The sequence below is a fragment of the Pseudoalteromonas sp. MBR-15 genome (assembly GCF_053628915.1).
Genome location: NZ_JBRJHH010000005.1, coordinates 115,344 through 173,014 on the forward strand (window position 1 = coordinate 115,344; position 57,671 = coordinate 173,014).

General features: G+C 41.2%; 41 protein-coding genes (2 of these 41 cut by a window edge). 21 read left to right on the top strand and 20 right to left on the bottom strand.

From position 1 onward, the window contains the following. The 12 genes from ACSSVW_RS08710 to murJ form a co-directional block, all read right to left on the bottom strand. Positions 1–1,083, bottom strand: the 5' portion of a protein-coding gene (locus ACSSVW_RS08710) for a PilC/PilY family type IV pilus protein (protein ID WP_454179220.1). The gene continues 2,181 nt to the left of window position 1, outside the view; only the first 1,083 of its 3,264 coding nucleotides appear in the window; the start codon lies at positions 1,081–1,083; its stop codon lies off the left edge, out of view. 18 nt (positions 1,084–1,101) lie between these two features. After that, positions 1,102–1,584, bottom strand: a complete 483-nt coding sequence (locus ACSSVW_RS08715) for a pilus assembly PilX family protein (protein WP_036967062.1) — start codon at positions 1,582–1,584, stop codon at positions 1,102–1,104. Beyond that, positions 1,572–2,561, bottom strand: coding sequence for a PilW family protein (locus ACSSVW_RS08720; RefSeq protein WP_421418564.1), 990 nt, complete (start codon positions 2,559–2,561; stop codon positions 1,572–1,574). The genes ACSSVW_RS08715 and ACSSVW_RS08720 overlap by 13 nt, the downstream gene beginning before the upstream one ends. A 1-nt stretch (position 2,562) precedes the next feature. Then, positions 2,563–3,117 carry a type IV pilus modification protein PilV gene (pilV, locus tag ACSSVW_RS08725; RefSeq protein WP_075593731.1) on the bottom strand — a complete coding sequence of 185 codons (555 nt, stop codon included), beginning with the start codon at positions 3,115–3,117 and terminating at the stop codon, positions 2,563–2,565. Positions 3,118–3,275: 158 nt separating this feature from the next. Further along, positions 3,276–3,986: a LytR/AlgR family response regulator transcription factor gene (locus ACSSVW_RS08730; RefSeq protein WP_305954740.1), complete on the bottom strand. Its 711-nt coding sequence runs from the start codon at positions 3,984–3,986 to the stop codon at positions 3,276–3,278. After that, the gene (locus tag ACSSVW_RS08735) at positions 3,983–5,011 is read right to left on the bottom strand and encodes a sensor histidine kinase (protein WP_454179154.1); all 1,029 of its coding nucleotides are present in this window, start codon (positions 5,009–5,011) and stop codon (positions 3,983–3,985) included. The genes ACSSVW_RS08730 and ACSSVW_RS08735 overlap by 4 nt, the downstream gene beginning before the upstream one ends. A 38-nt stretch (positions 5,012–5,049) precedes the next feature. Then, complete coding sequence (gene ispH / locus ACSSVW_RS08740) at positions 5,050–5,979, bottom strand: 4-hydroxy-3-methylbut-2-enyl diphosphate reductase (RefSeq protein WP_036967044.1); 930 nt, start codon at positions 5,977–5,979, stop codon at positions 5,050–5,052. Beyond that, positions 5,979–6,419, bottom strand: coding sequence for an FKBP-type peptidyl-prolyl cis-trans isomerase (fkpB, locus tag ACSSVW_RS08745; protein ID WP_036967041.1), 441 nt, complete (start codon positions 6,417–6,419; stop codon positions 5,979–5,981). The genes ispH and fkpB overlap by 1 nt, the downstream gene beginning before the upstream one ends. After that, positions 6,416–6,916: a signal peptidase II gene (lspA, locus tag ACSSVW_RS08750; RefSeq protein WP_454179155.1), complete on the bottom strand. Its 501-nt coding sequence runs from the start codon at positions 6,914–6,916 to the stop codon at positions 6,416–6,418. Before lspA ends, fkpB begins: the two co-directional genes overlap by 4 nt. Positions 6,917–6,925: 9 nt before the next feature. Further along, complete coding sequence (gene ileS / locus ACSSVW_RS08755) at positions 6,926–9,751, bottom strand: isoleucine--tRNA ligase (protein WP_036967036.1); 2,826 nt, start codon at positions 9,749–9,751, stop codon at positions 6,926–6,928. Positions 9,752–9,776: 25 nt separating this feature from the next. Then, entirely contained in the window at positions 9,777–10,703 is a 927-nt protein-coding gene (gene ribF, locus ACSSVW_RS08760) for a bifunctional riboflavin kinase/FAD synthetase (protein WP_065978564.1), read from the bottom strand. A gap of 73 nt (positions 10,704–10,776) precedes the next feature. Continuing rightward, positions 10,777–12,315 carry a murein biosynthesis integral membrane protein MurJ gene (murJ, locus tag ACSSVW_RS08765; RefSeq protein ID WP_371915639.1) on the bottom strand — a complete coding sequence of 513 codons (1,539 nt, stop codon included), beginning with the start codon at positions 12,313–12,315 and terminating at the stop codon, positions 10,777–10,779. Positions 12,316–12,600: 285 nt separating this feature from the next. Between murJ and rpsT the strand changes: the two genes are divergently transcribed. Then, positions 12,601–12,861: a 30S ribosomal protein S20 gene (gene rpsT / locus ACSSVW_RS08770; RefSeq protein WP_036967030.1), complete on the top strand. Its 261-nt coding sequence runs from the start codon at positions 12,601–12,603 to the stop codon at positions 12,859–12,861. Between the two features lie 63 nt (positions 12,862–12,924). Here the strand turns inward: rpsT and ACSSVW_RS08775 are convergent, their stop codons facing one another. Further along, positions 12,925–13,308, bottom strand: coding sequence for a response regulator (locus ACSSVW_RS08775; protein WP_036967027.1), 384 nt, complete (start codon positions 13,306–13,308; stop codon positions 12,925–12,927). A 158-nt stretch (positions 13,309–13,466) separates the two neighbouring features. Here ACSSVW_RS08775 and ACSSVW_RS08780 point away from each other — a divergent pair, with 158 nt between their 5' ends. The 3 genes from ACSSVW_RS08780 (at position 13,467) to smrA (ending at position 14,986) form a co-directional block, all read left to right on the top strand. Next, positions 13,467–13,910, top strand: coding sequence for a hypothetical protein (locus tag ACSSVW_RS08780; RefSeq protein ID WP_421418566.1), 444 nt, complete (start codon positions 13,467–13,469; stop codon positions 13,908–13,910). 100 nt (positions 13,911–14,010) lie between these two features. Further along, on the top strand, positions 14,011–14,256 hold the full coding sequence (locus tag ACSSVW_RS08785) for a hypothetical protein (protein ID WP_036969134.1): 246 nt from the start codon (positions 14,011–14,013) through the stop codon (positions 14,254–14,256). 148 nt (positions 14,257–14,404) lie between these two features. Next, complete coding sequence (gene smrA / locus ACSSVW_RS08790; protein ID WP_036967020.1) at positions 14,405–14,986, top strand: DNA endonuclease SmrA; 582 nt, start codon at positions 14,405–14,407, stop codon at positions 14,984–14,986. Between the two features lie 59 nt (positions 14,987–15,045). Here the strand turns inward: smrA and ACSSVW_RS08795 are convergent, their stop codons facing one another. Together ACSSVW_RS08795 and ACSSVW_RS08800 are read right to left on the bottom strand one after the other, a co-directional pair. Further along, on the bottom strand, positions 15,046–15,180 hold the full coding sequence (locus tag ACSSVW_RS08795; protein ID WP_036967016.1) for a hypothetical protein: 135 nt from the start codon (positions 15,178–15,180) through the stop codon (positions 15,046–15,048). Positions 15,181–15,276: 96 nt separating this feature from the next. Then, the gene (locus ACSSVW_RS08800) at positions 15,277–16,197 is read right to left on the bottom strand and encodes a 2-hydroxyacid dehydrogenase (RefSeq protein WP_454179156.1); all 921 of its coding nucleotides are present in this window, start codon (positions 16,195–16,197) and stop codon (positions 15,277–15,279) included. Between the two features lie 115 nt (positions 16,198–16,312). Between ACSSVW_RS08800 and ACSSVW_RS08805 the strand changes: the two genes are divergently transcribed. Then, on the top strand, positions 16,313–18,028 hold the full coding sequence (locus ACSSVW_RS08805; protein ID WP_454179157.1) for a GNAT family N-acyltransferase: 1,716 nt from the start codon (positions 16,313–16,315) through the stop codon (positions 18,026–18,028). Between the two features lie 44 nt (positions 18,029–18,072). Here ACSSVW_RS08805 and dapE read toward each other — a convergent pair whose 3' ends face one another. Further along, positions 18,073–19,263, bottom strand: coding sequence for a succinyl-diaminopimelate desuccinylase (gene dapE / locus ACSSVW_RS08810; protein ID WP_454179158.1), 1,191 nt, complete (start codon positions 19,261–19,263; stop codon positions 18,073–18,075). Between the two features lie 449 nt (positions 19,264–19,712). On the opposite strand from dapE, the gene ACSSVW_RS08815 reads away from it, so the two are divergent. The 9 genes from ACSSVW_RS08815 (at position 19,713) to ACSSVW_RS08855 (ending at position 40,765) form a co-directional block, all read left to right on the top strand. Further along, entirely contained in the window at positions 19,713–20,366 is a 654-nt protein-coding gene (locus ACSSVW_RS08815; RefSeq protein WP_075593739.1) for an OmpW/AlkL family protein, read from the top strand. A gap of 347 nt (positions 20,367–20,713) precedes the next feature. Further along, the gene (locus tag ACSSVW_RS08820; protein ID WP_454179159.1) at positions 20,714–22,915 is read left to right on the top strand and encodes a CapA family protein; all 2,202 of its coding nucleotides are present in this window, start codon (positions 20,714–20,716) and stop codon (positions 22,913–22,915) included. 9 nt (positions 22,916–22,924) lie between these two features. Next, on the top strand, positions 22,925–24,847 hold the full coding sequence (locus tag ACSSVW_RS08825; protein WP_454179160.1) for a hypothetical protein: 1,923 nt from the start codon (positions 22,925–22,927) through the stop codon (positions 24,845–24,847). Beyond that, positions 24,847–27,963 (top strand): poly-gamma-glutamate biosynthesis protein PgsC/CapC, encoded by a 3,117-nt coding sequence (locus ACSSVW_RS08830; RefSeq protein WP_454179161.1) that lies wholly within the window; start codon positions 24,847–24,849, stop codon positions 27,961–27,963. Before ACSSVW_RS08825 ends, ACSSVW_RS08830 begins: the two co-directional genes overlap by 1 nt. Then, positions 27,950–30,214, top strand: a complete 2,265-nt coding sequence (locus ACSSVW_RS08835; RefSeq protein WP_454179162.1) for a hypothetical protein — start codon at positions 27,950–27,952, stop codon at positions 30,212–30,214. Before ACSSVW_RS08830 ends, ACSSVW_RS08835 begins: the two co-directional genes overlap by 14 nt. Continuing rightward, positions 30,204–30,947, top strand: a complete 744-nt coding sequence (locus tag ACSSVW_RS08840) for a hypothetical protein (RefSeq protein ID WP_454179163.1) — start codon at positions 30,204–30,206, stop codon at positions 30,945–30,947. The genes ACSSVW_RS08835 and ACSSVW_RS08840 overlap by 11 nt, the downstream gene beginning before the upstream one ends. Next, positions 30,932–35,206, top strand: coding sequence for a hypothetical protein (locus ACSSVW_RS08845; protein WP_454179164.1), 4,275 nt, complete (start codon positions 30,932–30,934; stop codon positions 35,204–35,206). Before ACSSVW_RS08840 ends, ACSSVW_RS08845 begins: the two co-directional genes overlap by 16 nt. Continuing rightward, positions 35,196–39,278, top strand: a complete 4,083-nt coding sequence (locus ACSSVW_RS08850) for a poly-gamma-glutamate synthase PgsB (RefSeq protein ID WP_454179165.1) — start codon at positions 35,196–35,198, stop codon at positions 39,276–39,278. Before ACSSVW_RS08845 ends, ACSSVW_RS08850 begins: the two co-directional genes overlap by 11 nt. Positions 39,279–39,520: 242 nt before the next feature. Next, the gene (locus ACSSVW_RS08855; RefSeq protein ID WP_454179166.1) at positions 39,521–40,765 is read left to right on the top strand and encodes a DUF642 domain-containing protein; all 1,245 of its coding nucleotides are present in this window, start codon (positions 39,521–39,523) and stop codon (positions 40,763–40,765) included. 106 nt (positions 40,766–40,871) lie between these two features. On the opposite strand, the gene ACSSVW_RS08860 is transcribed toward ACSSVW_RS08855, so the two are convergent. Beyond that, positions 40,872–41,402: a thioesterase family protein gene (locus ACSSVW_RS08860; protein ID WP_036966987.1), complete on the bottom strand. Its 531-nt coding sequence runs from the start codon at positions 41,400–41,402 to the stop codon at positions 40,872–40,874. Between the two features lie 109 nt (positions 41,403–41,511). Between ACSSVW_RS08860 and ACSSVW_RS08865 the strand changes: the two genes are divergently transcribed. Beyond that, entirely contained in the window at positions 41,512–42,000 is a 489-nt protein-coding gene (locus ACSSVW_RS08865) for a hypothetical protein (RefSeq protein WP_036966984.1), read from the top strand. Between the two features lie 14 nt (positions 42,001–42,014). On the opposite strand, the gene tyrR is transcribed toward ACSSVW_RS08865, so the two are convergent. From tyrR to bcsE, 3 genes are all read right to left on the bottom strand, one after another. Further along, a complete protein-coding gene (gene tyrR, locus ACSSVW_RS08870) occupies positions 42,015–43,571 on the bottom strand; it encodes a transcriptional regulator TyrR (protein WP_036966980.1) in 1,557 nt (518 codons plus the stop codon). A 104-nt stretch (positions 43,572–43,675) separates the two neighbouring features. Further along, positions 43,676–45,256, bottom strand: a complete 1,581-nt coding sequence (gene bcsG, locus ACSSVW_RS08875; RefSeq protein ID WP_454179167.1) for a cellulose biosynthesis protein BcsG — start codon at positions 45,254–45,256, stop codon at positions 43,676–43,678. A gap of 169 nt (positions 45,257–45,425) precedes the next feature. Beyond that, on the bottom strand, positions 45,426–47,051 hold the full coding sequence (bcsE, locus tag ACSSVW_RS08880) for a cellulose biosynthesis protein BcsE (protein WP_036966973.1): 1,626 nt from the start codon (positions 47,049–47,051) through the stop codon (positions 45,426–45,428). A 122-nt stretch (positions 47,052–47,173) separates the two neighbouring features. Here bcsE and bcsR point away from each other — a divergent pair, with 122 nt between their 5' ends. The 6 genes in view from bcsR to ACSSVW_RS08910 are tightly spaced (at most 3 nt apart) and all read left to right on the top strand, a layout consistent with a single transcriptional unit that may run on beyond the window. After that, a complete protein-coding gene (bcsR, locus tag ACSSVW_RS08885) occupies positions 47,174–47,389 on the top strand; it encodes a BcsR/BcsP family cellulose biosynthesis protein (protein ID WP_421418581.1) in 216 nt (71 codons plus the stop codon). Between the two features lie 3 nt (positions 47,390–47,392). Then, positions 47,393–48,115, top strand: a complete 723-nt coding sequence (bcsQ, locus tag ACSSVW_RS08890) for a cellulose biosynthesis protein BcsQ (RefSeq protein ID WP_074989557.1) — start codon at positions 47,393–47,395, stop codon at positions 48,113–48,115. Further along, the gene (gene bcsA, locus ACSSVW_RS08895) at positions 48,105–50,771 is read left to right on the top strand and encodes a UDP-forming cellulose synthase catalytic subunit (protein ID WP_454179168.1); all 2,667 of its coding nucleotides are present in this window, start codon (positions 48,105–48,107) and stop codon (positions 50,769–50,771) included. Before bcsQ ends, bcsA begins: the two co-directional genes overlap by 11 nt. Then, entirely contained in the window at positions 50,768–53,017 is a 2,250-nt protein-coding gene (bcsB, locus tag ACSSVW_RS08900; protein ID WP_454179169.1) for a cellulose biosynthesis cyclic di-GMP-binding regulatory protein BcsB, read from the top strand. The genes bcsA and bcsB overlap by 4 nt, the downstream gene beginning before the upstream one ends. Then, a complete protein-coding gene (gene bcsZ / locus ACSSVW_RS08905; RefSeq protein ID WP_454179170.1) occupies positions 53,017–54,132 on the top strand; it encodes a cellulose synthase complex periplasmic endoglucanase BcsZ in 1,116 nt (371 codons plus the stop codon). Before bcsB ends, bcsZ begins: the two co-directional genes overlap by 1 nt. Further along, positions 54,123–57,671, top strand: partial view of a cellulose synthase subunit BcsC-related outer membrane protein gene (locus ACSSVW_RS08910; protein WP_454179171.1) — the 5' portion only. Its footprint extends 270 nt past the window's final position; 3,549 of the gene's 3,819 nt are visible here — the first part of the coding sequence; it begins with the start codon at positions 54,123–54,125; the stop codon falls past the right edge of the window. The genes bcsZ and ACSSVW_RS08910 overlap by 10 nt, the downstream gene beginning before the upstream one ends.

Below are 57,671 nucleotides of genomic sequence, written 5' to 3' on the forward strand. Positions count from 1 at the left end.
ACTACGTGTTTGGTCTACATTATTACTGGCAATAGACGGTGATGTGAAAGTATCATTCACTTTTCTTATAGCCGAAACTGCCTGATTCAACGCCTTTACCAACTCTTCAGGTGTGCCTGCAACTAAATGTTTGCCGCCACCGTAGGTTTCTGAGGCTGCTTTCAATAAATTTTGGCCCTCAGCACTCATACCAGAGCCAAAACCAATGGTGTAAAGACGCCCTGTTTCATGAATATCAGGTGTGGCAGGATATAAATCTACTTTTATATCTTTTGTACCATGTATCACCTTGGCTAATTGGTGAAGATAATTATTGTAAATATAATCATTACTCCCCAAAGCTGTACCAAACAATGCGTTGTGTTGATTACTAATATCTGTATCACTGTCATTGTCATTATCTGTAGAGGGGTCTCCATCAGTCATGTAAATGATATTAACGGAGTTATCACATCGTTTGGCTTCTGCGACGCTATCAGCAAAGGGAGAGATATATGAATAAGTAAAATTATCTATCCAGACATCTTTACAACGATATCCTGACCAAGTCCATCTACACTCCTGCTTTTTTATCGGATTATTTATTGCTGATTCAATGCTAGTGTCTCTACCATTTACATTTTGTGCGTATAACAAGTCTTTGCCTGTTATATATAAGTAAGCTTCCCAGAGTGTTTCAGCCAGTGGCGTGCCTCCGTTGGCAGGTAAGTTCGAAATAGAATTCTTAATTTCAGATGCAGGGCTACCAATCCCTTTTAATACATAACCACCACTTACTTCTCTGTAACGCATTAACCCAAAGTCAATATCCGGATTTGTATCAATTAATTGATTCATCGCATTTTTTGCTGCAGCCAAACGGCTATCACTACAGACAATCCAGCCATTACTATCTTGCCCACAATCATCACCTGTTGTAGAGGAAAATGCCATACTTCCAGAGGTGTCAAAAATAAGTAAAACACGCGGTTTTTCATTTTTGCTAACATTGTAGTTAACGTATAGCTCAATGTCTTCAGCATACACTGCAGTAACCATACAGGTTACAAAACCAGTCAGTATACTGCGCACTAACGTTTTCATTTTCATCATGAGTCTCCGTTAACGGCCTGAATTACGGCCTACCATCTCTTGAGCAACACCCGTTGTGATTGTGAGTGTGTGATTACTTTTAGAGCCATAGGTAATTGATGTATCTATTTGCAACATGTTGCATGACACACCCGCTGTAAAATTAAACTTGCGTGGACAAGGAATATCACTCGGGCCGTTATTTAAATTAACCATCGAACTTGATGCATCGCCAATATTCCCCAAATCATGAACTCCGCCAGGTATTGCTGATGCTCTTTTAAAAAAGGCACTATTTGCCCCTGCAGCAGCTTGGTTGGCTATTACGCGCTGTACCGTGCCAATTAACTCATTTTCTGCAGCTTCACGTTCTTGTGCTGCATTGGTGATTTTAATGTCAATACTACTGCTACTCATGAGAGTAACTGCAATGCCTGTAACCGCGACAACCATAATAAGAGCAACAATTAACACAACGCCTTGTTGTCTTTTTGCTAACGTTATATACGCCATAAATTAGCTCCCACATTATTTAAGCGAATAGTTGTGGTAAACAATGCTCGACGGTAATTATCAGTAAAGGTTAGCTCTCTACTACTTTCATCTTCACCCAAGGTATACGTTTGATTTTGAATATTTAAATCACCATCTGGGGTAAGCGCTCTGACTAATAGGAAAACTTGCACAGTTAAGATGCCATGACGGTTTTCCCAATCAGTATTCGTCATTTGGTTAATGCTTTTATACGTATCAACGCGGCTATTATTGGTTGTATCGAGACCGAATACAAAGTGCATGTCCTCAACCCCTTCCATTATCGTTTCTGCAACCATGCCTGAACCTGGTTTTAAACGTCTGCGCATTAAAACGGGCACAGTGACAGATTGGTTATTTATTGTGTAATTTTGCTCAGAAATGTAATAAACGTGATGACGATAACGCCACACAGTCGCGTTAACATTAAGTGAGGCAGCATCAATTGGCCCTTGTACAAACTGAGCTTTTTCTTGTTCGGCAACAAAGTAATAACTGCCAGCACCTGTATCAACGGGTTGAATTTGTAAACCTTCAAGAAACTTTAACTGCAGAACATCTGTATTTTTTTTAGCGTTTTTTATGCAGCCTAATGCATCACCAGTCGCAGTTAAAACTGCATACACAGAGCGAAAGTTACTCGTTGCTGTTTTAACCGGGAAACTGCCATTGTTAAGCCCTTCAGAACAGTCGGGAGCAGGATTAGCGGTTGACTCTGTATTTGCTGGCGAAAACGAGTCTTCATAAAACGTTCCCCAAAAGCCTATTTGCTCAATATCACGTTGCATAATATTAATCGCTAATCGGCCTGTTTCTTGTAACTCACCAATTGTCATGGTGTCACGCGTGGTCACTTTCATACTAATATAGGTGAACATAACGCCACCTAAAACAAGTCCGCCTATAAATAGCGCAACCATCATTTCAACTAACGTAAATCCTGCATGCTTTCTCATATCAAGACCTTAAGTAAATATAGCTTTCAAGCACAATTAAACGACGCTTATCATTGGCTGCACCGCATTCAATTGCCGACGTACCTGCATTTGCTTTAATTGCTTGTCGACCTTGCCAACTGATCACCACGTTAATATTAAATTCACTTGCATTACCCGCTGCGACAGGCGTGCTCTTAATACACACCGTTGCATCATCTAAAGCCCCGGTATTTTCACGCGCTTGAATAGCCCGCACCCATTGCTGTTTATCAAGGGCTGCAAGTTGCTGAGCATTACACGCTGCGTTGTAGCATTGTAAATTGGTATTTAACGCAGTGTCACTTGTGAAAGTGCCATTATAGAGGGCTGTAAATCCTGTGGAATCGTTTGCTCGCATTCGTTGAATAATATCGTTTCCTAACGCCACCGCTGCAGCACGCTGCATTGAATCAAAACTAGCTTGCTTAGCTTTTGCCTGCAGCGCTACAGCGCCTAACAACCCAAAGCTTAAAATCACAAAAGCAATAAGTACTTCAACTAAGGTAAAGCCTTGAACATGTGAATGCCGTGTCATATTAAAATCAGCTCATAGATTTCCATACAATAAGCATAAAAGGACAATAATAAATAGCAATGAGGGTTTAGATGAACGGTCAAATTAATTGATAAGCGGTCCGAACATACCGACTAAAACAGCGTCGAAAATTGGCACCGTAAAACTGTGTGATAAAACTATTCACCCATCGCTTGTTTTACGGTTTTAAGTGCTCGGCGGCTAATGGTGAGAGGTTCATCATAATGTCGCATTATTAAATGATGACCACTCGACACAGAGCAATGAAGGCTCTGTATATGCAGCTTATTAACCAAGGTATTACGATGAATACGCAATAATTGTTGTGAGTACGTACTTTCAAGCTGTTTCAAGCTATGCTCGATAATAGCTTCACCGCCAACAAAAATTAGTCGCGTATATTTTTGCTCTGCAACACAGCACAGCACATCGTCGATATTGACTCGGCGCATAGCCCCCGCTAACTGATAGGTGATATGTGAATGAACAGGCCTATTGACTTGTGTACGATTTAGTTTGCTAAGTTGAAGTAAGGTTTTTGTAAGTGCTTGCTCGGTCACAGGTTTTACTAAATAGCCATCTACCGCTAACTCAAATGCTTCTAGAGCATGTTCAGAATGGGCAGTTAAAAACACCACAGCCGGAGGTATAGCAAGCAACTTTAATGCCTTTGCGACCTCTAAGCCACTTAATTTTGGCATATTAATATCTAATAACACGATATCCGGTTGCAACTCTTTACACAGCGTTACCGCCTGCTCACCATTGTCTGCATCGCCAACAACATGGTAGTTAGGATGCATGGTTAATAAACGCCTAACACGTGCCCGAGCCAGCGGTTCATCGTCAACAATCAAAACATTGATCATGTAATTTCCTGCCTTGGAATAACGAGTTTAGCTCTAAACTCACTATCGCGATGTGTGGTGGTTAGCTTGGCGCGATAGTGATAAAAAAGCGCCAACCTTTGGCGAATGTTTTCAAGTGCCATGCCATTACCAGCGCGGCGCTGCTCTGCATTTTCAACCACAGGATTAATAATAATAAACGTATAGCTTTTATCGGTTATATGCATCTCTATGGTAATTTTTGTGCTCTCAGAAGCCGGTTCAAGGCCATAATACACCGCGTTCTCAATAATAGGCTGTATCGTTAGGCACGGAATTTCAACGTCTGGGACGCACGCTGGCATCTGCCAATTAACCGTTAATCGCTCGCCATAACGCCAACGCTCAAGTGCAATATATTGCTCACATAATATCAGCTCGTCTTGCAAAGAAATCGCTTTACCGCTTTTCATTGCAGCTTGGGACAACGCAGCTAAAGCCAAAATAGCTTGCTCGGCGGCTTCGGCATCATAATGCGTTAGCTCGGCAGCTGTGTTCAAGCTATTGAATAAAAAGTGTGGACGAATACGTGCTTGTAACGCATCTAACTCAGCATGCGCTAATGCTTTGGTTTGTAGCTCTTTTTGGTTTTGTATAACAACAAATTGACTAAATAATGCCGCCACTAAAAAGATTATGAGTACATTACTCGCGATAAAATAGCCCGCTGATTCAATATAATAACTATCTGCAAAGAGAGATAATACAGCCACACTGTAAAAACACGTTGATAGCAATAATGAAATAGTCAGGATAAGTAGTTGGAAATTATTAGAATAGCGTGCCAAGTATTTTCTAAAAATATACAGTGCGGCAACACTTGTCAGAAAGATTAAGTGCAAAAAGAAACTGAAAATGGCAAGACGAAGCCATACATCGCCTTCGGTTGCAGGGGCAAACGCTAGTAAAATAGCAATAACTTGACTTACCACGAGTGTAGCAAGCACACCTCGGGATTGAAAAAGAGCCGCAATCAACAAGCCGTTTTGATTTGGCTGTGTGCTCATGGGCTCTCCTAGTATCTGTTGTTAACTACTCGTTTAGATTAGCGTAGCTCAACAGGAACAGCAAATACTATATTCTCTTCTTCGCCAGGGTTTTCAACAACTTGGTTTCCACCCAATTCTTTTAGACGAGTAATTACTTGCTGCACTAACACTTCTGGTGCAGATGCGCCCGCAGTAACCCCTACGGCATTGACGTTGTTAAACCAATCAGCTTCAACGTTACTTGCATCATCAATTAAATACGCTTTAGTGCCCATTTTATCTGCAAGTTCACGTAAACGATTTGAGTTTGAGCTATTTTTAGCTCCCACAACCAGTAACACATCAACTTTATCTGCTAAGTCACGCACCGCATCTTGACGGTTTTGTGTCGCATAACATATATCATCTTTACGCGGACCATCAATTGCAGGAAACTTTGTACGTAAAGCATCAATAACATCGGCAGTGTCATCAACCGACAAGGTTGTTTGACTGCAATAAAATAAATTGTCAGGATTTTTAACCGTCAGATTTGCAACATCTTCCGGTGTTTCTACTAAGTAGATCCCCCCTGCTTCGTTATTATATTGCCCCATGGTGCCTTCTACTTCAGGGTGACCATGATGACCTATTAAAATGCACTCGATGCCTTTACGGCTCGCGCGCGTTACTTCCATATGTACTTTGGTAACTAGCGGACAGGTTGCATCGAAAACTTTTAATTCACGACGCTTAGCCTCACTGCGTACCGCTTGAGATACACCGTGAGCACTAAAAATAACAATGCTGTCATCAGGAACTTGATCAAGTTCTTCAACGAATACAGCACCGCGGTTTTTAAGACCGTCTACTACATAGCGGTTATGCACCACTTCGTGTCGCACATAAATAGGCTTTTCAAAGATATCTAGTGCTCGCTCAACGATACTGATTGCGCGGTCAACACCTGCACAAAAACCACGTGGGTTAGCTAATAAAATATCCATTACCCTGTTACCTCTAAAATATCGACTTCAAAGGTTAAACGCTGGCCAGCAAGTGGATGATTGAAATCAATCGTTACAGACTCACCTTGTACCTCACGGACAAGTCCTGGTAATTCAGTGCCATCAGGTTGAGTGAAGGCAATAATGTTCCCCACCTCAGCTGGAGTGTCAGCGCCAAACTTACTGCGGTCTACATAGTAAATATTATCTGGGTTTGGTTGCCCAAAGGCATCTTCAGGTTCAAGTTCAAATGACTTACTCTCGCCTGCGGCTAGGCCTAACAAACACTTTTCAAAGTTGGCGGTTAGACTACCATCGCCCATTCTTAATTTTGCCGGCTTATTGTGCACCTTCGTCGAATCAGCTGCTGAGCCATCTTCTAATTTAATTGAGAAATGAAAGATCACTTCAGACTTTTCACCAATTACTGCTTGGCTCATGCTTTTTGCTCCTTAGGACTTTCGCCTGTAAAGGCATCGTATAAAAGTAATGCTGCACCGATACAAATTGCACTGTCGGCAATATTGAATGCTGGGAAGTGCCAATTTTCATAATACACATGCAAAAAGTCTATTACATAACCATAGACAATACGATCGTATAAATTACCAATCGCACCCGCAAGTACAAGTGCATACGCAGAGCACAACACCTTATTACTGGCAGGTAAACGTTTTAACCACCATGTTAAAAGCACACTAATAACCAGAGCAATTAAGCTTAAAAACCAGCGTTGCCAACCACCAGCATCACTTAAAAAGCTGAAGGCAGCACCATAGTTATGCACATAGGTAAAATTAAAGAATGGCAAAATTTCAATAGATTCTTTGTAGGTCATGGTATTTACAACAAGTGTTTTTGTCGCATGGTCTACTACTAAAAGTAGTAGACTCAGCCATAACCATACTAAGCCACTTTTTCCGGCTAGTTTGCTCACAAACAACTCCTATGCGAACTGACGTTGTTCACCGTCGCCATCAACATTACTAACACAACGGCCACAGATTTCAGGATGAGCAGGCTCAGCACCTACATCATCACAGTAATGCCAACAACGTTCACATTTTTCTGCCGTTGTTGCTGTAACGTTGATGAACAAGCCATCAATTTCAGTTGCTTGGCTACCTTGTGGTTGTTCAGTAACCGTTTCAACAGTGACACCAGAAGTTAATAATACAAAGCGTAATTCATCACCTAATGCGGCAAGTTTTGAACTTAACGCTTCAGTTGCATAAATACTGACATTTGCTTGTAAAGTCGCACCAATGATGTCTTCTTTACGCGCCGCTTCTAATACGCGGTTCACTTCATCACGTACATTCAGAATTGTGAGCCAATCATCGTTACTGAACTTACCTTGCGTAGAGGCTTTAAGCCCATCGTACCACACTGATGTGAATACAAATTTATCACGTTCGCCCGGTAATGCTTCCCAAATCTCTTGTGCAGTGAAGCTTAAGATTGGTGCCATCCAACGCGTCATTGCTTCTGCAATGTGATAAAGCGCTGTTTGACATGAGCGGCGTGCATGGCTATCGCTTTTCGCTGTGTATTGACGGTCTTTGATTACATCTAAGTAGAATGAACCAAGCTCACCCGTACAGAAATTCATTAATTTTTGCGTTACAAGTAACATTTGGTACTTGTCGTAAGCAGCTAAAATTTCATCTTGTAACTCGGCAGCACGACCAACAATCCAGCGGTCTAGTTCAACCATATCGTCGATAGCAACGTGATCTGTTTTTGGATCAAAACCATTTAAGTTAGCAAGTAAGTAACGGCTCGTGTTACGGATACGACGGTAACGATCTGCCGAGCGCTTGAAGATTTCATCCGAAACCGTCATCTCTGCAGTAAAGTCTGTTGATGCAACCCATAGGCGTAAAATATCAGCACCTAGTTTGTTCATCACATTTTGTGGTGAAATAACGTTACCCAGTGACTTAGACATCTTACGGCCGTTTTCATCAACGGTGAAGCCGTGCGTTAACACTTGCTTGTAAGGTGCATGGCCATTAATTGCAACCGATGTCATCATTGACGACATAAACCAACCACGATGTTGGTCAGACCCTTCAAGGTAAAGATCTGCTGGGCCCGTCAAGTCTTCACGCGCATCAACAACACACGCGTGAGTCACACCTGAATCAAACCAAACATCTAAAGTATCTTGCACTTTCATGTACTGATCAGCGTCATCACCAAGTAATGTTGCAGGGTCTAAATCGTACCACGCTTGAATACCTGATTTTTCAACTAGCTTAGCCGCTTCTTCGATTAATGCTTGCGTATTCGGGTGTAACGCCCCTGTGTCTTTATCAACGAACAATGCAATAGGTACACCCCATGTACGCTGACGTGAAATACACCAATCAGGTCGGCCTTCAACCATGTTCGCAATGCGGCTTTCACCCCACTCAGGTAACCACTCTGTCTTTTTGATTTCATTCAATGAATCTTGACGAAGGTTCGCTTGATCCATGCTTACAAACCATTGTGGTGTCGCACGGAAGATGATTGGCGTTTTATGACGCCAGCAATGTGGGTAACTATGATTGAGTGCATGATGATGCAACAGCGCGTTATTTTCTGTTAATACATCAATAACACTCGCGTTGGCTTTAAATACATGTTGACCTGCAAACAGTGGCGTATCAGGTAAATAAACACCATTTGCACCCACCGGGTTTGCTACTTCTAAACCATATGCAAGACCAGCCGCGAAATCTTCTTGACCATGACCAGGTGCAGTGTGAACAACCCCCGTACCCGAATCTGTCGTTACGTGATCAGCAACAATCACAGGCACTGTAAAGTCATAAAAAGGGTGAGCAACGTGTAAGTTTTCTAAGGCAGCACCTTTAACATAACCCAGTACATGGTAATGATTGAAACCGTAACGATCCATCGCATCTTTAACGAGTTCAGAGCCTAAGATCAAACGCTGTTGCGCGCCCTCGTCATCAACTTGAACTAATGCATACTCAAGCTTTTCATGAACAGCCACTGCGCGGTTGGCAGGAAGTGTCCACGGTGTAGTTGTCCAGATAACAGTGCTTACAGCGCCTGTACCTTGATGACCATCGGCAAGTTCAAATGCGTTAATAACGGCATCTTGATCTGCAAACTCAAAGCGTACGTCGATAGCAGGTGATTGTTTGTCTTGGTACTCAACTTCTGCTTCAGCAAGCGCTGAACCACAATCTGTACACCAATGAACCGGTTTAGCACCTTTGTGTAAATGACCATTTTTAATAATACGGCCTAATACACGGATTGCATTCGCTTCAAAGTCAAAGTTCATGGTCAGGTAAGGCTTGTCCCAATCACCAAATACCCCTAAGCGTTTAAAGTCTGTTTTTTGACCTTCAACTTGCTTTTTAGCATATTCGCGACATTTTTCACGAAACTCAGCCGCTGACACTTTAACGCCAGGCTTGCCAACTTTCTTTTCAACCATTAATTCAATAGGTAGACCATGGCAGTCCCAACCAGGCACATAAGGCGCATCAAAGTCAGACAAGGTTTTTGACTTAACAATAATGTCTTTAAGAATTTTGTTTACAGAGTGGCCTAAATGGATGTCACCGTTTGCATACGGAGGGCCGTCATGCAAAATGAAGGTTTTTTTACCTTTTTTAGCGCTGCGAATTTGACCATATAGATCGTCTTCATACCATGTTTTAAGCATAGTTGGTTCACGTTGTGCCAAATTGCCGCGCATTGGAAACGCTGTTTCCGGTAAATTCAAAGTATGTTTGTAGTCGCTCATTAATCCTACTTTCCGTATCGGCTACCTAATTTAAACCAAAACACTGCTTAGCGGCGGTTACATCATCTGCAATCTGCGCCGTCAGTTGTGTTAATGTCTCGAATTTTTTCTCATCGCGAAGCTTTTTTACAAGCTCCACATGCATAAATTGTCCGTAAATGTCCTGCGCAAAGTTAAAAAGGTGAACTTCTAATAATGCGCGTGTCCCGTTAAATGTGGGTTTGTTGCCAATATTTGCAACCCCAAACAGCTGTTCATTGCCAACGGTCGCTTTCACCGCAAATACGCCATTTACTGGGCATACTTGACGTTTCAAGGCAATATTTGCCGTTCTAAAACCAAGCTCACGGCCTTTTGCCCAACCGTGAATAACACGTCCAGAAATCGCATACCCATGACCCAGCATCGTTTTAGCCTCTTCTAATTGCCCTGCTGCTAGCGCATGGCGGATTAGTGTGCTACTTACTCTGTCATTAAGACGACGAAAGCTGGCCGTACTTTTAACATCTATATTCAGCGCTGCACCCATATTTTTTAGCAACGCAAAGTCACCACTGCGACGTTTTCCAAAACAAAAATCATCACCGACAGTGAGCGCTTTCACGCCGAGCTTATCAACCAAGACTTCGTTAACAAACTGCTCTGCTTCCATGTTAGCAAACTGCTGATTAAAACTAATACAAATTACGCGTTCAACACCCAGCTCTGCTAACAATCGAAGCTTATCACGCAAACGTGTCAATCGAGCGGGTGCGTTATCTTTAGCAAAAAACTCTTGTGGCTGAGGCTCAAATAACATAACAGTGCTGGGTAACTGATGTTTTTGCGCATCAAGTAGCAAGCCTTTAATCACTTCAGCATGGCCTAAATGCACACCATCAAAGTTCCCAATCGTTAACACGCAACCATAGTGTTGTGCGCGAATATTATGAATACCTCTAATTAACTCCATGCCACCTATTTGCCTTTGTCAGCACGCCCAAAACATGTTCATCGGGCTTGAAGCGCCGATTATAATCTTTTTTTTAGTTGGATTCAGTAGTTGCAACACTTTTTATCGTATTTAGTCGTATTCCTAAAATAAAGAGCACAACAAAGTATACCAATACAGCCAGCACAAGCAGCCCTGCCAACAACATAACTTGTTCACTAAAGTGCCAGCTTCGCCATGCAAAGTGCTGACCTGCATACCATACCGCAGTCGCCATCAAAATACTCGAAAACAAACACTTAAATGTAAAACCGACGCTCATTGAAGAAAACTGATAAACCCCTTCTTTGCGTAACTGCCGATAAAGTAAAAACGCGTTACAGCTGGCCGACATAGACGTGGCTAAAGCTAACCCTAAATAACCAATAAAAGGCGCTAACATGATGTTAAACACCATGTTTAGAACCAAAGTTTTTATGCCTATTTTCACGGGGGTTTTAGTGTCTTGTCGCGAGTAAAAACCAGGCGCTAACACCTTGATTAACATAAAACTGACTAACCCTACCGAGTACGCCATCACGCCATAACTAACCGCTTGAACGTGATCAATTTCACCGTCTTGAAACGCACCATGGTCAAAAAGCACCGTGATGATCAACGGGCTTATCACCATTAAACCAAACATGGCTGGTAAACCTAAGAAAATAACAAATCGCACTCCCCAATCAAGCGTATGCTGAAAATCAAGTGTGCTTTTCGTACTATGTAATTTAGACAGTGCCGGTAAAATCACTGTTGCAATACCAATACCGAATAACCCAAGGGGGAACTCTATCAATCTGTCTGAATAGTAAAGCCAGGCAATGGAGCCTGTCATAAGCATTGAGGCAATCATGGTATCGAGCAATAAATTAATTTGACTAATCGATACACCAAACAAGGCCGGTAACATCAACTTTCGTACTTTCACGACATTTTCGTCTTGCCACCCCCACTTAGGTCGGCTCAACATGCCCGCTCGATACAAAAATGGCAGCTGAAAAATCAGTTGCACCAAGCCACCAATGAACACCCCTATTGCTAATGCATAAGCACCTACTGCAAATTTATCATGCAGAAAAATAGCACAGGCAATAATTGAAATATTCAATAATACAGGTGTAAATGCGGCCACGGCAAAGCGGTTATACACATTCATTACTGCGCCACTAAGAGCAACAAGACTCACAAAAAACAAGTACGGAAACGTGAGCTTTAATAACGCACTCGCTAATTCGAACTTAGCGGCATCCTCTCCCCCTTGCCACCAATCAATAAACCAGCCAGTACCAAATAAAGCAGCAATCACTGGCGAGGCAATCACACCAAATAAAGTGACGATCAGCAAAATTGTGCCCAAAGTGCCCGCAGCCTGCGCGACAAAGAGTCTAACCTTGTCGTCACCTTGCTGCTCTTTTATTTCAGACAATACGGGTACAAATGCCTGTGCAAATGCGCCTTCGGCAAATAGACGTCGTAAAAAGTTAGGGATTCTATTAGCAAATAAAAACACATCAGCTGCCGCACTTGCACCCAGCAAGTTAGCAACAACCGCATCGCGAACTAACCCTAAAATACGCGAAATCATCGTCATCGCACTGACAATCATCCCGGAACGAAATAATCCTTTTGCCACCTTAAACCTATTATCAAAAAACCTTTAAGATGGGCGATTATGCCTAAAATATCTCTAAAGCACTAGGCTCGGACACGACGCTTTGTTACAATGGCGATATTAACTGCTAAAGCGGCAAATTGATGTTCGTTATAAGGAGCAGTTTTTCTTGAGCTGTCAAAAATTCATTGACATTCATGATAAAAACAGGCATATTCCACGGCCTTTAAATTAAGCTTATTTTAAGATTGTTAGGAGCAAACCTTGGCTAACATCAAGTCTGCAAAAAAACGCGCTATCACGAGCGAAAAAAATCGTCAACATAACGCAAGCCGTCGTTCAATGATGCGCACTTACTTCAAAAAAGTAGTTGCTGCAATTGAAGCGGGCGACAAAGAAGCTGCACAAGCAGCATTTGCTGTTGCAACACCTATCCTAGACCGTTACGCAACTAAAGGTCTAATCCACAAAAACAAAGCAGCTCGTCATAAGAGCCGTTTAGCAGCTAAAATCAAAGCGCTATAATTTGTTTTTGAAAGATATAAAAAAACCGGCTTTTGCCGGTTTTTTTTTGCCTGAAATTTGACGTTACACAATTTCCAGCTCTGGGTAGAACTTTTTCAACATTGCCGCAATTTTCTTCGGTGTAAATGGCTTAACAACAAACCCTTTAGCGCCTTTATCAATTGCATCTTTCACATTTTCAACTGTTGAATGGGCTGACACCATCACCACATTTGCCTCTGGTGAAATGTCGTTGATATGAGAAATAATTTCTTTACCATCGCCATCTGGCAATTCAATATCTAAAAAAATGATATTAAACTCTTTCTCTTTACATTCACTTAAACACTGCGCAGCCGTTGAAGCCTCGCGCACGTCATCAATCCCCAAGTGCATGAGCGTTTGATTTAAAAAGCTACGAACTGTTCCCACATCGTCAACGATAAGAATTGAAAGCTGCGTATCCATACTATTCCTCTTAAGCAATAAAGGTTCACACTAATTGAATGTAACTCTGTGACGCAATAAGACAATCAGTGTTATATGATCTGAATTTGACTATTATATCAAAAACTTCGTTATAATCTCATTATAGAGAGCTATGTATAAAAGGCCAGATAAGCTTTATGTCTAATAAAATAAAAAAACAATCGCTGTTAGGTAAAACACCAGCACGAAAAAAACCAACATCGACAACAAAACGACGACCTGCAAACCCGCAACGTGTCTCCCCCCAAACGGTGCAGCAGGCTGGCGCCCCCGAACCGGTTAAAAAAAGTGCAAGTCGCTGGTATGCAATTGCCGCTGTTGTATTAATTATGCTAATTACGCCCAAGCCCGTTCTCATTACCTATGAAAAACTAGGGATGGTATCTCAAAGCGTGTATTGGCCAGGTGTTTTTGGCTTCGGGGCAAACCTCTTTGACTCAACCCTTATACCCCGCGCAGACCTTAGCCGTAATGTGATTTACTTATGCCAAGATAAACGCGACCCTGCGAGTTGCCAAAAATACCGTGTAACAGAGCAAAGCGGTTTTTTTGCGGCAATGAAAAAGCTAATAATGGATTAAAAAATCTAATCTGAAAATAAAAAATTACTTGGTTGAAAGCTGTGTAAAAGATCACCATAATGGCGCTCCTTTTTCAACACAGACACTATTAGATACGACCATGCTAAACGAGCTAGATTGGCTTTTAAACTTTACGTTACTTGCACTAGGATTAGGTGCTTTTTTTATTAATCAGTTAACCTTATTGCGTTTTGCTGCTATTAGCGCGTGTAGTTTATTATTTTTATCGTTTAGTTTAGATCTGATGTCATCAAGTGTGATCTCAAATATGAGCTTAGTGTTGATCAACACATTTTATTTATTCAAGGTCTACACTTTTGGCCAATTGAATATTAATCAAGGTTAATCTTCTCCCAAGATTATTTGATAGAACACTTTAACGCTTCTATCATCCTTTACGCCCAAACATCGCTATGTTTGGGCTTTTTTTTACTTACAATATGACTGAACTGAGATACCATATATTCCGTATAAAGATATTTTAGAGGTGCCTTATGTCATTAAACGACTTCGACTTATTTCTCTCTTCTATGGAAGATGTAAAGCCTCTCAAGCACGATACTGTAAAACTCGATACCACCAAGCAAGGCCCTTCTCTGTCACAACAAGAAAAACGTAAAGCCGCTGAGTCTGATCTCGCAATCGATGAAAACTACCTTCGCAGTGAGTTTGTTGAATTACTTGATCCACACGCTGTTTTAGCGTTCAAGAAAGATGGCGTTCAAGCCCAAGTTTATAAAAATCTTCGCTTAGCGAAATATCAGCTTGATGCAACCCTAGATTTGCATGGACAGGCACTCCAACATGCCCGAAGCACCTTATTCAATTTTATTAATGATTGTCATCTGCGCAATATTCGCGTGGTGTTAATTCGCCATGGAATTGGTATTAAAAATAAATCAAAACCAGGTATCTTAAAAAGCTACACCAATAAGTGGCTACAAGAAATACCCGCTGTACTTGCGTTTCACAGTGCACTTAAGCAGCATGGCGGCAACGGTGCTACCTATGTAATGATCAAAAAGTCAGATGAGAAAAAGCACGAGAATAGAGAGCGCCATTCTAAGAGAAGTTAATAACATAATTTAGATGTAATCAGGTGCAACGCTCACTTTGCGAAGCACCTCTTAAAACGTTATGATTGACTTTGTACAATTTCTGGTACGTCAACACCTGCAGCATTGGCTTGATTAAACCATGCAGATATACCTAATACGATTACAGACACCACCACTAAGCTAAGTTTTGCCCCACCTTGATTAGATTTCATAACACCTCTTATTATTATTGTTGGTTTATTGTCCACCAACAGCATAGCAAAGTTACAGATGTTAACAAGCTGTTTAATAAAATAATTTATTAGATGTCAATAACCTTTTGTTCTATCAACCAGATTTACTAGCTTTTCCCCATTTAGCAACCTTTTTACATTACCTGCAATTTGTTCAGTTACCGTGTTTATATCCGATAAAGCAGCACAATGAGGAGTGAGTGTAATTTTATCATGAGACCAAAATGGGTGCCCTTCAGGTAAAGGCTCTTCAGCGAACACATCAAGCGTTGCGCCACGTAAGGAATTGTTATCTAAAGCCGCCAGCAAATCGGCGTCAACGATATGCTTACCACGGGCAACATTAATGAGCACCGCATGATTTTGCAGCTTACTTAATAATGCAGCATCAATAATGCCTGTAGTATGTTGATTAAGAGGCAACAAACACACCAAGTAGTCAACCTGTTTTAGCATTGTATTCAAGCCATTTTCTGTATGGTAACAAGTAACCTGTTGTTCTTGTTTTTCGCTATTTGACCATGCACTTACCGTAAAACCATTCGCCACCAAACGTTTGGCACATGCCTTCCCAAGCTCACCATAGCCTAAAATACCCACATGCTGATGTGCATAGGCTCGTTTGGGTTTCCATGCTCCTTGTGATTGTTTTAAAAAATATTCTTTCAATCTTAATTTTTGCGCTAATACATGGGTCAACACATATTCAGCCATATCGCTGGCAAGGGTCTCGTCGACAATACGTACCACAGGAACAGAGGGGGCAATCGCCGTTAAGTCAATGCTGTCTACGCCTGCACCAAACGACGACACAGCTTTTAAATTAGGGAGTTTCGCCCATAAGTCTGCAGGCGCATTCCACGCCAATACAAATTCAACGGCGCTATAATCTGTACATTCTGACCACAACTGTACTTCCACTTCGGGTAATAAAGTACGTAATCGTTCAATTAATTGACTGCAATCTCGGCCAGTGATTGCCACAAGTAAAATCATTTTGTTCTCCGCTTATCGTTAGCGCTCTTTAAAAAGTCACACAACTGCAACTTAACTGTCACAGCGAGCTTTTACCCTACTTATATCGCTAGATGCGTTTAAGATTGAGGTGTGTATGATCAGTGTTGATAAAGTAATAGAAGCAAATTTACCACAGTTAGAAAATTCACCAAAAGTAAAAGGGTTGGTAAAAAAGGGGCTAGGCTATTTATTACATGAACAAGAGTTTGTTGCCTTTGGCGATGCCTACCCTCACTTACAGGGGCTCGAGTTTGTTGAGCAAGTACTCGATGAACTTGACTTTGATACACGTTACAAACCAAAACAAATGGAACACATCCCCAGTGAGGGTCATGTTGTTATTGTTGCGAACCATCCAATTGGCTCGCTCGATGCATTAGCATTAATCAAAGTGCTATCCAGCATTAGACCCGACCTTAAAGTCGTTGCTAACCGCATGCTGATGTCAATCACGCCAATGCACTCATTGTTATTACCCGTCGACAACTTATCGGGGACAAGTAAAAAGAAAGAGCTGGCCAATATTCAACAGCATTTAAAATCAGAAGGCGCATTATTAATATTTCCGGCTGGTGAAGTGTCACGACTAAGCCCTACAGGTATCAAAGATTGTAAGTGGAACAGCGGCTTTTTACGCATGGCAAAAAAAGCCAACGCGCCGATCTTGCCAATTTATATTAAAGCCAAAAACAGCCCACTATTTTATGGCACTTCGATGATCTACAAACCATTAGCAAGCTTGTTATTGGTCAAAGAAATGTTTAAACAACGACAAAAATCGTTAGAGTTTGAAATTGGTGCATCAATACCGCCTGAGTCATATTTAATTGAGAATTTAAAAGATAAAGAAATTGCGCAATTGATCAGAAAGCAGCTTTATCGCCTGATCACTAAAAAGCCACTACCTTTAAAAACACAAACGCCAATCGCAAGCCCAGAGGCCACTAAGGATTTAAAGAAAGCCATTGAACAGTGCGAACTGCTCGGTGAAACATCAGACGGAATGAAAATTTATCTTTATCAATATAGCGGTAGCTCTCCGATTTTTCGTGAACTCGGTCGTTTACGCGAAATAGCCTTTCGTGCTGTCGGTGAAGGCAGTGGTAAGCGACGTGATATTGATAAATACGATATGGATTATCAGCACCTCGTACTGTGGGATGCAAAACAACTGGAACTAGTTGGTGCATATCGTCTTGCGTGTGCAAAAGATATTATAGAAAAACATGGCCAAAAGGGACTGTATACCGATAGCTTATTTAGTTACAGCGACGAAATGGCGCCATATTTCGAACAAGGTATTGAGCTGGGTCGCAGTTTTGTACAACCCAAATATTGGGGCAGAAAAAGCCTCGATTACTTATGGTTTGGTATTGGCGCATTTGTAAATAGGTACCCGCAATATCGCTATTTATTTGGTGCTGTTAGTGTATCAAATGCCTTACCTGAACAAGCAAAATCTTTACTCGTTCATTACTATCAGCATTATTACGGTGCGCAGCGAACATTAGCGATACCCAACAATGAATTTCGTCATACTGAACAACAGCGTGAACAATGTACTCAGTTATTTTCAGGGAATAATATTAAAGAGGATTTTGTAGAGCTGAAGCATATTCTGGCTAATATTGGCGCCCAAGTCCCCACTTTGTTTAAACAATATACCGAATTATGCGAACCCGGTGGCGTACAATTTCTCAGCTTTAGTATCGATCCTGAGTTTAATAATTGTATCGATGGTCTTGTACTGGTTGATCTTAATAAAGTAAAGGCCAGTAAAGCTAAACGCTATTTGGGCGAGTCTCGCTAAAACACACAGTGGATATCGGCCAATCGGCCGATTATCTATGCTTTTTAGGTGTTAACATTGCTAAAGATATTAACCAACAGCTCGCTGTAAATTTTTTCAATGAGTAGTAAGTCGGCCACAGGAACATGTTCATTCACCTGATGAATAGTGTGGTTTCGCACACCACATTCAATTACTTGCGTATGCTCACTCGCAAAAAAACGGCCATCTGATGTACCACCATGAGTGCTTAAGACTGGAAATGTGCCTGTTACTTGATGTATCGCCTGCTCAACCTGTTTGAGCAAACAGCCGCCTGATTTATGGGGTGTGTAATAAGACTCGCATGGGCGCTCCCACTGCACCTGTAGGTGCTGCGAAAGATCAGCCAAGGCAGCCTGAATTTCATTTTTTATATCGGTACTTTTATAGCCATGGCTGTAACGTACATTAAACGTTAATTCACACTGTGCAGGCACAAGATTATCGACCACATTGGCAATATTAATACCGGTTACTTGTAATGTCGTTTCTGAGCTTGGTTCATCTTTAAACCAGTTAATGGCGATGAGTCGCTTTACGACCTCTGCGCTAATATGTGCCGCATTCACGGTGTTCTCAGGATAAGCAACATGCCCCGCTTTCCCTTTTATAAATAAACGTGCAGAGAGCGCTCCGCGGCGACCATTTTTAATCGTATCACCAACATGCAAATGACTGGTTGGCTCACCCACGAGGCACCCATCCAGTATGACGCCTTGTTGAGCCAGTTTCTGTGCAATTAAAAGAGAACCATACTCGGCTTCGCCTTCTTCATCTGAGGTGATCAACCAATAAAAGGTTCCTCGCACATTTTTGCGTTGCTGCAGCAGCGCCTGTGTTGCACATAACATGGCAGCTACACCGCCTTTCATATCTGCGGCGCCGCGTCCATACACAGCGCCATCAACAATGTCACCCGAAAACGCATCAACTTTCCAATCCCCCTGTGCAGCAGGAACAACATCAATATGCCCTGAGAAAGCCACTACGGGTCCATCACCAAATGAGACTTTAGCGATTAGATTCGTTACTTGATTATCGCTAAACACATCACACTCAAAACCAACCGTGGTTAATTTTTTTGCTAACCAATCAATCGCTCCTGCTTGTGCGGGTGTGACAGATTTAAATCGAATTAAGGTTTGTAAAACATCAACCACCTCATCATAGGCAGATAAATGTTGCTCAACGTGTGAATTTAGTACGCATTTCATAATAACCCTAGCCACTGAGATAAGTAAGGGTATTACAGCGCGCTTTTATTACCGCAATGTGAAAGTGAAAGTAATGACTGTTCGCCATGCATTATCGTCATTTGCATTCATTAATAAGCCTGCTTTGCACAGCACGTTACTGTTGCGAAAACCATGATGAATAATGCCCCTCTCTGCCAAGGAAGGGCACAATTGCAGGCCTTTTTTAGTAATGATTAAGGTGTACTAAATACAAATAAACAACAAAAAAGAGCGACTCTAGAGATTCAAAAAACCGATAAGAGTCAATTACTTTTTTTCTGTTCTTGGTTAAAAACTTAATCTAAATCAAAAAAAAGCTTCACTTCGTTCAAACATTTTTGAAACTTTGATCTAGAACAGGTTTTAGCTGTGTCGACTCGGTAATAATAGCCTCAACTAAACAAGACAAGTAGTTCGTGGAGAACAGCATGAAAACTAAATTAAGCATTGCATTACTGACTTCATTATTAGCACTCTCTCCTGTTGCAAACGCTAACTTAAGCGTCAACGTCGGTGCGATTAATGTTAACCCTGATAACGACAGTTCAAAAATCAACGAAGCACCTACTTTAGGTTTACGTGGTGATGACAATACACAAGTGGGTATCACTATCGATTACGCATTTAATGATAATTGGGTACTTGAGTTAGTTGCAGCAACCCCATTTAGTCATGATGTTCAAGGCACGGGTGGCTTAGCAGGCAACAAGATTGCTGACATTAAACAATTACCACCGTCGTTGATCGCGCAATATCACTTTTTAGATTCAACTTACAAATTCCGTCCATTTGTGGGTGTCGGTATCAACTATACAACGTTCTTTGATGAGCAGGCTTCAGCAGCGTTAAAAGCAACGCTGGGTACGAACGATGTAGAAGTAAAATTAGATGATTCATTTGGTTTTGCAGCACAAGCTGGTTTCAACTACATGATGAATGAAAACTGGGGTCTACACGGTATGGTTGCATTAATCGATATCGATACTGATGCTACCGTGTATGCAGATGGCGCAAAAGCACTCACATCAACGGTAGAAATCGATCCAGTTGTTACTATGCTAGGTGTTAAATACAAATTCTAACTTTCATTTTGTGAAAGCCCATACGCACAAAAAGGCCGCAAAGGCCTTTTTTATTGTCTTTTTATTCCTTTCTTCACAGCGCTAGTTGTATAAAATTAAAAGTAAAAATCTGCGAAGTATTAAATTTAAACTACACTTAACACTCGGTGCACAAACAAAGTACTAAAATTACAATTTTGGGTGTAAAAGTAGATGGCATGTTGCATTTATGAGGACAATATCTGAATTTTCAGAGTCAATGTTTGGTTGTTCCAATCTGTTAACGTCGATAGAATGCGTCCGCAGTAAATATTGCCCTAAAGAAATGTAAATAAAGTAAAAACGAGGATCATTTGTTTAAAGTAGTCGTGAATTTTTTGCTTTTGTTTGTTTGTCTTGGTTTAGTGGCATGCAAAGTAAAAGATCCAAATGAGGATAAACCTCAACAACAAAAGCAAGATGTGATCGACGCACGTGAATCACTTTTAACAGGCCATGCTAGTGTTTCGCTGACTGTCGTTAATGACGACTTAACTCCCTTAAGTAACATTCCTCTGACTATTGCAGAGCAACAATATACGACTGACAATAATGGTCAGGTATTTATTGATAAGCTGGGTTACGGTAATCATGCCATTACAATTCAACAGAATGGTTACTTTACCAAAGTAGGTATTCTTGTAAATCACCCAAACTCGACAACCACACAAATCAAACTCCACGCCAAACCTGCAACGAGTAAAAGCCTGGTATTTGGGGGTGATTCAATGTTTGGACGTCGTTACTTAGACCCGAGTCTCGCAACAATGGGCACCACAATCCCCAATGTGAGTGACGCACTCATTCGTCCAGCGACAGCCGCAGCAGATAGCATCGCAATTACTAAAGATGTTGCTCCCCTGTTTAAATACGCAGATTTTGCTTCAGTCAATTTAGAGTCACCGATTACCAGTAACCCTGCTGTCGTTCATCCGACCAAAGAATTTAGCTTTTTTTCGTTACCTGATTCGTTACAAGGCTTAACAGAAATTGGGATTGATTACGTGGGACTTGGTAATAATCATATCTACGATTATTTACAAACAGGTTTAGAAGACACACTACTTGAAATATCAAACACAGGGCTGCTGTATAGTGGTGCAGGTCTTGATGAATTTGCTGCATTCAGCCCTATTACAGCACAGCTCGACACATTCAATTTAGTACTCTTTGCTGCTACATCAATTACCGGAAAAGAGCACGAATTTACTTACGTCACCGATGCAATGAAAGGCGGTGCTGCAGATTTAACAAATGCAGAATATGTGCAAGAAACGCTTGAGAAAATACACCCAAGTAATTTTGTTATTGCGCAAATGCATGGTGGCGACGAATACACCTATTCTCCTTCGCGCTTTATTGCAAGTCGCTTAGTTGATTTATCAACGCAAAATACCGACTTACTCATTGCTCACCACCCTCATGTAGCACAAGGTTTTGCGGTATATAATAATGTGCCTGCCATTTTAGGGTTAGGTAACCTCGTGTTTGATCAAGCTCGCCTCGATACCTTATTAGGGGTAACGGTGATGGTCGAACTAGACTCACAAACTCAAACCGTTCAGCGTGCATTTGCCTACCCTATCTTTATTGAAGATTACAAACCACGTTTCACAACGGGCTTTTTAAGTCACTATTTATTAAGGCGCCTAGCCGAATTTTCAGACGATAATATTACGCTTATCCCCCGCGATAATTATGCTGAGGTGTACTTTAAAAAAGCACACGCAACCAAACGCAATCACAAAGTCAGCGTTGAAGTAAATTCACAGACTCCTATCCTTGATTTACGTGAGTATGCTCCCTCTTCTGCCGCCTATCTATCGGCAATAGAAGTCACCAATGGCACTTTAAATGAGCTTACTTTTGGGCGAGATTTAATGGTCTTTGGGGACTTTGAAGATTGGGATAACGACAGCGATGCATTTGAAATTAGCCGCTGGGATCATAGCAGTAATAGCGTTTTACCCTGCACTGAAAACCCGCACAATGGCATTCAAGCTTTATGCTCAACACGCGATGAATTTGATAATACCCCCTCAATTATTCCCTTTAGACACACAATGCGTGTGATGGAGCTAACTGATGAAAATTTTCAACCAATGCTTAGCAAGCAGTTTTCTTTATTTGGTTACATTCAATCTGAAAACGGCGGCAAGATAGAAAGCTTACTCACCTATACCACAGAGGTAGATGATCTGGCTTTTTCACAAAATCAGGTCTTAATTAGTGAAGGTGGTGACAAAGCATGGCAATCCTTTAGTCACGATTTCACATTACCATCTGATGAATTTACATTAGGCCAAAAAAAACAACCACCTCGGGGTGTAAAACTACAATTTAGGCACTATGCTCCTAATAAGGGAGAGGCCATGACTCGCTTTGATGATATTGCGATGATTTCATGGCAAAAAAGCGTTGCACTGCAAAACAGTCAGTGGAACACAGATAAAATGCACGGATATGACTTTTTAAAGGTCTCTGTAAACGATACAGCAAGCTTAACACTCACTTTTACTTCACTTGATTAAGGAAGAAGCGTGGCTGTCACTCAACGATTATTGTTATTAAAGAATCACCATATTTTTTGGCTTACGCTTGGCTTGTTTGCTTTAGTGGTGATTAATAATGTTTTGAATCTTTTTCAAGCTAGTAATGCTTATTTCTATCAAAAGTTAGCATCGTTTGGTGAAACGCAGCACACCAATATCGTACTTATAACAAGTAAAAACTTGGCTAAAAACCATTCAGAACTTATTGAAAAAATAACTGAATATAACCCCAAGGCCGTTATCGTTTTATCAAACCAAAATATAACACCTTCAATTACCAACCGTGTTTATTATCCTATAACGCAAAGCGAATACTGTGTACCACGTGTTGAAATGTGGTCAAGTTACCACATGCGAATCCCAGCCAATGATAAAGAGTCTCTGTGTAATAGCATCTGGCAAACTGTTTTTGGCTATGAAGGTCAGCAACCTCGGCTAATTGATTTTAAATTAGCGGTCAGTGCTCTCCCTAAATTCAGTGCTGAGCGGGTTCTAAGCTCTGATGTTATGAGTGAACAATTAAAGAATAAAGTCATTATTGTTGGCCAAACAAGTTCTGCGTTTAATGTAAATATTCATGCTCCTAAGTTAACGGGATTGAACGATCCTCTCCTGCTTATGGCCTATGCCGCAGACAGTATCGAAAAAACAACCACGGTGAAAGAGCTTAAACCTAGTTATAGCGCCCTCATTGAACTTGCTCTGGTAATTAGCCTGCTGTTTAGCTTTCAAAAACTGGCTGTTATTTACTCATTTGTCATTGCCTTGGCAAGTTGCCTTTTCTGGGTCGTGGTCAGTTACCTTGGTATCGAGTTTGCTGCTGTTTATATCCCTGTTGGCCAATACATTATTGTTATCTTTTCGACCCTTTTTTCGGCTTTGATTGTACGAAAACTATCTGAAGATAAAGCACTAACGGGGGTTGTAAATAATATCCAACAGAAAATGATGGGCCGTTTTTTACCGCAAACCTTTATTGAGCAAGCCTCTCCATGGGATCCAATAATTCAACTAATAAGCCAGCAATTAGATCTCGAAAAATCAATTTTTTTGGCGAGAAAAGAAGATGATCATCGCATTGTTGAAATAAGAGCGATCAATTGCGAACTCGACAATATCCAAGAAATGCGCCGTGACTACAAACGATCCCCGTACAGTGACGCATTAAAAGCACTGGGTATTGTAAAGATTAGCCGACCTTTTTTTAAAAATGTGCTCAACACCGAAATAGAGTTTATGGTCCCCCTTGTTTACGCGGGTGATGTTCGGGGTTTTTGGGCTTTATCGGTTATTCCAAATGAGACTTTTGATCGACACGCCTTTGAGAAAAATGTGAACAAATTTGCAGCACAAGTCGCTGAACTGCTCTTTCATTATCATATTTATAAAACAACTCAGGCGAAGAATCAGAACTTACTCAATAGACTTGTGTCGTTCAAACTACATGAGCCAATCGATCAGCAAGTTAAACGTTCGCTCAATGACATGGAGCAAAAGTTAACAACCTTAGAGTTGGTGTTTAATCATACACGCTGCGCAACGGTTCTCTTTAACCTGTTCGGTCAAGTCGTACAAACAAATGCAGCGTTAGAACACTTTGCTAAACAACATCAGCTTACCATTTTTGAAATGACAGCCTTAGATTTGTTATGTCATAGCTGCGCCCTTGATAGCGAAGTAGCCAAAGGTAAATTGCGCTATGTCACATTAAATAAGGCGGATATTCATTTACCGGTAGTCCTTAATAATCAACATTATGTTTTAAATATAAAAGCGATTCATACCGATGGATCGCAAACCGCTTCGGGTGAACCATTTCAAGTATCGGGTATTTTATTTGAATTTCTCGATACCTTTGAGAGTGAGCCACAACTCGACGACGGTTATGATGAAACCCTGAGTGAGCAATAATGGACTTTGTCTTAGCTCTCTTTCCCGCAGGCAGTGGCCTTGGACAGTCAGTTATTACCACCGTGTGGGTGGGTACGGCCGTTGTTTGTCTATTGAACTTACGTTTTGGTTTCCCATTAACGGGGCTTGTGGTGCCAGGTTATATCGTGCCTTTGCTCATCATCAGTCCCACATCTGCCGTCGTTATCATTATTGAAGCAATCGTTGTCTATGGCTTAATGCGATTTAGCGCACATTACATAATGGAAAAATGTGGTTATGGCGAGATGTTTGGTCGTGACCGGTTTTTTGCCATTATATTGCTGAGTATTTTAGTACGTGTTTGTATGGACACGTTAGTGTGGCCTCCCGTTGCCAATCAATTAAGTCAGTGGGATATTACCCTAGACTACGCGTCACAACTGTACTCTTTGGGTCTTGTGATTATTGCTTTAACAGCGAATGTAATGTGGAATGGCGGCTTCAAATACGGTCTAAAAGTCACCTTTATTCAACTTTTGATCACCTTTGTGCTCGTTCGCTTCGTACTGATGCCGTTTACTAATTTCAGTATTGCTAATTTAGGTATTATGTACGAAGCCGTTGCGGCATCCATTATTGCCGCTCCCAAGGCCTATATTATTTTAGTGATCACGGCCTTTATTGCCTCAAGAGCAAACATAAAATACGGCTGGGAATTTAACGGAATAATGCTACCCGCCTTATTAGCACTTCAGTTAACTCAACCCAGTAAACTGTTGACCTCTTTCGCTGAAACAGCGGTCATTTTAGTGTTAGGCGGCTCGTTAATTCACTTTACTCGCCTTAAGCACGCCAATATTGAAGGCGCTCGATTACTGCTATTCTTCTTCACTATTGGCTTCGTGTATAAACTAATTCTCAACTACATTGTGGTGTGGTATTTCCCCGCTATAAAGGTCACAGATACGTTTGCATTTGGTTATATGCTTGCCACTTTACTTGCACTCAAAATTTACCAAAAAAACGCATTAGGGCTGGTGATCAGGGCAACATTTCAAACTTCAGTCGTTGGGGGGGCATTTGCTATTTTGGTTGGTTTTATTGTGATGCTTGTACCGTCAATGCTGTCAAAACACACTGAGACTTCAGACATTCAAAGTCACCACGTATTCACCCTTGACCAGCAAATCAGCCGTTACAAAAGTTATTTATATACCGCACAGTCAAACAAAGTCACCGTGAGTAGCTATAAAGCAAATCAAGCTGTCACTGATTTTAAATATGGGGTTTACCAAGTTAATCAGGCGATTAAAAATAATCAATCGATAGCCAGTCTTAACGCGCTGTTTAACCCGATAGGATTCAGACTTGAAAGTGATGAAGACTATATTTATATAATAGACACGTTTGAAGATCAGCAGCGCGGCCTTTTCGTATTAAATAAAAATCCGCAATCAACGCCTTTATTGATCACCGTACCATTTCCTATCACCGAAAGTTTAGCAAGTGATTCAGCAGGGCTTATATTTCAGCACCTCAATAGCAAAGCGCTGGTTTATGGTACCGCAAAGACACCACAACAAACGTTAGCGCAAGAGAATCAACAAAGTCCTTTCTATCAGGCATTTATTACGGCACTTAACACTGATGAAGTATTGCAGGTACGTGAGTCTAACCACTTTACTAAAGTCTCTTTAACTGATTCTCCAGCAAAATCACAGAGCCAATATTGGATTTATAATCAACTTCCTGCATCAATAAGCCAACGAGAAATTCACCAATTTATGGGGTCTGAAGAAACGTTCTTTGGTAGCGCAACAGTAAATAGTCTACCCACCTCACAATTTTCGGGCTCCTTGCTTGAGGTGTTTTTAGATAGCGACAACTACGCGAGTATATTAGCCAATGCTTATCGCGATAATAAACGCTACAGCACACTTCAGTTTAATAAATTAGAACGAGACATTAACCAAATAATTGATGATTTTTCTGTGCATATCAGTGAAAAAGGCAGTTTTAAATATCAACCGCTGTCTAAAAACCAGGTGGCCCTTTGGGAGTTCGAAATACTCAAACCACTGTATAAATTAATTGCACAGATAGGAAATGATCCTCTCAATGAGAATAACCTAAATCAGTTAAAACAAATTAATGGCACTGCTGAGTTACTTAACTACCAATTACAACAGGTCCAGACAATGAGCGGCCGCTATTTACTATTGAGCCCTCAGGACAAAAACCAAGCGTATCAGCAAGGTCAGGGCTTATATATCTTTAAGTTAAGTGAACATGAGTCTATCACTCTTAGTGTTCCCCGCCCTTTATTTGAAAGTAATACATTGGCTGTTGCCAGCGAGTTGTTCAGCCGCACCAATGCAGCTTACTTAGCAATTGCGGGGGCTCATCCGTATGCGCATCCAAAAGCGAATGTATTAGCCGTCGATAATGTAGGGTCGTTATTTAATATCGTTCATCAAAGCTACTTACGCTTTAATGAAATGACACCCAGTTTAAACATTCAGATAAGAAGCCACAGCGCGCCTTCTTGGGTGCGCCCGAATGCTATCGCATTCTCGACGACACAGATTAATGAGCTTGCCACACCACTGATGAATCAACTGAGTAATCAGTTAACGGCTTTGGGGATTAAGTATCAAGTTGTTGAAGGACAAGCAGCAACCAGAGGGCTTGAAATTGGTAGCTCTCCTCAAGCGGGCTATCAACAATTTAATGCGAATAGCGAGCTGGCAACCTTGTGGTTAGCGTCTGATTTCAAAACGCAATTTTCAGTAAGCCAAAGCAGTTTGTTACAGCGTTTACTGGCTATTTCGAACACCCCAGCACTAACAGTTATCAATCTCGCTACTTTGTCGCCGTCGAACTGGCAAGCGTTAAGCGACCTTGATAAGCAAAATATGAAGAGCATTATTGATAGCTACGCCGCGAACCAACGTCTCACGTCTTTGGCACGATTATGCAACGAAATGAATAAATGTTCACTGCACACAATTGAGTTAGAGCATGTCAATAAATATGCTTTGATGTTCAAACACAACAGCAAAATCACAGCCATATATTACCCCACTAAAAATCAGCTATTTGACCTAGATGGGTTTAATCTTATGATGAGCGGAGGCGACAGTGTATTTAATTAAACGCTTGCTTGCGCTACTGGTTATTGTCAGTGTGGTATTCACCCTACTGTTCTTTGGTCGACACTTTTTTGTTTGGCTCGATTCAGCTGAGCCTATTGGTGCCAGCACAGGCGAAGAAACACGCTCTAATGTGCAATGGTTGAGTAAGGATAAGCCACTGCGATTCAATTTTTCGAATCAGCGGACCCACTCGTTGCGCATTCTTTCTAATGCCGTATTTGATAACTCGATTTCTTTTGATCAACCGGTTAACTACGCTATTAAGTATGTTCTGTATGACCAACAAGAGCGTGTGATTTTAGACGATATTTATCATCATGCTTCTAAGCTGTACACCGACTTAGACGGCCAAAAAATTAAGCAAATTATTGAAAACAAACAATCCTTGAGTGTTGCCTCGGGACAATCTTTTTACTTACCCATAGCTCATTACCCACGTGCGACCAGCTTAGAGCTGACTATGATCCCCGAACAGGCTAATCTTCAAGGAGTGGTCGTTCGTGTGCATGCTAAAACCCCTGAACAAAGTATTGATCCTCTTAACACATGGCTTAAAAGACCATTAGATCGCCGTCAACGGGCAACAAACTATTTAACGTTAGGTGAAAATGCCTTAACCAGTAACGAAATCAGTAATGCGATGGCTTACTGGTGGCAGAAAATCGCCCCACAGGGTATTCCAGATATCGACTTTAAATCTGATATTCTCTACGAAAGCCTCCCCTATAATGTGTTGACCTATGACTTTAGTGCTGAACAACACGATTTAGGTGCTTACTTTACCGAAGAGGGTTTATGTGCCAGCGTTCGCTTAGATGAACCCGACAGCCTTATTTTCACCGTCAAAGAAGGCGCAAAACTGCCACATTTAATTTGGTATGACAAACTGCAATTCTCGGCGCCGACGCCTGTCAGCTTTGCTCCTACCGATGTTGAAAACCGCTATCAAACACAGCTCATTGCAGCTGGATTAGTGAGTATTTGTAGTGATGAAGCGATACTTACTCAATGGCAAACTCTCTCAGACACCCCAATTTTAACGAGTTATGCTGGCAGTTATTTAATAAATGAGCAAGGCAATGTCGAGTTTGATATTGACCCCAAAAGTGACTTAAAGCTAGACGTACGTGCTTTAGAAACAAGTCAGTTAGAGGTCGTTTTATTTGATCAAACACACACAGAAATCGAACGCTTCTCTTTAGCGCATAAAGGCGACGTCTCACACTACGATCGCCTTATAGACGATACAACGCAAAGGCAGCGTGTTGGTTTACTCACCTCGTATTATTTGCGCACGCCAGCTAATGCGTATCGAGTACAAATAAAGGCGAATAAAGACACTTATGTCCAGTTGCGCGCTCGTTACGCACAATTTCATTATCAGCGTGTAGTTGCTCATCAAAATATCACAACGCCGATTGATCAATTTTATGATATTGCAGCGTGGTACGAACTACGCGCGAATAATCACTTTGAATTAACACAGCAGGCACGTTTTGCCAATATTCGAACCTTTACGCCCCCTGCTGAAGTTGAGCCAATGACGACCTTTTATCAGCCAAGAGAGCTTTACACTCTACTGCCTATTTCAAATGTGGCCCTCGCACTTAGCCCTGACCGTTACTTTATACCTAAACAACCGGCACAAATTTTTAACTTTGGACTTTACACACCTAAGACCCCAGCCAGTTATTCTGATACGGGTGATAACAAACTGATTTTTAGGTTGTCTAATACCCGTGCTCAAGAACGTAATGCATCAGATGTGTCAGCGACTGAGTTAAAACAATTACAAAATAAAGCAACGGCAACCTATCAAAACTGGCATGGTGAGAGACCGTGGATTAAACAACGTCTCTATCAACTCAATAAAAATACGCCTTTGATACTCAACTTTGATGCGCAAGAACAACCAATGAGTGTGGTCTTTAAGCTGTTTCGTTCGCGCAGTGCGCAGCCTATTGAGTTTAACATTCTTGAAAAAGCTAATTACAAATCAGGATTAACCAGCGAGTACAGTATCGCTAAACAGCGTGTTCAATTACATAGCTCAGAATTACTTAACGCGTTTCTAATTCATCCAAAAAATAGCCAATTAAATAGCTACCCTAGCGTCACGCATACGGTATCAAGTGACATAAATAAACTGCACTCACTGACAATTAGCGCATCTGAGACAGTCTGGTTATCGATACTTCAGGAGTACCCGCTGGGGGAGCAAAAAGTAAGGTGGTGGAACAATGAATATTAAGTTTATCATCATTATCACGGGGTTATTGATCTCGGCATGCCAAGCTGAATCAAACATCTCTGAACTTCATACCGACTTTCAGCAGTGGCTAAAAAATAGCGAGGCCGTCCCTTCCCATTTCACGTTAAAGGATGGGGGGTTATACGCAAAGGAATCATTAGATTCTGGCGGTGAAATACATTTTAAGGAAACCGGATATGCCTGCATTGCGTATGCCCCACACCGCTTCTATGACCTGCATACTTTAGATATTGCACGCTCCCTATTTAATGACTGCCAGGTACTCCTTACCAATACCAAGCACCGCACAAGTCGCGACGCAAATGGCGTGCTGATTGACTTTGGTAAATATAAAGAAAGTGCTGCAAATGCATTTATTTTAGCCTATGCGGATACCGTTGAGTCTTTTACCATTTTCCAATTACATGGATTCGCCAAAGAAAAACGTAAAACTAATCAAGGCAGAAAAGCCGACATTATTGTCAGTCAAGGTCGTGAAAATGCATCGTTATTAACACGTAATATCACCGACTGCTTAAATGAAAAACTAAACGTTGCTGTGATGCTCTATGGCCGAGATATTTATGAGCTTGGAGGAACAAAAAATATACTCACAACCCTTGCGCCAAGCAATAGTCAATTTATCCATATTGAATTAAGCCGCGAAATTCGCGAAAAATTAATCACTGATAACCACTTATTAAAGCTGTTTAAACAATGCCTTACTTCGTAATTGCTCTCGTTAGTATAACGCTGCTGCTATGTCAGCCAGCCAAAGCCTCACAGCCAAAACACGCCGTGCTGATGCCCCCTACTTGGTTAAACACATCACCACACTTATCGCCTTTGGCGACAACGCAGCACCTAACTTTTGATGCCAAACAGCACCGTTATTTGTGGCTACCAGAAGGTCATTGGCTTGAAATAGCCCCCGCACTTTTAAATCAGTTTATTCTAAGTGCAGGTAACACGCAGTATTTACAACAACGTTTACGCGTTCACAGCGACTTACTTTGTAATACCAAACGCTGTCAGCTGCCAGCCACTGGGCATAACCGCATTATTGCCATACAAAATCATCTCGACGAGCGTGCTGAATTTACTGCCATGATAGGCCATTACCAAGGCGCAAGAGACAGCTTTAGGCGCGCCATAAAAATAGCCGCTCCTTCCATACAACTAAGCTCTGCCCAAGGAAATGAGCGGTATTATGCGCTCAAAAAAAATGAAGAAGTGAAACTGTTTTTTCCTGCTGCAAAAAAACTAACGATCTCTGTACGTCAAAATATGCAGCAGCCCGATCCTAATGGTGTGGTGTACGCATCTATTGATAACGAACTGGTTGCTAGAGTAAATACCATAAATAGCCAAGCATTTGAGTTTAGCGAATACGATGTAGGCCTCGTAAACAGTGACTACCTTGCCATTGCGGCTGGGCAGTATTTAACTCTTAAAAGTCACACCAATGCGTATATTAAAATTGAGCAAAGCCACCGCGCTATTTATGATGACCGCGCAGCCGAAAAAGAACAAGAAAAACTGTTACTCCCCTATTGGCTAACCACCGCAAATGAAGCGATTGAATCGGTTTATAACACACACTCTTTTAGTGTGTTTAGCGATGATGTGTACACACAAAACAACCCGCTTTCTATAAAACGTCATTACAACTTATTATCGATGATGACAGTGCAATCAAACCTCACTGGCAGCACTGAGCATTCATCACTACAAATGCATAGCAAAACCATTAGCGAATTAGTGGAGCAACGCCTCGTTGATGAGCGGTTTTACCCACGTATTAATCAGCAAGTGCGCGAATTAACCTACCTTGGACACCAACCCATTGAGTTCGATTTAAGCATTCAACAACGTGCAACGCCGTGGTTAACCCTTATTGCAAAAACACAACAAGACACCCAATTTCAGTTAACCGCGGGTGAGCGTAATTGGCTTATAAACCTAAAAGCGACCGAACATTATCAAACACTTATGATTTCGGTGCCTATTTCAACCTCATCGGTAACGATTAAAAGGCTAACCAACACCTCGAAGCCTATCGATTTTGCCCTGTATGCGAGAACACTCGCCTCCTTACCGAGTGACGAATTACTGTATCAGAAACAGGGAGACCTCACTGAAACAAGCCCTATTATCGCTAATTTATTGAGTCGTTATTTAAACAAACAACATGACGACTATGTGGCTTCAATCGAACCCTATACACCGGCTTTGCAAAATAACCCCGATATAGACTGGCAAGCGTCACTCACAAAAGCACAACATATTGCTACATCAGCGCCTCTAGAAGCACTGGCTTTATTGAAACCGTTGAGCACAAGCCCAGACCCTGATATTGCGATTAAAGCATGGCAGCTAAGAGTAGCCATACTGCGTGAACAACATCAGTTTCACCTTGCCAACAGTTACCTTGAAGGCTTGTATAAAAGCGCGCAGCACGCTCAGTTAAAGCACTATGCCGCACAAGCCCTTGTTCGTGCCTATCAAGCAGAACAAATCGAACATAAACTTTTTGCATTATGTGCGGGGAACGTGAGGACAATAGAGCAATGTGAAGCTCAACTTATAAACCTCGCAGTAAAACAGCAAAAGAACCGTTTAGCAGTATGGCTTGCACATCAAACCCAAGCGCAAACACAGGTTGAACACAGTTTTAGTGCGCTCAATTATCAGAGTTTAACGCAACTTGAAAAACCTGAAGAGGCACTTTATCAACGCTCTATTGGCTCGCAATACGCGTTGATTAACCCAGAAGGAAAGCAACAAAGCACCCTCGTTAATAACGATATACCTTGGGTATTTACCGCTAACCACGTAATGCATTTAAGCATAAAGGCACGGACTAAAGCCGATCAAAGTGGTGAATATCATACCGCGTGGTTAAAAGCTGATAGTCAGTATCAGCATAAGTTAATGCCCATTTTTAGTGATATAGCGGCCACATCCCAATTCGTCAGTAATCAGCAAGCAGTCTCTATTGCCGCTAATTTAGTTATTAGCTTGCAAGCCGGTGAAACGCTCACTGTGACCACCAATCAAGCTGCTTACCTTGATATAAGTGTTATTCCAAAGCAGTTATTTGCACTTTTTGATTATTATTCTGATGCCACCACTCAAGCCACCAGCGATGATATTAGCTCGCTTATTCATGCGCACGATACAACGCCAAACAAACTCCTTATCAATGGGTTGTATCTACTATCTGAAAAACGTCTTAGCAATAATCAGTACACACAACTGCTGCAACGAATCGACACACTTCCCCCCTCTGCCCATTCGGTTTTCTTACAAAATAGAATTGAACGCTTTGGTCAGTGGCAGCCCATTGAAAACATGCTCGATTACGCTGGTACACGTCTGTTTAATATGCAAGAGACTGAACAACGTAGTTTTGCCGACAGGTTTGCTCAACACACGACTCAATCCGCACCTGAGCAAGGGATTTTATTACGCCCTTTTCATACTTTATATATTGATTTAACGAAGACTGAAGGCACACAAATTCGCTTTAAATTTAACTTTTCTAGCGCAGAATTAGCGCGTGCAAATAGTGCTAATATCTCTTTTCAGTTAGCAAATCAACAAAAGGTGTGGTCTGTTTCTGAGCAGCAAAGCATTCCATTCACCTTTAATAAGCGAGAGTTAAACAACAATACAATTGCCGTACGTTGGCTCAACCCATACCTGTCGCAACAGCTTGCTATTGAAGCAGAGCAATATATTGAGGGGCAATGGAAAGCGTTGCCGCTACCAACAAATTTAGCGTTTTATACTGTATCAGCTGATACGCCACTTATTGCTAACTTACCTGCCGATACATTAGTAAAACTAGAAGAGATGAATGAAAACAAACGCAGCGAGCGTCGTTTTTTCCATCCAGCAGGTAAAATTGAAGTGCGCACGGATCAATTAAAGTATGTACGCCTCTATCGTTGGCATTTAAGTGAAAGAAACAACAAGATTACGAGTTTTTCTGACATCAATATGCCACTGCCAGAACTAATCACTTATCAGGCACCATCAGCACCTAAAATAGTGAATAAGCAAGCCACTTTGCATAGCGATGAGACCAACCTACAAGGCTTTATTCGCTTTGATCGACAACATATATTTCAAAGTGCAGAAGACATTCCTGCACAACAAGAAACCGACATAGGTGTGAGGCTTCGCTTTAATGATCAACAACATTGGTATCAATTAGAAGGCTATTATGCGTTTGACGAAAAGCAGCATGACTTCATTGCCTTAAATGGTTACCACTCTTGGCTTGATGACACGAGCCATTGGTTTATCGATTCACAGATCACAAGTCGATGGCAGCTTAGTCATGATAACTCAGATAGCCAATACGCGTTAAATGGCGCTATTAGTATTGGACAAGTATGGCGCCAAGATACAGTGCATCGGCATCAATGGTCTGTTGCCCCCTTTATTCACATCAGTAGCGCAGACTTAAACGACTACCTCAATGACGAGAAACTAAACCCTAATATTTTTAATTTTTATCGTGAAAATCATGCTTCTGGCTGGCAAGGTTCTTACCAATATCGCTACCAACCTTGGGTAGATAACTACCTCAACTTTGGTGTTGCATCTGGCTCAAATGATGATTGGCTAAGTCTTGATTATTTGCGGTTTAACAGCAGTTGGAACCAATATTACCATGGTCACATTTTGCAAGTTGGTCTTGATAGCTACTACCGTTTTGCCGATGATCATCGTGCAACAGCCACGTGGCAGTACATCAGTCGGGTAGCTTGGCAAAAGCAAATTGATATAGGCTCCTTCTCACAGGGTTGGCTAAAAATCAGTTGGCAGCAAGACTGGGTATGGAATAACCATAATATCAGTCTGGAATTTTCATCGGGCAATAATCAGCATACTGGCTTTGCTCCCTACGCCCATGATGAAATTATTTTTCCGACACTTCAACTTAACCATTTGCTAGAGCGAAGAGATTATGAGCAGTAAAGAACTTAAAAAACGCTTAGAAACCTTACTTTTTGCAGATATCGCAAGCTTTTGGTTAGATCTCTACAGGCAAAAATACCGTCAATTAGTCAACGAGCTAAGTCAGTGGGAATTGATCAAGAACCAACCAGACGGACACGACGAAGATGACTGGTTATTACTGCAAGCAATTGCCTTTTTAACTCATAAAATAGATACCCTACAACATCAACTTACAAAGTTAGATGCAGATCATAGCCGTTTTATAGAAAAGCTAAGTCATGCCGAACTCAAAGCAGAAAGACAGTTCCATATACTGGATTATGCGGCCACGTTAGGGGCTGATAAACAACAGTTACAACAAGATCAAGAAGCCTTCGCACGTTGGTTTGATGAAGGGGCCATGATCAACCGTTATCAAGATAAAGTGTCTGAACTTGAGCAATCATTAAAGTTTTTAATTGGTAAACTGGGCGACCTAACGCACCGTTATTTACGCCTTCATTTGCACGAAATAGAGCAGTCATGGCAAACCGTAAATTTAGAAAGCTTTTTTTTAGATTTACTCGAACACACAGATAACGATGCAATAAAAAACTCTCTTTTTAGGGCCTTGGCAAACCAAGTTACTTTATTAAGCGAGCATGTGGACGATCCGGAATTTAGCGCTGATCTGGTTGAAATGCTGTTACTCTCACTTGAGAAATCAACCACACCACATGCAGCCAAAGTGGATATATTAGAAATACTGATCAACCTTCGCCCCACCTTTACCCGTTATTTCATGCGTTCGCACATTGACTTAGAAGTCCCAAATACGGGTAAAGCTGACCGCCAACAATTATTTTTATTAAGCGCTTTTTCAGCCATCATCAGTAAACAACAAACGCTCAATGAGGCAAATCAAAACCTGTTACAGTTGCTGGCAGCTCACCCCTACCCGCGCGTGCGTCAAAGTGTGATAGAACAATGTTTTATTCTGCCGTGCTCATTCGCATTTGCACTGATAACCGAGCGTTTAGAAAAAGAAACCCACCTCGCAATTAGGCTCACATTAATTAAACAATTAACCGCAACCCGATTTAGCGATGGGCAACACAGCTTGATTGTTTGGCAACAGCAACTGATGCAAGCTCAACATTTTGCAGAGCAACGTTTATTGCTCGAGCTTGCACCACGTATTATGTTTAATTTACAGGTTGAGTGTGAAGAGCAACAAGCCAATACGATTTTCAAGCGCTTCATCGACACCTTAAATAAACACCTTGAAGCACAACAAAACCTTGCCATAAAGCGGATTATTAGCCGTGTCCGTGAACAGCTTGTCAGTTTTATGCACCAACAACACGTTGCTGAACTCGAGGCAAACTTAAACACCCATTCGTCAATCAATAACCAAAACATTGACGAGGCACTACTAGGTCGGCTTTTAAGTCAACAGGCGCAAAAATATGAAGCCTACAATGTGAGTCAAAAGAAACAAGGTTGGCACATAAATCAAGGTTATAAACGCGGCTTCCGCTTTTGGCGCTTTTGGCATGAATTTAAAAACCCCAGTACAGGTAAGCGCCAAAGCTATAACCATTTACAAGCAAGAAAACCCAGTGCATATATGCATGTCCCAAGCTGCACTGTCGCAGAAATTAGCCAAACAGATGTCCCCGGCGAACCACGATTTGATGACCTACAATTTAGTTCGCGTCCTCATTTGCCATTGCTCGACTTTCTTTTAAGTACTTTATCGCAAGATAACTTAAAAGCCCCAGCGAAGACCTATACCCCTGATGGCATATTAGTCGTAACACCACCCAAAACAGTATTTAAACGCCTTCAAGCATACTGCTGGATTTCACTTAACTTTGAAGAACTTAATAATTTACGAAACGGCTCTGACATAGAGCAAAATAATTTTTTAAATGCTTTAAGAGCGAAAGGATTTACATTTGATTTCCAACAATATGGTGCGGTACTCGATAGCGACTTCCCGGTAGAATCAAGTATTGCGACTCTGTATAAAAAACTCGCCGTTACCCCTTTTATGTTTAATATTTGGGTGAGTTTTAAAGAATATGCCTATTCAATTTATCAAAACAGTATTGGTCAGCTGGTGTTTTTCGTGCTGGCTTTCATAGGTTATTTTTGGACACGCCACATAAAAGTGAGCCGCCAAATTCGCGCCGACAGAGCGCAAATTCCAGTATCTATTGGTGGTTGGGGTACTCGCGGAAAATCAGGTACAGAGCGATTAAAAGCAGCACTGTTTAGTAGCTTGAGTTTAAAGCTAATCAGTAAAACAACAGGCTGTGAAGCCACATTAATTTATGCAAGAGCCAGTGGAGAGCAATTCGAAATCCCCTTGTTCAGACCATTCGATAAAGCCAGTATTTGGGAGCAAGGTGATGTGCTTCATTTTGCAAAAAATGTTAAGGCCGATGTGTTTTTGTGGGAATGCATGGGGTTAACACCTCGTTATGTCCGTATTCTGAGAAACTGGATGCAAGATAACTTTTCAACAATAACCAATGCATACCCAGATCATGAAGATATATTAGGCCCCACAGGCATTGATGTTGCAAACGAAACAAGTCATTTCATTGGTGAGAATAGCCTTGTTTTTACCAGTGAACAAAATATGGCGCCAATTTTAGAACTCAATGCCAAACGAAAAAATGCCAGTTTAATTCAAGTGCATTGGGCAGATGGTATGCAAGTTACTGACGATATTCGTGCTTTATACCCATATCAAGAACACCCCGCTAATATTGCACTTGTGTGTAAAATGGCGCAACACATCGGCCTTAGTAAAGACTATGTGTTTAAAGAAACCTCTGCACGCATTATTCCTGATATCGGCGTATTGCAACACTACCCACAGGCACGCATAGGCGCAATATCTCAGTCTTTTGTTAATAGCATGTCAGCCAATGAGCGCCTAGCAACACTAGAAAATTGGCAGCGATTGAGCCTTTATGATTTAAATAATAAAGCAGATACGCAAGTGATCGCCTTAATCAATAACCGCAATGATCGTGTGGCACGCTCCAAGGTGTTTGCCGGCATTTTAAGCCATGATTTGCGATTTGACCGCATCGTTGTCATTGGTACTAACGTCGATGGTTTTTATAGTTATTACCTGCAAGCACTCACAGAGCGCATCGATAAAATTATCAGCAATAACGACACCAAAGCGCTTGAAATTTTACTCACTCAGCTTAATTTGATGTCATCTTGTCAACTAAAGGCACGTTTAGTTAACGCCTATGATGAAGATATTGCTGAGAAATTACTCTTGGTGGCGCACCGCACTTCAGTAGATAAAACCAATATCAGCGAAGTACTCACAGATGCGAGTAAAAAGGAAATTTCGACAATCCTATTAAACCTAAAACATTATCAAGCCCGAACAACTTTAGACTCTTTAAAACAAGACACATCTAAGCACAGTGAAGAAATCAAGCAGCAACTACTCAGTATTGCAAAATCAAAAGTGACCTTGCTTGATGATAGTAGTTTATCTGCGGATGCACTCACCGACACAATCTCTGACTTAGCATTAGCAAATACTCATCAAGTCATTGTTGGGATGCAAAATATTAAAGGTGTCGGCCTCAATTATGTTTATGCATGGCAACAGTGGCAAAAGATTTCACACTCGGTAGACCACCTTTTTGATGAGCAATGCACGGCCAAGGAGTTTAGGAGTACACTGTCTAATTTAAATATGATTGTGTCTTTCAATCGTTTAGATATTGATTATCTTCAAGAAAAACTAGCGCTTTTAAAGAAAAGTGCATTGGCGCAAAATGAGTTTTGCCAAGCTGAGATCACAAGTCTATTCAACAAACTAGATAAAACAGATAACAAGCAACAACACACACAACAACATCAACATGCTTTTACACGTTACTTTAACCAAGTCGTTGAATCTTTTTTAGATGCAGGAGCTGCTGTTAAACGTAAAAAGCGCGCAAATCAAATTTACCAAGACATTGCTGATCAACGCATCACATTAGAAAAAGCCATAAAAGTATTGGGTAAGTTAAATCGAAATCAAAAAGCGGGGTGGTTTGCGAACAAGTCAGAACAAGATTAACTAAATAATGACAAAGTAAAATAAAAACCATACTAAAGGAGGTTTAGCATTTTAAACCTCCAAAGTAATTGAAAAATCAGAATTTTCCCAAAGATAAAACAACTGTTTTATCGTCAATAAGTTACCTAATTATTAGGGTATTTCGTATATAAACAGGACCGTTCCTCGTTTGAATACTTCTATCCTAAAGCAGTAAAATGATACCAGCTTACATTAATTAAATGTTAACAAATAAGGTTATCATGAAAAAACTGATTTCTAAATTTGCAATATTACCTTTCACTATTGCAACAAGCATCGCATTGGCTAACACCAATTTAGTTACAAATGGCTCTTTTGAGAATACTGACGCTGTAACAGCAAACTCAGGACAATGGCAACTATTCAGTGATATTTCTCACTGGGATCGTAGTGGCTATGCAAAATTTGAAATTCAAACCAATAAACTTGGCTTAATTGCAGCACAAGACGGCATGCAATATCTAGAGCTAGATTCAACATCGAATTACGGTATTGTGCAAAATATTGCCACTCAAGCTGGAAAAAAATATGAATTGAGCTTTTATTATTCAGCACGCATTGTTGGTAACAATCATACCAATAAAGCTGAAGTAAAATGGAATGGAAACTCACTCGCGGTCATTAACAGCAGTGCAAAAGGTTGGACCAAATATACCTTCAACGTAGAGGCCACCAATGCTAACTCCGTACTCGAATTTATCGGCCGTGGTAGCTCAGATTCTGTAGGTGCATTACTTGATAATGTTTCCTTAACTGAAGTACCTGCACCTTGTGCAGTGACGACTGGCTTGTATGGTATCAATAACTTTGGCTCTGAGACTGAAGGGTATGTATACCACTTTAATCCAGCGTCAAATGCTGTCACTGTTGTGGCAGGTATTACGAATACAGCATCGAACATTGCCAGCAATGAGGGTGTGCTTTATTTCATGCAGCAACTAGATAGCACTACAAAAGCATCTCAAATCTTCAGCTTAGATTTAGCAAGTAACGTGCAAGCAGAAGTTGCCAATAGTACATCGTTCCCTATTTACCGCTCAGCTATCACGCCTGATGGTCTATCACTTCGTGCGACAAGCAAAACTTATATGTACGACTTTGATTTAGCAACAGGTAATAAAACTGTGCTTGGTAAGCTTTCATACTCTGGCGACACATTTGCAGATGGTGACATTGCTTTTTCAAACGACAATAACGTGTTATATGTGCTTACAGGTAAAGCACTTTACACATTAGATGAAGGCAGCTTTGAATTAACACTGGTTGGCGAGCATGACATTAATTGGGCTTCTGGCATTGCCATTGCAGATGACGGCACTATTTATATTTCTGGCAGAGAAAATAGTGAAAATGCCAAAATCTACCGCTTAGATCAGAACACTGCAGAAGCGACATTCATTATGGACGGTCCTTCGCACATAAACGACTTAACGTTTGTTAGCCACACGGTGTGTGCAGCGAAATAAATTGTGTTCAAAGCCTCAAAAATGCCGGCAAATCGCTGGCATTTTTTTTACTTTGAGCATTATACTTATACGCGTTAATAGTGAGTGTATTGGCAGTGTATTAACATCATTGATTAGTGATCTTTTTTTGCTCAAGCATTTCTTTCCAATGCATTATCTCTGCCGGTAAAATAGGCGCAACACCTTTAAACCCAGCAACTTCAAGCATTTCTTCAACACTAACCACTCCTTTCTTACGCTTGAATACACCGCGTACATAAGCAATGGCATGTAAGCCTCGCTCTGAATGAAACTTTTGCTCAATATAAAAATACTTATGATCCCATCCGACTAAACGCGTGCTTACTGTGTATTTTTGCATCGGTTTAATGTCTCGAATGTAGGTGATTGCCGTCGCGTTAACGATTGGAAACCAACGACGCTTCATAATATGCTGCAACAATCCAACCCGCTCAGTCATCCAAGTACGTGCTAAATCCATGATGCCTAAATACCGAGAGTTAGTCAGATGAAAATTTATATCACAGTCAGTGGGTAATGCTTTAAATTCAATATCAATCGTATCAAGTAAGTCTTGGTAATCACGATTACGTTTAATTTTAAAAAACAATAAAATGAGTCGGAAATAGAGGTTCACGATAAAGGTCTAACCAGTTGTTAATGAGCAAAGTGTATCACAGCATATTGCTATGGCGAATATTCTGCTCTAATCTGTGCATATATTAGTATAAAAAAAGAATAATCTAATGAAATTTATTAATTTAGCGGCCTTGTTGACTGCAAGCTTATATACTCAATCTGCCTTTGCTGATTTTAATTACCCGGGCGAAGGGACTTTAAGTTACCCTACTGGGGTTGAGAAACCCTTTAAGTTTGGTTTTGGCTGGCAACAAGACACAGAGAAATTCACCATTGGTAATAAAACCTATGATATGTCGTTGCCTGAGTCTTACTCTGTCGCCATTACATTAAGTAAAGATGAGCAACAAATATGGGTACAGGAATTTAATAATGGGTTCTTCGAAGGGTTTCGTTGGCAAATTGGCGAGCATACTCTGGCATTAGAAAAACGACAGTTTTCTGAAGCAGTCAAGGGCGATTATGTGATAAGCCTAGATAACCGAGACTACTTTTTTGCGCGCAACAATATCAGTATTGTTATTAAATTTGATAACGAGGGTATAAAAAACATCGCCATTGATGGCGTCACAAAAGACATGGGCACTAAACAATAGTGCCCATAGGGTAATTACACTTTCACCGTTTTACGATTAATGCCGTAATCTCTAAGCTTATTAGCCACCGCGGTATGGCTTAACCCTAAACGCTTCGCTAGCTGACGAGAACTTGGATACGCCGGATACAACTTACGAAGTAACGTGGCTTCAAAGCGTTTTACGGCTTGGTCAAGTGTGCCCTCAAAGTCTGACTCCAAATAGCCTAAATCATGTGTAAATGTTGGTAATTGTAAATGCTCAATTCTAAGCTCATTATCATCTAACAATGAAACAGCGCGATAAATCGCGTTTTCTAATTGTCGCACATTACCCGGCCACGGATAATCCTGTAAAAACCGTAAACATTCTTCCGATAAAACAGGCACCGAATGACCGTTTTGCTGAGCGTATTTTTGAATAAAATGCTCAGCGAGTGGACCCACATCCGCTTTTCTATCGCGAAGTGGCGCTATTTCAAGAGTCAAAACGTTGATACGATAGTAAAGATCTTCTCTAAAGGTGCCTTCTTGAACCATGGCTGGCAAATCTTTTTGAGTCGCCGCAATAATACGAACATTCACTTTAACTTCGTTTTCATCGCCTACTTTTCTAAAAGTTCCATCCTGCAAAAAGCGTAATAACTTAGTCTGTAACTGAGTCGACATTTCACCCACTTCATCTAAGAATACGGTGCCGCCATCAGCCTGCTCTAACACGCCTCGTTTTGGGGCTGCATTTTCCTCGTAACCTGCATAGCCAAACAGTTCAGATTCAGCAACATCATCTGGTAACGAGGCGCACGATAAAGCAATAAAAGGTTTTACAGAACGATTAGACGCATAGTGGCAAGCACGCGCTAAAAGCTCTTTACCCGTACCTGTTTCACCGGTTATTAAAATAGGTGCTTCGAGTTGCGCCATTTTCCGTGCTTCTCTGACAACACGACGCATAGCAGTACTAAAGTTATGAATAGTGGCAAAACTTTCTTGCCCATAACGACGAAAAGCACTGACCTGCTGACCAAGACGGCTTTGCGATTTAATATTAATAACAGCACCTGCAAGCACATCCCCTTCAACGCCTTGGGGAACTGAAATAGGCAGAATATCGGCAATAAAGTCTTCACCTGCCACTTCAACACGCGTGGTTTGTCCTAATACTTCTTTACCCTCAAGCCAGCGGGTGAAGTTAAAGCCTTTCAATAAATTATTTATATTAGCGCCAATAACTTCTTTTTCTGATAACTGTAAATCACGGCATGCTGCATCATTACATAAACGCACCCATCCTTTTGCGTCTATAGAAATAACGCCGTCGGGCAAAGCTCTCAGCAGTGTATTTAGCTCATTATGTTCTCGCTCAGAAGGTAAGAATGCAGTTGTTCGCACATCTTTTACGCCATCAATTAAACGAATTGATGGCATAATTTTTTGAAACTGCTCAAACTCTATCGGTGGAAAACTCACATACATTCGGCAATTAACCGAATCAACTTCGATACCTTTTAAATCGACCTGGTAACTTACCAAAATATTGAGAATTTCTTGTGCGATACCAATTCGGTCGGCACAGTGAATATCTAAACGCATTACATCCTCAAAGAACGGGAACCTATAGTATGAGAATAATACGCTAACTCCCCATTTCTGGGTAGTCTATTGTAAAGATTTTTGGACAAACGTGTGCAAAAAACTCAATTGCTTGGGTACTTGGTCCACTCTTGGCCATCTAATTGGATATAAGGCTGTCCTTTAATGTACATCATAACTGTATCTTGGTTTTCAGCGACGACCGGAGCACTTGGTAAATTATCAAGCACACGCTTAACAGGCACCGTACCCGCAAATACATCCAGTTTCATGGTGTTATTGATAAGTTCAGACAACGAAAAATAACTCATCGTCTGTTGTACATCATTCAAACCGCTGTGTTTAACATCAGGACCAATAAACTTCACGGCAGTGGGTACAGACACAATTGACGGGCTTGGGATTTCACGAAGACCTGCAAATTGTAGTTTATCACCCTCTAATGCTGCACCATGTTCAGGCACAACCATTAACAACACATTGCGCCCTTCTCTTTCAAGCTGACTAATAAAGTCATCAATATCACTAAATAAATGCTGCTGGCGAATTGGATAACTCTTTAGGCTATTCATGCGAGAGCGGCCCGCTAGCTGATTACCATCATGCAAGCTAATCGTGTTGTAATAAAGCGCACGTGGCTGCTTGGTATTTTTATGGCTCTCCAACCAATTACTTAAGATAGCGGCATCTGAATAAATAGGCTTTCCATCGAAACCATATTGCGCAGCTTGAAATTGACTAAAATCCAAATTAGGCACTGACACGCCACCGTATTGTTTGATCAAGCCAATAAAGTCATCAAAATGACCATCATGATTTAATGCCACGCTCGTGTTATAACCTAGCTGCGATAAGTTACTAAATAATTGACACTCTTTAGCTACAGGTTTAAACAGTTGGTCTTGAGGAGTTTGCCCACAACTCGCACGCAGTAACCTTATTGCTGCAGGACCACTGTATGAGGTTGCTGAATTAAAATTACTAAACAAAATATCAAAGTTATCAAATAAATCACGCGGTCTCACACCAATGGCGTCAAGGTCCGCAGTGGCCAAAGAGCAAATATTAAGCACAACCACGTCAAAGGGTTGTCCATTGAAGTTAGTCGGAAATTGGCTTTTTCGTTGAGTTTGTTGCTGATAAAAATCATCGAGTTGTTGATCAAACGTTTTTTGTGGTGACGAACTCGACACTGCGACAGGTACCTGTTTTTTCGTTGATTGATTATTCACAACCACAGGGGTTGAGAGTGTATCTGTTACTGTCGTCGCACTCAGCCAATAAACGTAAATAAACCCGATCACTGAAATACTGGTGTAGCGTATCCATTTTACTGAATACCAATACACCACGACTAAAACAAACAGCCCCAGTAATATATCAACACTGATCACTCGCGTCGCAATCTCCGCAAAGTAAGCAAAGCTGAAGTCTTGTACATTTTCAGCTTGTTTAGTTAAACGTGAAATGGGGGGGAGCCACGAATCGTGATACAAAAGTGCAGCCCCAACTACGACACTGATACTCTGTTTTAAATACGTTAACCATTTGATTTGAAATGACACGGCTAAAAAAGCAAAAAACGCTAAATTTGCGACGAGATCAAATGAAATATCACCACGACTATAAAGAAAAAACTTTACTAAAAAGTATAAGTTCCAAACACCTAATCCTGAAAGCCTCACTGAGAATCCTTTTTCTGTTTTTTGGGAGTATAGGGCGTTAATAACACATGCCTAAAAGTCAATGTACGGTAAATACTTACTATTTTTTTAAACAGGATTTTACCTGTATTACTAATCAAAACCCCCAATAATAAAGCGATAATAAAAGTAATAAAGAACTGATTTAAACTCATATTTGCTCACCTTTTAAAGTTACTTTTACGGGTTTAGAGATAGGCCTAATCACCTTTTTAAATTCAGGTGTCTCCTTATTCAATGAAGAAATATCAGCTGTTTTAGCATCAAAAACATAACTGACATTTTCTTTTAATTGCTCGGTGTAATCAGGCACGTCAACATTGGTATACCTGCGCTGCAGATGACGGCATTCTTGCTGAATGTAGAAATGATCTGCAATCACATTTTTCGACATAAAAAAGTCGCTAATTTCAAGCTTAAATAAATGCTTAATCGCACTTTCTACGTCATGCTCACGACACGCATGTAAATACAGGTAAATATAATCGTCAGCAAAGCTAAAAATATCCCCTTCACGTTTTACATGAAACAAATGCAGCGGGTGTATTGCATCTATACGGGGTAAAAGTTGTAACATAACAAGCACCCCGCTAACACCTAAATTTGCAGCTGAGTCACTATGCTTAGCAACTTGTTCAACAAATTTATTTATCGGCAGATACCCTTTAGTCAGTACGTTTTCACTGTATTTCAATACCTCATCAATTGAGTTAGGAAGTGGTCTTGAAAACTGGAATCCTTGGATTGATTGAATTTGTGATTGTAACCGCGAAGGCTCAGAGAAACTGTATAAAATCAGGTTAACGCCTAACGTTAAAAAGAGGCACTCATCTTGATGGCGAATAATGCCATCTACATTTTGAATGACTAGCTTTAACTTTCGACCACATTGTTTGCGAAGCGAAAAGCACTCACCTGCCAATGCAGACAAATCAGTGTAGCGCGTTACCGAAAACACTAATGTAGCAGCTTTTTTTGTAAGGCCTAGTTTATACAGTGCATTATTATCTTCGACTATTTTATAAGACAGCGGTAACTTCGTCCCTTGCGGCAACGCATGTTTAACAAGCCACACCTCATCTTCATCTAATCCTTGTTGCGATGATGTTTGCTCATTCGACTCTTCTAAATGAGCATCAAAAACGCTCAATTGCCCCTGCAAAAGCTCACAATTTATAGAATGACCCGCAATTACGCCATCTTTATGGCTCCAATAGTCATATTCTAAGGTACGAATTGAGGCTTCTTGAGTAATAAAAATTTGGCCATCAAAAAGCGTATTTAAAGCCAGAAACTGGCGCCTTACATCACTAATACGCGAGCCCGAAATCAAGAATATAACTGTTACGTTTTTAGCAATAGATAAATCACGGTAAAACCCGAGCTTTTTGGTTAATTGCGCTTCAGTAAGAGGTACTAGCAGCTCTGAATCCAAGTGTAAAATCAGTGTACTATTTCGAAGCTCTTTATATTGTTTTAATTCCTGAATCACGCCGCGAGAGAAATGTAAGTTTTTTGCTAAATTTGCATCGTGATGTAAATGAAAAGGATGCAGCAAACCTTGCTCAAAAAGGCTAAATAATAGCGTGTTATTTTCACTCTCAAAAAACACCTCAACGTGCTCAGAGAGCAGGAACACAGGGTCTTTATTACTAGCTAATAGGTGTCTTACTAACTCTAATAACTGATTGTCTAAAGATGCCAACAGTGCATAATTTGCACAGCGCTTGAGCGCTGAGTAAGCGTTTTGTAATCCTGTAATTTGTAAATGGGGCACCAGAAAATCCTTTTAAAAGATACTTTAGTACTAGTTTTAAGCGCTATTCTATATATAATGCAGCTTATGTCCATGTATCGTAGACAAATTAAATTCAGTTTTTGCCGTTATAGGTCTATTAGATGAATGACTTTGCATTAAAAAAATCAACTGTTTTAACAAAAAATGACATTGACAATTTATTACGCCAATTTGGCGGAAAAAATCAAGGTTATATTGAAATAGTCGACGTTGAAAAAAACCGTCAAACGATCGATAAATATCCTTTAATTAAAGATATCGCTTTATCTATTAAAGATACACAACAAGATAAATTATTTAACAAAAGCACATACTAAAGAATGAAAAAGATTTTCGTGAAAGGGATAAAAGGAGGTACTGGAACCACATCGGTAGTGGCTAACCTTGCGTGTGCTTTAAGAAAATCACATGAAACAGTCTATGTAATAGATCTCGATCCTAAAAGCGACATAGGCTTACACCTAGGGCTTGCATGGGACCATTTACTAGGATGGAGTGATTACGCCGATTTTGCATCTGCCAGTGAGCAGTTCCATCAAGATAATGACGGCGTCACATTCTTACCTTACGGAAGTGGCTCAAACACAAAAAGCAGCTTTAAAGATATAATAAATCATTGCCAGCAACTTCATGACAGCGATGACGCGTGGTTCTTATTTGATTGCCCTGCACATATTAATGCACTTGAATACCCGCTTGACCCTGAAGATATTTTTCTTGAAGTCATCAATTGTGACGCCATATGCCATAGTTTGATGTATAAGCAACTGAATTTTTTAAAGCAGTCTGGTTCATCGTGGCAGCACTACTTCTTGACTAATCGTTTTAATTCAGCGTCTGAATTAGAGTCTGACTTATTACAGCTATGGCAATCTGAATTGCCTCTTTTTGCGCCTTTATACATCAACAAAGACGAAGCTATCATGGAAGCAACCGCATTTCGTAATGTGGCGATTAATTGTGCTCCATACAGTGTTGCCAACGATGACTTTGAAACCTTAGCCGGTTGGCTCGTTAGTCGTGCAAACAATAATGAATCATAAGCCAACAGCAATGAAATTACCTGAACGTATCATCAAAACCTGCTTAGGCTTGTTATTTACAAAGAAGATAACTCGTTTTGTGTTTTTTAAATTTCATGGCTACTTTAATCAGCATAAAATAAGCCTACTTGGGGCATTTATTCTGCCTTTTTTGGTGTTATTTTTATCCTTGTTTATAAAACTGGATAAAAACAGAAAAAACCTAATAAAACAAAAGTTAAAGTACTTTTATCCGCATGTAACGCGCCCCGTTGTCACACCCAGTAACTGTGTACGCATTGTATTGCAAAGTATTTATTTAGCCTTGTTCAACACCACAACAACATCACAGGCACAGATAAGCTATGAGCAGCGTAAAACATGGCGAAAAATAAAGCATTCACTCAGAATACTGCGCCTTGTCGACAAAAAATTAGTGCGTGCATTTAAGCGACTTTGGCTGTTTGCTAAAACAAACCCATCAGCAGAATCTTACCAGCGTATTAGTAAAGCTGAAATTTGGAACAATCGCATACTGAAAATCGCGTTTTTCACCATACTCATTTTTGCTGTGGCAGTTTTTGTCACGGTGCCTTTCAGTATCGAAGCACAAGCGGTGTTCATTAGTTTACTGCTTATCGTTGCCTACTCGCTAAGGCGCGTTGAAGGACAGATGGCCACCATCACCATGATCACGCTGGCAGTCACAACATCAACACGTTATTTATGGTGGCGCTACACCGACACGCTTAACTGGGATGACCCCGTCGCATTAGGGTTAGGTATTGGCTTATTATTAGCTGAAAGCTATGCGTGGCTGGTGCTTATTTTAGGCTTTTTTCAAACCATTAACCCACTAAAACGTAAGCCTTTACCACTTAATGAAGACACGTCAACGTGGCCAACCGTCGACATTTATATTCCGACTTACAATGAGCCATTAAGTGTCGTTAAACCTACCACTATTGCTGCCCAAAGCATCGACTGGCCTGCTGATAAGTTAAACATCTACATTTTAGATGATGGTAAACGTCCTGAATTCGCTGAATTTGCAAGACAAATTGGGGTTGGCTACCTCACTCGCTCAGACAATAATCACGCTAAAGCGGGTAATATGAATCAGGCTATGAAAGTGACACAGGGCGAATATATCGCTATTTTTGACTGCGATCACATCCCTGCCCGCTCTTTCTTACAAATGACTATGGGGCAATTTCTTAACGACAGCAAAGTGTGTCTAGTGCAGACTCCACATCATTTTTTCTCTGCGGATCCATTTGAACGAAATTTAAAAAACCATCGAAAAATCCCGAATGAAAACATGCTGTTTTATGGCTTAATTCAAGACGGAAATGACATGTGGGACGCTACATTTTTCTGTGGTTCGTGTGCTGTACTCAGGCGAAGTGCGCTTGAAGAAATAGGCGGTTTTGCCGTTGAAACCGTCACCGAAGATGCTCACACTGCATTAAGAATGCAGCGTGCAGGCTACAAAACCACCTATATCAATATTCCACAAGCTGCAGGGTTGGCTACTGACAGTTTATCGGCACATGTGGGTCAAAGAATTCGCTGGGCACGAGGGATGGCGCAAATTTTCCGCTTAGATAACCCGTTGTTTGGTAAAGGCCTGAATATTGCTCAACGACTCTGTTATCTCAATGCAATGTTACACTTTTTATCTGGTATCCCTCGCATTGTCTTTTTAACGGCCCCGCTTGCGCTAATTTACTTCAATGCACAAATTATCTATGCGCCTTTTGTGGCTATTTTCTTATATATAGTGCCAACATTATTGCAGGTAAAAATTACTAACTCTCGTATTCAAGGTAAGTATCGTTACTCTTTTTGGGGGGAGGTCTATGAGTCTGTTCTTGCGTGGTATATTTTAAAGCCCACCACAGTTGCGTTAATTAACCCTAATAAAGGAAAGTTTAATGTGACTGAAAAAGGGGGATTAAACGACACCGATCATTACGACTGGACTATTTCAAGGCCCTACATCATCCTTTTACTTATCAATGTTATCGGCATGATCTATGGCGTATTCAGACTCTTTTTTGGTGATACATCTCAGATAGGTGTGTTAATTATCAGTATGTTATGGGCAAGCTACAACGTTATAATTCTGGGTGCTGCGGTTGCTGTTGCAGCTGAAGCAAAACAAGTACGTAGCTCACACCGAATTAAAGCTAACTTCCCTGCTGCAATTAGATTAGCCAACGGACACACGATAAAGGTCAAAATCACCGATTACTCTGATAACGGCGTCGGGCTTGAAACAGAACATAGCCACCTGTGCCGTGTAAACGATAAAGTTGAACTACTAATGAGCCGAGGCTTTAAGCAGTATTCATTTGCCACCTACATTTGCAACACACGCGACAAACAATTGGGCTTAACGCTTCGTGATCTAGATTTAGAAAAACAAAAAGCGTTTATTCAATGCACCTTCTCTCGTGCAGATGCCTGGCTTGATTGGCAAGAAAACTTTAAACACGATAAACCGTCATACAGTTTTTCAAATGTATTTTACACCAGCCTTCGAGGCTTTAAGAACTTGATTTTCCACGCTCCAAATGAATTAAGACCCGTCATTGTATTTGTATCGCAGGTCTTATATTTTGTGGCCTCGTTATTACCTAAAAAACCAACAAAAGCGTTTAAACCATCATGATGAAATCACTATTAACCTTGTTATTAGCAGTTGGCACTCTCAGTTTATCTGGCTGGGCTATGAGCGCAGAGCCACTCCCTGATAAATCTATTTTTGATGATGGTTACCCTGAAAGTGCCCCTGTCGAAAGTTTAACGCTCAGTTTTGAACAGTTAGGGCTTAGTAAGTTTAAACTCGATGGCGTGAGTAGTAATACACGTGTTGAGTTTACCAATCGTTTAGACAGGCTCGGGAAAAAGTTAACGCTTAACTTTTCATATACTTACTCACCTTCTTTAATAGGCCGAGTCTCGCATCTAAAAATATTTTTCAATGAAAACTTAGTCACTGTATTACCTATTGACGATAAAAATACGGTACTCGGCAGTGTAGCCGAGCACAGTGTTGCGCTTAATCCCAAGCTAATTAAAGATTTTAACCAAGTGCGTTTTGAACTCATCGGTTACTACGATTTAGTGTGCCAAGACGATTACAGTAAAACAATTTGGGCAGAAATTGGCAAAAGTAGTCATATCAGCATTGAGAGACAATCACTTGCACTTGAAAGTTTACTTGAGTATTTCCCGGCGCCGTTTTTTGACTCGCGTGATTACACCAAACTGACATTGCCATTTATTTTTTCTTCGCAACCCGATGAGCCAACACTGGAAGCTGCCGCTGCACTATCAAGTTTTTTTGGTGCGCAAGCGAAATGGCGTAAAGCGCAGTTTCCTGTCCATATCAATAGTACGCCCACTGAGCATAGTGTGGTGTTTGCAACCAATGATAATAAGCCTGACTTTTTACTAAATTATCCCGATGTCGATAAGCCAACAATCGAAATCATCAGTAGCCCGACACATCGCTATGCAAAAGTTTTATTAGTGTTAGGCAAAAACACAGAGCAATTAAAAGAGGCAGTTGTTGGATTAGTGTTTGGCTATAAAGTCATGACAGGTCGAAGCGCCACCGTTGACGCAATTGCCAGCCTGCCTTTAAGAAAAGCTTACGATGCGCCGCTGTGGGTTCGTTCAGACCGTGCTGTGAGTTTTGATGAATTTATCGAATACCCGACCCAATTACAATCACAAGGCTTTCGTGGACAACCTGTCCGTTTAGACTTACGCTTTGCACCCGACTTATTTACATGGCGCGAAAATGGCATTCCCATTACGCTCAACTACCGCAACACCCCTGTTGAACATGGCATGTTGTCGCGCTTAAATATGCTTATAAATGGCAAATTTGTAGATGGTTTTATTCTTGAGAACGACCATGGTAAAACCATTACCACGCAAACGTTACTGCCGCTATTATCAGACATAAACCCAAGCCAATCACGCCAAGATTTTGAGCTAACAGGGCTTGATTTAACCACTAACAACCAACTCACTTATGACTTTAACTTTGCCGTTGTAAAAACAGGCGAATGCAGTGCGATTCCTGCCGGTGGCGAATTTGGTGCTATCGATGGCAGCTCTACAATTGATGTGAGTAAATTCCATCACTATATTGCTTTACCCAATTTACGAGCATTTGCGAGTGGCGGTTTCCCCTTTACGAAATATGCCGATTTACATCAAAGTACTTTAGTGATGGAGGCTAATAGCTCTACAAATGCGATTAGCTTACTGCTGAATTTTACAGGCCATTTAGGGGCGATTACCGGTTATCCTGCTCATCGTTTGAGTATTCAATTTCCAAGTAGTCAGCTAGATTTTGCTGACAAAGATATTGTCATTATTGGTAAATCAGATTCATTTTTAAGCTCGGTCGCCGAAAACAGTTCTCTCAGTGTATTGATTGATAATAATCAACGTATTGTCGATCAAGCTATTTATAATGGTGCTTATGACAGTACCGATGCCGAAAAAATTAAAGTCAATATACGGAGTTTGGGCCGTTTAGCCATTATATCTGGTTTCCAATCGCCTTTTGATTCTGACCGCTCAGTAGTGTCTTTAATTGCCACTAACGACAATGCTTACTCATTGCTTACAGATGCACTATTAGATAACGCGAAAACATCACAAATAATGGGTAGCTCTGCAATTATTAATAACCAAGGCATTAAAACCATAAAAACCGATGACCAGTATTTTGTTGGCCACGTGCCAATCCACACGTTAATTTGGTTCCATTTTTCAGACCAACCTTTGTTGTTGGCTATTTTATCAATTCTTACCCTACTGCTCATTTCATTTATGTTATGGCGACTATTAATGTTGTTAACAAAGAAACGTTTATCTGAAGGAGATAAAGCATAATGAAAACTCTTGCTTCTTTGCTATTCGTTTTAGCATTTTCAACACCCGCTTTTGCACAATTAACCTGTGCAGCGTGGCCACAGTGGAATACGTTTAAAACGCATTTTATTTCGCCTAAAGGACGTGTTATCGATTTAGGCAGCGAATATGATATAACGACATCGGAGGGTCAATCATATGCACTTTTCTTCGCCTTAGTTGCCAACGATCAAGCCAGCTTTGATACATTATTAGAGTGGACGGAAGTTAATCTTTCTGAAGGCGATTTAAGTACGCGCCTGCCGGCATGGAAATGGGGTATAAAGGAAGGTGAAGGTAAAATTTTAGATTCAAACCCAGCCTCTGACTCTGATTTATGGATAGCATACACTCTCTCTCAAGCAGCCAAGCTATGGCAAGACAGGCGCTATGCAGTGCTAAGCAGTGTGCTTGCAGAACGTATTATTCGTGAAGAAACCGCACAGCTTCCTAAACTGGGGATTACATTACTGCCTGGACCTAATGGCTTTAAGGACGGAAACACTTGGAAGCTTAATCCAAGCTATGCCCCACTGTTTATCCTTAAGCAATTTGCTGAACTTTATCCGCACTCTCCTTGGCAGCAATTGCATGACAACTCTGCCAATATGCTTATTAGCACAGCCGCTAAAGGGTTTAGCCCTGACTGGGTTAATTACAATGCAGAGCAAGGCTTTTTTCATGATAAACACGCACCTGCTCTGGGAAGTTATAATGCAATACGGGTCTATTTATGGGCCAGTTTGATGGCTGAAGATGCGCCTTACAAATCAGCATTAATGAAACAATTAACCCCCATGGTTGAGCACATTGTTTCTTCAGGCAAAGTGCCCCTAGAAACACAGGCTGTCACGGGGAAAGTATCAGGTACGGGACCTATCGGCTTTGGGGCTGCACTGTTGCCATTTTTAGCGGCAGAGAATGCATCGCAATCAATCACCGCATTACAACAGCAAATGATGATGGACACCGGTTTTATTAGTAGCCGCTACTATGACAGTGTGTTGTATTTATTTGGCACGAGCGCATTAAGCAAACGCTTCAGCATTAATAAAAATGGCGAACTCATTACGAACTGGAGTGCTGAATGCCAATAAAATGGTTACTTGCTGCAATTATAGCAAGTCCGAGTGCAATCGCCTCTTCGACACAAAACAGCCTTGATACCCAATCTATTGATTGGTTAATAAGCCAAGTGCAACTCGGTGAGATTGAGCTAGACACTGAACTTATGACCAATAGTTTAGATAAGCTGTTGAGTATCGCGCCTAAAGACACGCAAGTGCAGTGTGCAGAGATACGCGTGCTGTATGCGCTGAAAGAAACAGAGCAAGCCAACAACTTGCTTGCAGGCATTGCTCAACAGCCCCACCCCTGCGTTGACAGCCTTGCACTTTTGGCCAGAGTAAATAACGAAGATAAAGCCACGATTCAACAGGCTCGTCTGCGTGCGCGCGCGGGTCAATATGCTGCAGCAGTTAAAATTTACAATACGTTATTTAAATCGACTTATCCGAATATCGAGTTCGAGCTTGAGCATATTAATTGGCTAGCCCAAGACAGCAGCCAATATCAACACGCCCTAAGGGGGTATCGTTCTTTAATGAAACGCTACCCAAATAGCGGCCGTTTTGAGTTGGCTTATGCCCGTCATCTTATTAAGAAAAATCCAGCAAATGCACAGGCGATTGACCTGCTAAGTCACTACGCACACAGTAATCAATATGGTGTAGAAGCCGAATTTGCTTGGCTTTCAGCACTCGAAGACATGCCGCTTAACCAACAAACCATGCGTGCCTATGCACGTTATTTTGAAGCGTACCCAAAAAGCAGTAAGGGGCAGTTACAATTTAGTGATTTTGAAAAAAAATACCAAGCAGAGCAAAGAAAGCTTGCAGATCCTGCCTACAAAGCGTGGGTTAGAGGCAACCAAGCACTTGAAAAGAAAGATTTTTCAAAAGCACAGAAGTATTTTAATTCTGCGTTATCAGGGCGTCCAACAGACCCAGAAATCTATAATAGTTTGGGTTTGCTTAATCTTCGGCAAGGCAATAATGCGCAGGCTTACAACTTTTTTAAAAAAGCACAACAGTTCAGCACAGATGTAAATCGTATTACCGTATTAAAAGGCTTAGCAAACACAGCACGATTTTGGCAGTACATCGATGAGGCAAAATCGGCACTCAGTGCATCACACTTTAAACGTGCTGAACTTAAGCTAAATTTAGCCGACACTCTCGATGAAGACCCAGACACTGTGCTGTTTTACCGCGCACAACTTGCTGAACAAAGTGGCCAATATCAAACGGCTATGAATTTGTATAAGCAAGTATTAAAAAACGATCCACTGGCAGAATCGACCCTAAGCGCAATGCTTCGCCTCAGTGCGTCAGATGGTAATTATACGAGAAGCCATCAGTTTTATAATGGTTTAAGCACTCAGCAGCAAGCGCTTATAGCCCAAGATTATACACTTTTACAAACTCAGCAATTACGTGAACAAGCCGATGAATTAACCGCCAAAGGTGACCTCGATGGAGCTGTACAACGCTTATTAGTCGCCATAAAACAAAGCCCGCGCCAAAGTTGGTTGTACTATGATCTAGCAAACTTATACCAACAACAGGGGTTGGTTGATCATGCTAAAGCTCTTTACAAAAAAACCTTATGGCAGTTCCCTCTTGATGCTGAACTTCGCTACAGTCATGCTTTGTTTTTACGCTCATTAAATGACTACGAGGGGGCATTAGCAACCCTTGATTATATTCCAAATAACGCACGCACTGAGCAAATTAATGTATTAACAGAGCAACTGAGTATTAATGCCAAACTTGAAAAGCTTGCGACAAATAATACGGCAACGAATAAAGCCACAATTATTTATAAACTCACGGAATTAGAAGCGCAACCACTCACCCCGCTTATGCAGGCAGAGCTGGCAACTCAGTGGCGACAAATTAATGAAAATAACTATGCTATTCGACAGTTAAAGAAGGCGCTTACGCGCGATCCAAGTCTCAACCCTTACTGGCATATGCTCTATGGTGGCTGGCTTATCGAAAGCGCTAATCAAGCAGACACCGACACATGGCTTGCGCATTACCAATTACCCACTAAGGCAACTGAGGCCGAGCAAGCGCAGTGGTTAGCTTTGCAAATTGACTACATTAATACCTTCGAGCAAGGACAACGTCGTATTGCAAAACTGAGCTCACTCGATCAGCAACACAATAATAATCCCCAATTAGCTGAAGCCCTTATCACTGCGTATATTGAACAAAGTGAAAGCGACGCTGCAATCAACCGATACCAACAACACACTGCGGCCGGATTCAGTGTTTCGATTGATACCGCATTGGCAGTTGCTAAATTAAGTCGAGAGCAAGGTGAGCACCTTTTAGCGGATCACATCATTGCAGAACAGGTCCATGCTGTTAATGCACAAGAGGCATACCGCCAACAACAGCTAATGGCTGCCCTCGGTAATGTTAAAAACCAGTCAACAGCCCTCAAGCTCGCTCAACAATTACTCGCCAAGTCAAACAATAATGCCGAGCTTTATTATCAAGCGGCATCCGTTGCCGATTCGCTTGAACAAACTACCCGTGCAGAGAATTGGTATCGTACTGCAATCGCCCCGCAAACACACAACCAGACCACTCTCAGTGATGAACAAAATTATGCGCTTTACGCGCTGGACGACGATGCACCTTGGTACGTCAATAATGCGAAACGCCAGTTGCAACGTATTGAGCGCGATGAGCAGGCGTATATTACTGCGGCCATCAACCTTAGCAGCCAAACCAGCACTCAAAATGAGTCATCATTAGGGGCCGGTGCCACTCCCATAGAGGCTGGTTTCCCGCTTTTTGGCGGCACCGGTATTGTTAAACTCGATCCGATGACGATTTCAAGTCAAGAAACACGTTTTGATGAAACCTTCGCGGGTAGCCGCTACGGACAAGGTGCGTTGTGTATTTTCGATTGCCCATTGACCAGTATTAAGCCGAAGCAACAAGGTATCGATATTGGCCTTGCGTGGCAAAACGAACAGTGGCGCTTTGATATTGGCACGACCCCACTGGGCTTTTTAGTTGAGGACATTGTTTGGGGCATTGATTACAACGGCGATATTGGTGATTTTGGCTATGGTGTTACAGTGAATAAACGCCCTGTCACCAGCTCAGTTTTATCGTATGCTGGTCTAGAAGATGTATTCACTAACCAAGTGTGGGGTGGCGTACGCGCTACACAACTTCAGCTCAGCCTTTCTCACGATCTAGGACTCGACTGGGGATTTTGGGGCAGCACAAACTATCAATTGCTCAAAGGTAAAAACGTTAAAGACAATCAAAGTTACAGTCTTATGGGGGGCAGTTACTACCGAGCCATCCGACAGCGGGATCAAGAGTTAAGCTTGGGCATTAACCTATTACACTGGTCTTATAAATATAATTTAAGTGAAGAAACGTGGGGCCATGGTGGCTATTACAGCCCGCAAAACTACTTAGGGGCTTCTTTTCCTGTGGTTTATGATCACCGAATTGGTCACAATTTTATTTATCGTCTTCGTGGGGGTGTATCGTGGTCAACAACAACGACTGACGAAATTGAATTTTTCCCGAACGATGCTCTT

Excerpts from the sequence above, each read along its gene's own strand:
- ACSSVW_RS08715 (WP_036967062.1), bottom strand. The coding sequence starts at position 1,584 with ATGGCGTATATAACGTTAGCAAAAAGACAACAAGGCGTTGTGTTAATT.
- ACSSVW_RS08720 (WP_421418564.1), bottom strand. The coding sequence starts at position 2,561 with ATGAGAAAGCATGCAGGATTTACGTTAGTTGAAATGATGGTTGCGCTA.
- pilV (WP_075593731.1), bottom strand. The coding sequence starts at position 3,117 with ATGACACGGCATTCACATGTTCAAGGCTTTACCTTAGTTGAAGTACTT.
- ACSSVW_RS08730 (WP_305954740.1), bottom strand. The coding sequence starts at position 3,986 with ATGATCAATGTTTTGATTGTTGACGATGAACCGCTGGCTCGGGCACGT.
- ACSSVW_RS08735 (WP_454179154.1), bottom strand. The coding sequence starts at position 5,011 with ATGAGCACACAGCCAAATCAAAACGGCTTGTTGATTGCGGCTCTTTTT.
- ispH (WP_036967044.1), bottom strand. The coding sequence starts at position 5,979 with ATGGATATTTTATTAGCTAACCCACGTGGTTTTTGTGCAGGTGTTGAC.
- fkpB (WP_036967041.1), bottom strand. The coding sequence starts at position 6,419 with ATGAGCCAAGCAGTAATTGGTGAAAAGTCTGAAGTGATCTTTCATTTC.
- ileS (WP_036967036.1), bottom strand. The coding sequence starts at position 9,751 with ATGAGCGACTACAAACATACTTTGAATTTACCGGAAACAGCGTTTCCA.
- ribF (WP_065978564.1), bottom strand. The coding sequence starts at position 10,703 with ATGGAGTTAATTAGAGGTATTCATAATATTCGCGCACAACACTATGGT.
- murJ (WP_371915639.1), bottom strand. The coding sequence starts at position 12,315 with ATGACGATGATTTCGCGTATTTTAGGGTTAGTTCGCGATGCGGTTGTT.
- ACSSVW_RS08775 (WP_036967027.1), bottom strand. The coding sequence starts at position 13,308 with ATGGATACGCAGCTTTCAATTCTTATCGTTGACGATGTGGGAACAGTT.
- ACSSVW_RS08780 (WP_421418566.1), top strand. The coding sequence starts at position 13,467 with ATGTCTAATAAAATAAAAAAACAATCGCTGTTAGGTAAAACACCAGCA.
- ACSSVW_RS08785 (WP_036969134.1), top strand. The coding sequence starts at position 14,011 with ATGCTAAACGAGCTAGATTGGCTTTTAAACTTTACGTTACTTGCACTA.
- smrA (WP_036967020.1), top strand. The coding sequence starts at position 14,405 with ATGTCATTAAACGACTTCGACTTATTTCTCTCTTCTATGGAAGATGTA.
- ACSSVW_RS08795 (WP_036967016.1), bottom strand. The coding sequence starts at position 15,180 with ATGAAATCTAATCAAGGTGGGGCAAAACTTAGCTTAGTGGTGGTGTCT.
- ACSSVW_RS08800 (WP_454179156.1), bottom strand. The coding sequence starts at position 16,197 with ATGATTTTACTTGTGGCAATCACTGGCCGAGATTGCAGTCAATTAATT.
- ACSSVW_RS08805 (WP_454179157.1), top strand. The coding sequence starts at position 16,313 with ATGATCAGTGTTGATAAAGTAATAGAAGCAAATTTACCACAGTTAGAA.
- dapE (WP_454179158.1), bottom strand. The coding sequence starts at position 19,263 with ATGAAATGCGTACTAAATTCACACGTTGAGCAACATTTATCTGCCTAT.
- ACSSVW_RS08815 (WP_075593739.1), top strand. The coding sequence starts at position 19,713 with ATGAAAACTAAATTAAGCATTGCATTACTGACTTCATTATTAGCACTC.
- ACSSVW_RS08830 (WP_454179161.1), top strand. The coding sequence starts at position 24,847 with ATGGACTTTGTCTTAGCTCTCTTTCCCGCAGGCAGTGGCCTTGGACAG.
- ACSSVW_RS08840 (WP_454179163.1), top strand. The coding sequence starts at position 30,204 with ATGAATATTAAGTTTATCATCATTATCACGGGGTTATTGATCTCGGCA.
- ACSSVW_RS08845 (WP_454179164.1), top strand. The coding sequence starts at position 30,932 with ATGCCTTACTTCGTAATTGCTCTCGTTAGTATAACGCTGCTGCTATGT.
- ACSSVW_RS08850 (WP_454179165.1), top strand. The coding sequence starts at position 35,196 with ATGAGCAGTAAAGAACTTAAAAAACGCTTAGAAACCTTACTTTTTGCA.
- ACSSVW_RS08855 (WP_454179166.1), top strand. The coding sequence starts at position 39,521 with ATGAAAAAACTGATTTCTAAATTTGCAATATTACCTTTCACTATTGCA.
- ACSSVW_RS08865 (WP_036966984.1), top strand. The coding sequence starts at position 41,512 with ATGAAATTTATTAATTTAGCGGCCTTGTTGACTGCAAGCTTATATACT.
- tyrR (WP_036966980.1), bottom strand. The coding sequence starts at position 43,571 with ATGCGTTTAGATATTCACTGTGCCGACCGAATTGGTATCGCACAAGAA.
- bcsR (WP_421418581.1), top strand. The coding sequence starts at position 47,174 with ATGAATGACTTTGCATTAAAAAAATCAACTGTTTTAACAAAAAATGAC.
- bcsQ (WP_074989557.1), top strand. The coding sequence starts at position 47,393 with ATGAAAAAGATTTTCGTGAAAGGGATAAAAGGAGGTACTGGAACCACA.
- bcsA (WP_454179168.1), top strand. The coding sequence starts at position 48,105 with ATGAATCATAAGCCAACAGCAATGAAATTACCTGAACGTATCATCAAA.
- bcsB (WP_454179169.1), top strand. The coding sequence starts at position 50,768 with ATGATGAAATCACTATTAACCTTGTTATTAGCAGTTGGCACTCTCAGT.
- bcsZ (WP_454179170.1), top strand. The coding sequence starts at position 53,017 with ATGAAAACTCTTGCTTCTTTGCTATTCGTTTTAGCATTTTCAACACCC.